This window comes from Vibrio sp. T13N, from assembly GCF_032970445.1.
In the GTDB taxonomy this organism is placed as follows: domain Bacteria; phylum Pseudomonadota; class Gammaproteobacteria; order Enterobacterales; family Vibrionaceae; genus Vibrio; species Vibrio diabolicus.
The window spans coordinates 346,029-403,699 of sequence record NZ_JAWJYE010000004.1 but is presented as its reverse complement, the minus strand read 5'-3'; the positions used below and the strand labels follow the sequence as shown (position 1 = coordinate 403,699).

The window sequence follows — 57,671 nt, the reverse complement described above, 5'->3', positions numbered from 1 at the left end:
TATCGATGTGTTGCAGCTTGCCCAGAGCCACAAAGTCGCTTCTGACGTACTGCCAGAAGACGCAAAGTTTGGCCCTGGTAAGCTGCAGATTTCGCTTGGTGATGACACCTTCAACGTGAACGTTCGTTCGAGCTCCAAGCTCGCAGATGTCGTACGCGGCATCAACGGCTCAAAAGACAATCCCGGTGTTCGAGCATCTCTCATTAACGACGTTGAAGGACCACGCCTTATCCTTGCCTCAAATCTCTCTGGTAAGGATCATCAAATCAGAGTCAGTGTGGAGGCCGACAAAGGCAACCCTCTAAAATATTTCGAATATCAAACACTTGAAGACCGTGTTAACGCGCTTGAAGAAGCTCGTTCAGCGGCGGAAGAAGTGTTAGGTCCTCTTCAATTCCCCGAGCAACCAGTGGAACTGGATGCAAACGGCAATCCTCTACCTCCAGAAGAGCAAAAAGCGGCAGAAAATGGACAAGATGATGGCTCCCAAGAGCCAATCTCTGCTGCGGGTGCAGAAGCTGCTAAAGCTGGGCAGGAAGCGATTGATGAAGCCAACCGACGCGCGAGTTTGCGCCCTGAAGACCGAATTCCAGGGTGGACAGAAACTGCGTCAGGCACTTTGCTGGATTCTTATGAAGAGCCAGAGCTCGAACTCGACGAGAAAGCAATAGAGAAGGCACCAGATGTACCGGGTTGGAGTAATGCGGCATCAGGCACATTAACCGACTCTTACGTTACGACGAAAGAGGCCAAGCAGCTTCTTGAGCAAGAAAAAGCTGAAATTGAGCAAAAAATTGCGAGTGAAAAACAAGCGCTAGACGCAAAAGTTGAACGTGGTGAATTGACCGAAGAGCAAGCGAAACAAATTCATCGCGCTAAGCTGGATCCTCAAGAACGTGAACGTTTAGACAAAATTGATGAAGCAGAAGCGAAAATCGCAAAAGCGCAATCTGCTTTTGAAGAATACCTTGGTATGACAGAGGTACAAGCAGGGCAAGATTCAGAAGTTCTGCTTGATGGAGTAGCAAAGCTATCTAGTCATAACAATGTGATTGAAGATGCCATAGAAGGTGTTGATTTAACAATTAAAGGCAAATCAGAACCGAACAAGCCACCTGCTGAAATTGGCGTCGAATACGATCGTCAGAGTGTGCGTAACGACATCGAAAACTTTGTTGCGGCGTACAACTCGTTTTATCAAACGTCTCAAGCGTTGGCGAGTGTGGATCCGGTCACTGGTCAAAAAGGACCGTTGTCGGGTGACAGTACCGTACGCAGCGCAGACTCACGATTAAAATCGGTATTTTCCACTCAAATTGATAAAGCGCCTGAAAACCTAAAGTCATTAACTGAATTTGGCATTACTACCACGCGTCAAGGTACCTTAGAAATCAACTATGACATGTTAGATCGTCAGTTGAACAACAACTTCAACGAGCTAGAAAAGTTCTTCGGTGGCAACACAGGTTTTGCTAAACGAGTCGAAGATGCGATTCATGGTATTACAGGCATTACAGGCAGCATTCGTACTCGAGAAAAAAGTCTCACAGAACAAAATTATCGTTTGAGTGATGATCAAGCGGCATTAGATCGCCGCATGGAAAGCCTAGAAAAACGCACTCACGCGAAGTTTACCGCCATGCAAGATGCGACTGGCAAAATGCAAGGTCAGTTAGGTGCCTTAATGAGTGCGTTGGGTTAATAAATGCAAAAAGAACTCATAGATATTAGTGATATAGATCAACTAATTACGCAAGAATTGGAAAAAGTCGACTTTAGTACTGAAGAAATTCTTCGCTTGGTCGATATCAGGGAACGGTTATTGCAAAACCTGTTACCAATTATTCATCAAAATCCTTTGGTTAAGCAGGATGCAGAGTGGCAAGCGTTGCTTACTCGTACCAAAAGAATTGTCAAGCTGATGCAATCGGAAACGTCAAAGGTCGGAAAAGAACTTCATAAGTTTCGTTATGGCCAGCGTTCGCTTCAGCAGTACAAAAAATTTATTTAAAAGAGGATTACTATGCGCGGTTCTTTGCAAGCATACAAAAAGGTATCAGTCGACAGCCAGCTAAGCGCGGCTTCTCCGCACAAAGTCATTCAAATGCTTATGGCTGGTGCGATTGAGCGCCTTATTCAAGGTAAAGCGGCCATGCAAGCAGGCAACATTCCAGCAAAAGGTGAGCGTTTAGGTAAAGCGCTAGACATCATTATTGCGCTACGTAGCTGTCTATCGATGGATGACGGTGGTGATATTGCTTCAAACTTAGATTCACTCTATGAGTTTATGATCACGCAAATTTCAGCTGCTAACCATCAAAATGATCCTCAACTGATCGACGATGTTATCGACATTATCCGTGAGATCAAATCCGCTTGGGACCAAATCCCGACAGAGTTTCATAATCTTACAGCAGCTGAAGTCGGTATTTAATAACCAAAACAACGCGTTAAGATATTAGAGGAATATATTTGTCAATTGCGCAACGAGTTGTGTAGCAAAGTTTCTATCAAGCTCACACCTCTTTATTGCTTGGTTGCCTTATTTTTATATTCAAATAAAATAGAAGCCATTAGTAGCCCTAATGGCTTTTTTTGTTGCTGATTTTCCTATTTTGTCTATCGTAAATTGAGTGTGGTGGTTCTGCCTTCTTTTAGCACCCAATTGCGCAAATCAAGGTTTGGCCGCAACGCACCTAAAATAAAGGCAATCATTCTTACTTATGCAAGGTTTGGCAAAGCTGCTTGTAATTGATGATGACGCATCAAGTCGTTTAAATTTAAGCAATATATTGGAATTTGTTGGAGAAAATTGCGAAGCGGTCAGTTCTGATCAGCTCTGCGATGTTGATTGGTCTAGCGTATGGTCGTGCTGTATTGTTGGTAACATTCCAGCAGGTCAAGCGGCGAATACGGTTATCTCTCATTTAAACAGCGCCTACCACATCCCACTTTTAGTCATGGGCCGATTTCCGTTGCCCGTGGATGATCTTCCAAATTTTGTAGGTGAGCTAGAACTACCTCTTAATTACCCACAGCTTAGTGAGGCGTTACGCCACTGCAAAGATTTTCTGGGTCGAAAAGGGGTCAATGTCGTTGCCAGTGCACGAAAAAACACACTTTTTCGCAGCTTAGTTGGTCAAAGCAGAGGTATTCAAGAAGTTCGTCACCTGATCGAGCAAGTCTCAGACACTGAGGCAAACGTGTTGATCTTGGGTGAATCTGGTACCGGTAAAGAAGTCGTTGCGCGTAACATTCACTATCATTCGTCGTACAGTAGTGGTGCCTTTGTGCCCATTAACTGTGGTGCCATTCCACCGGAGCTTCTAGAAAGTGAATTGTTTGGCCACGAAAAAGGCGCGTTTACTGGTGCGTTAACGGCACGTAAAGGTCGATTTGAGCTCGCAGACGGTGGCACGATCTTTCTTGATGAGATTGGCGATATGCCGATGTCGATGCAAGTAAAGTTACTTCGCGTATTACAAGAGCGCTGTTTCGAACGTGTGGGTGGCAATAGCACCATCAAGGTCAATGTTCGAGTTGTCGCGGCAACACACCGTAATCTAGAAAGTATGATTGAAGAAGGCACGTTCCGAGAAGACTTGTTCTATCGTTTGAACGTGTTTCCAATCGAGATGCCTGCGCTGAAAGAGCGCAAACAAGATATTCCATTGCTGCTGCAAGAGTTGATGACGCGTCTGGAAGCGGAGGGTGGCCAGCCTATCTGTTTTACCCCTCGTGCGATCAATTCACTGATGGAGCACAACTGGCCGGGTAACGTGCGTGAGTTAGCGAACCTTGTTGAGCGAATGATCATTCTGTACCCAAATAGCTTGGTCGATGTAAACCACTTACCAACCAAATATCGCTACAGTGATATCCCGGAGTTCCAACCAGAAAGTAATCCGTTTATCTCGGTTGAAGAACAAGAGCGTGATGTGTTCCAAGACATCTTCTCAGAAGACTTTAGCTTTGATGATCAAGACGATCTTGACCACAGCATGAACGCTCCGCAAGCGCTGCCGCCTGAAGGTGTAAATCTGAAAGAGCTGTTGGCTGATTTAGAAGTTAATATGATCAGCCAAGCGTTAGAAGCACAAGGTGGAGTCGTGGCACGAGCCGCTGATATGTTGGGTATGCGACGAACAACGTTGGTGGAAAAAATGCGTAAGTACAACTTACAACGCTAGGCAACGTTGAGATTTAAGACGATATCTAAATCATTTGGGCTATTTAGCATCGTTTTTCTGACACCAAAAACCGTTATCTGAGGGTGTCAACTTATTGTCGATGACTTAACGTCATGATAAATATAAAAAATAGCTTGGTACGCTAATTGCTTACCAAGCTATTTTAGTTTTAGCGGCGATATTTCGACAGGCAGTAATGGATAACAACACCAACCAATCCCATTTAGATTCCGTAGAAAATCAGGTTGAGCGCTATAAGCAGGTGCTTGATGTGATGCCTGCCGGAGTGATTCTGCTCGACACGTACGGCATAGTGCGTGAAGCAAACCCAGAGGCGCACCGAATTCTTGAGATTCCACTGGTTAATGAAAAATGGTTCAACATTATTCAGGCGGTGTTTGATCCTCGTGAGGATGATGGTCACGAAGTTTCCCTGCGGAATGGTCGTAAAGTTCGATTAGCCATTTCGGCTTCTACGACAGGTCAATTGATCCTGATTACCGATTTAACCGAAACTCGCTTACTTCAAGCTCGTGTGAGTGATTTACAACGCTTGTCTTCGTTAGGGCGTATGGTAGCGTCGCTTGCTCATCAGGTAAGAACGCCGCTATCGAGCGCTATGCTATATGCATCCAATTTGGGAGCGCCAAACCTTCCACCAGCGACAAGGGATCGCTTTCAAACCAAATTAATGGATCGACTGCACGATTTGGAAAAGCAGGTTAATGATATGCTGCTTTTTGCTAAAGGTGGTGATAATAAAGTCATTAAGCCATTTACGATTGCTCAGTTGGTGGCGGAATATCAGCCGATGGTCGAAACCGCGCTAAAAAATAACGGTATTGATTACTGCCTAGAAGTGGAAGAAGAACAAACTGAGTTGCTAGGCAATGCGAATGCGATTGCATCCGCGTTGAGCAACCTTGTCATGAATGCGATTCAGATGTCTGGTAAAGAGTCGCAAGTCGATATTTTTTTCCGCCCGGTAAATGGCGAGTTGCGCATTTCAGTGCAAGACAGCGGACCGGGTGTACCTGAAGAACTACAAGCCAAAATTATGGAGCCATTTTTTACCACGCGTTCTCAAGGAACCGGGTTAGGGCTGGCTGTTGTTCAAATGGTTTGCCGTGCCCATGACGGTCGATTGGAACTTATTTCAGAGCAGGGTGATGGAGCCTGCTTTACCATGTGCATTCCGCTAGAGCGAGTGCAACCAGAAGCGCAATAAGCAGCTTCTGGTAATAACAATTACTGGAGAATCAGAATGGCGCAAAGCAAAGTGCTGATCGTAGAAGACGATGAAGGTCTTCGTGAAGCCCTAGTGGATACTCTGGCTCTGGCAGGGTATGAGTGGTTAGAAGCTGACTGTGCGGAAGACGCACTACTAAAACTCAAATCGAATACTGTCGATATCGTCGTTTCTGACGTGCAAATGGCAGGTATGGGCGGATTGGCTCTGCTCAAAAACATCAAGCAGAATTGGCCTAACTTACCAGTACTGTTAATGACGGCGTACGCCAACATTGAAGATGCCGTGTCGGCAATGAAAGACGGCGCGATTGATTACATGGCGAAACCATTTGCACCAGAAGTATTGCTGAACATGGTCAGTCGATATGCACCGATCAAAAGCGATGACAATGGTGACGCGGTCGTGGCAGATGAAAAAAGTCTGCGTCTACTTGCTTTGGCCGATAAAGTGGCACGTACAGATGCGAATGTTATGGTGCTAGGTCCGAGTGGCTCAGGTAAAGAAGTGATGTCGCGTTATATTCACAACGCATCAAACCGTAAAGATGGTCCATTCGTTGCGATCAACTGTGCGGCGATTCCAGACAACATGCTGGAAGCGACACTATTTGGTTATGAGAAAGGCGCGTTCACTGGCGCTGTTCAAGCGTGTCCGGGTAAGTTTGAACAAGCGCAAGGCGGCACAATCTTGCTGGATGAAATCAGCGAAATGGACTTAAACCTGCAAGCGAAACTATTACGTGTTTTGCAAGAGCGTGAAGTGGAGCGCCTTGGCAGTCGTAAGAGCATCAAGCTGGATGTACGCGTGCTCGCGACCAGTAACCGTGATCTCAAGCAGTACGTCTCAGAAGGTAACTTCCGTGAAGATTTATACTACCGCCTGAATGTGTTCCCAATTGCGTGGCCAGCACTGAACGAACGCAAAGGCGATATTGCGCCACTTGCCAAGCATCTTGCTGAGCGTCATTGCAGCAAGATGGGGATGCCAGTGCCTCAATTTTCAGCCGTTGCGGTAGAAAAACTGCTGCAATACCCTTGGCCAGGTAACGTTCGTGAGCTGGATAACGTGGTGCAACGAGCTCTTATTTTAAGTGAGAATGGTGATATCGACGCTGAGCACATCTTGCTAGAAGGGGTGGATTGGCAAGATGCCAACAGCTTGCAGCATGTGGTGCAAAATGCAGAGATGGTGGTACCTAATGTTAAGCCAGTCGCTCAACCTGAGAGTGTGAACCGTCCGGTATCTGGCGGGGAAGGCTTGGGCAGCGAGCTGCGTGACCAAGAATACGCCATTATTTTGGAAACCTTGGTGGAGTGTAACGGCCGACGCAAAGAAATGGCGGAGAAACTGGGCATAAGCCCACGAACCTTGCGCTACAAACTTGCCAAAATGCGTGATGCTGGTATAGATATCCCAAATTAACATGTGCAATCGCCATAAGACAAAAAGTGTAAGCAAACCGCTAACTAATGTCTTATGGCACGTTAATTGCTGTGTTAATAATCAGTTTTGTTAATAGTCAATCTTTTGGCTTAGAGGTGCTAATGAAAGTTGATGGTATTCAGGCAGAAATGCGCGCCATGATGGTAGAAGCAACCAATACTGCTCCTACTGCAAGTGGGGCGAAAGTTGGAGCAGATTTTAATGATCTCCTAACTAAAGCCATCAATAACGTGAACACACTTCAAAAAGCATCCGGTGATTTACAAACCCGTTTTGATCGTGGTGATGCCGATGTTTCCCTTTCTGACGTTATGATTGCTCGTAACAAGTCTAGTGTCGCTTTTGATGCGACGGTTCAAATTCGCAATAAACTCGTTGAGGCGTATAAAGACCTCATGAACATGCCAGTGTAATTTAGGTAATAAGTGTGGCAGACAAGTCTACAGATTTAACCGTCACTGAAGGCGGCTCAGATGGTGCACTGGTAGCAAGTTCCGACGTAGATGTGGAGAGTCAAAATCCAGATCTAGAGGAGCGCAGTGCGTCAAAATTTGATATGGCAGTGGGTGACCTTGATTTACTTCGTCAAGTTGTACTTGTGCTGTCAATCTCCATCTGTGTTGCATTGATCGTGATGCTGTTCTTTTGGGTCAAAGAGCCGGAGATGCGCCCGCTTGGAGCGTATGAGACCGAAGAGTTGATCCCCGTTTTGGATTATCTGGACCAGCAAAAAATCAATTACAAGCTTGATGGTAATACCATTTCTGTTGAATCGAGCGAATACAACTCGATCAAACTTGGCATGGTTCGCTCGGGCGTAAACCAAGCCACAGAGGCGGGCGATGATATTTTGCTGCAAGATATGGGCTTTGGCGTATCACAACGTTTAGAGCAAGAGCGCCTTAAACTCAGTCGAGAACGTCAGTTGGCTCAAGCGATTGAGGAAATGAAGCAAGTTCGTAAAGCGCGAGTCTTATTGGCGCTACCAAAGCACAGTGTTTTTGTGCGTCATAACCAAGAAGCATCAGCGTCCGTATTTTTGACACTGTCGACTGGTACGAACCTCAAACAGCAAGAAGTTGATTCTATCGTAGACATGGTGGCGAGTGCCGTTCCGGGAATGAAAACTTCCCGCATTACCGTCACAGATCAGCATGGTCGTTTGCTCAGTTCAGGCTCTCAAGACCCTGCTTCTGCTGCGCGACGCAAAGAGCAAGAATTAGAGCGTAGCCAGGAACAAGCGCTGCGTGAAAAAATTGATTCAGTGCTATTACCTATTTTAGGTTATGGCAACTACACGGCGCAGGTCGATATCCAAATGGATTTCAGCGCGGTTGAACAAACTCGCAAACGCTTTGATCCCAATACCCCTGCAACCCGCAGTGAGTACGCATTAGAAGATTACAATAACGGCAATATGGTAGCGGGTATTCCGGGGGCGTTAAGTAATCAGCCTCCAGCGGATGCCTCTATTCCGCAAGATGTGGCTCAGATGAAAGACGGTTCTGTCATGGGACAGGGTTCGGTGCGTAAAGAATCCACGCGTAACTTTGAGCTTGATACCACCATCAGCCATGAGCGTAAGCAGACGGGGACGGTTGCTCGTCAGACGGTTTCTGTTGCGATTAAGGACCGTCGTCAGGTCAACCCAGATACGGGAGAAGTGACCTATACCCCGATGTCCGAATCGGAAATTAATGCTATTCGCCAAGTCTTAATTGGTACGGTCGGTTTTGACCAAGGCCGTGGTGATTTGTTGAATGTACTGAGTGTGAAGTTTGCAGAGCCTGAGGCTGAACAGCTGGAAGAACCACCAATTTGGGAGCACCCTAACTTCAGCGACTGGGTTCGTTGGTTCGCAAGTGCATTAGTGATCATCGTTGTTGTGTTGGTTCTGGTTCGCCCAGCAATGAAGAAATTGCTTAACCCTACCAGTGATGACGAAGACGAAATGTACGGACCAGACGGCTTGCCGATTGGTGCGGATGGTGAAACTAGCCTGATTGGCAGCGACATTGAAAGCAGCGAACTGTTTGAGTTTGGTTCAAGTATTGATTTGCCAAACCTTCATAAAGATGAAGATGTATTGAAAGCGGTTCGCGCTCTGGTTGCGAATGAACCTGAACTGGCTGCTCAAGTAGTTAAAAACTGGATGAATGACAATGGCTAACGATATCGTACCTCAAGATGACAACGCCGCGGGAATGCCAGTTGAGCTGGATGTCTCAACCATTACTGGCGAAGAAAAAGCAGCAATTTTGCTACTGAGCCTCAATGAACAAGATGCCGCTGGCATTATTCGTCACCTAGAGCCAAAACAGGTCCAGCGTGTGGGTAGTGCGATGGCTAAGGCGAAAGATCTCAGCCAAGACAAGGTGTCAGCCGTTCACCGTGCGTTTTTGGAGGACATCCAGAAATACACCAACATCGGCATGGGCAGCGAAGACTTCATGCGTAATGCGCTGGTGGCGGCTCTTGGTGAAGACAAAGCCAACAACTTGGTTGACCAGATCCTACTTGGTACGGGTTCAAAAGGCTTGGATTCGCTGAAATGGATGGACCCACGACAAGTGGCGAGCATCATTGTCAACGAACACCCGCAGATCCAAACCATCGTATTGTCTTATTTAGAAGCAGACCAATCCGCGGAGATTTTATCTCAGTTCCCTGAGCGCGTGCGTTTGGACCTGATGATGCGTATTGCCAACCTTGAAGAAGTTCAGCCGTCGGCACTGGCAGAGTTGAACGAAATCATGGAGAAACAGTTCGCGGGTCAAGCTGGCGCTCAAGCAGCCAAGATTGGCGGCCTGAAAGCGGCAGCGGAGATCATGAACTATCTAGACAACAACGTCGAAGGTTTGTTGATGGAACAGATTCGCGATCAAGACGAAGACATGGCGACGCAAATTCAAGACTTGATGTTTGTCTTCGAAAACTTAGTCGAAGTGGACGATCAAGGTATTCAGAAATTGCTGCGTGATGTACCACAAGACGTGTTGCAAAAAGCACTTAAAGGTGCCGACGATTCTCTGCGTGAGAAGGTATTTAAGAACATGTCGAAACGAGCGGCTGAGATGATGCGTGATGACATCGAAGCGATGCCGCCAGTTCGCGTGGCGGATGTCGAAGCGGCACAGAAAGAAATCCTGGCGATCGCTCGTCGCATGGCCGATGCAGGCGAACTCATGTTGTCTGGCGGTGCGGACGAATTCTTATAATCTCTATTGCTCCGCGATTATCCTATTGCGGAGCGCCCTCACTTCTTAATCGAATACATAATAGGTAACCCATGGCTGGCGAAAGAAAACGTGGATTTATCCGTCCTGATGAAGATGATTCGATGATCGAACCACAACGTTGGGGGTTGCCTGATTACGGCGAGCCCAAAGCCAAGCAAGCAAAACAAACCGCGTTTAACTATGACCCGGGTTGGGTACCGAATCTTGAAGAGCCAGAAGAAGAGCAAGCACTTGAGCTAACCGAAGAGCAGATAGAGCTGATCAAGCAAGGCGCTTATCAGGAAGGTTTGTATCAAGGTCAAGAAGCAGGCTTTAAGCAAGGTTACGACAAAGGCAAAGAAGAAGGCCTGCAAGCGGGCCATGCTGAAGGGCTGGAGCTTGGAAAAGCCGAAGGCGTGACCGCAGGTCAAGAATATATTCAGCAGCAAGTCGAAACCTTTATGAACTTAGCGAATCAGTTTGCTCAGCCGTTAGAGCTAATGAATGCTCAGGTTGAAAAGCAACTGGTGGACATGGTGCTCTGTTTAGTTAAAGAAGTCGTGCATGTCGAAGTACAAACCAACCCTCAGATTATTTTGGACACGGTTAAGCAGTCGGTTGAAGCGCTGCCAATATCAGGTCATCCCATTACCTTGCACCTGAATCCAGAAGACGTTGCGATTATTCGCTCAGCTTACGGCGAAGAAGACCTTGATTGCCGCAACTGGACGTTGGTTGCTGAGCCATCACTCAATCGAGGCGACGTCCAGATTGAGGCAGGTGAATCAAGCATTAACTACCGTATGGAAGAGCGCGTCAAAAGCGTGTTGCACAGTTTTTGTGGTGCAAACCGTCATCAAGAGGGTGAGTAATCCATGCAAGCATTGGCTGACCGTTTAAGAAACTACAAAGTTGAAGGCTTAACGACGCGCCCAGTTGCCTCTGGCAAACTGGTTCGAGTGGTTGGGTTAACGTTGGAAGCGACAGGCTGTCGCGCGCCAATTGGCAGTTTATGCTTAGTGGAAACCATGTCCGGTCAGATGGAAGCCGAGGTCGTCGGTTTTTCAGGTGATAACCTATTTTTGATGCCAAGCGAGCAAATTACGGGCATTTTGCCTGGCGCTAGAGTGACGCCATTAACCAGTGACGCTGGCTTGCCTGTTGGCATGGAGTTGCTTGGTCGAGTGATTGACGGGGTTGGTAATCCGCTTGATGGACTTGGCCCGTTGTATACCGATCATCGCGCCTCTTTTAATGCTGAGCCAATCAACCCGCTGGCTCGAAAGCCAATTTCAGAGCCACTTGATGTGGGCTTGAAAGCGATTAACGGATTATTGACGGTAGGTAAAGGTCAACGTATAGGTCTGTTTGCCGGTTCTGGTGTGGGTAAATCGGTCACGCTTGGCATGATGACGCGAGGTACAACCGCACAAGTTGTTGTGGTCGGTCTGATAGGTGAGCGTGGACGCGAAGTTAAAGAGTTTATCGAAGAGATTTTAGGTGAGGATGGACGACGTCGCTCTGTCGTGGTGGCTGCGCCTGCCGATGCTTCACCATTGATGCGTTTGAAAGGCTGTCAAACCGCCTTAACCATTGCAGAGTACTTTCGTGATCAAGGTTTGGACGTTCTGTTATTGATGGATTCCTTGACTCGTTTTGCGCAAGCACAACGTGAAATCGCCCTTTCTGTTGGTGAGCCGCCAGCGACAAAAGGCTATCCGCCATCTGTGTTCGCCAAGCTACCTGCTTTGGTTGAGCGTGCGGGTAACGGAAGCGCCGAACAAGGTTCTATTACGGCGTTCTTTACCGTGTTGACCGAGGGCGATGATTTACAAGACCCGATTGCGGATGCATCGCGGGCAATTCTTGATGGTCACATTGTGCTGTCCCGTGAAATGGCGGATGCAGGCCATTATCCTGCGATTGACGTCGAAAAGTCGGTGAGCCGTGTTATGCCGCAAATCACCACTGAAGAACATGTTCTGATGTCGAAAGCGGTACGTCAGGTCTTGTCGATTTGCCGCAAGAACCAAGATTTGGTCTCGATTGGGGCGTATAAACCGGGCACCGATCCTGCTATCGATGGCGCGTTTACATTGAAGCCAAAGTTAGACGAATACTTACAGCAGAGCATGAAAGAATCGGTGCCATACGATATGTGCGTCAACATGCTTAGAAACATTTTGGGCGGGTGATAGCGCATGAACAATGCGATGGAGTTCCTACTTGAGCAGACTAAAGAGCGTGAAGATCAGGCCGTACTTGCGCTGAACAAAGCGCGTTCTGAACTTGAAGATTATTACCGTCAGGTTGAGCAAATCGAAAAGTATCGCCTTGATTATTGCCAACAGCTTATCGACCGTGGGCAGGCAGGCTTAACGGCAAGCGAATATGGGCATTTAAATCGCTTTCTCACTCAGCTAGACGAAACGTTATCTAAGCAGAAACAAGCGGAAAGTCATTTCAAAGAACAGGTAGAAAACTGTCAAGAATACTGGTTAACAGTACGCAAAGAACGCAAATCCTATGAGTGGATGATCGAAAAGCGAGAGAAAGAGAAACAGCTTGCTGAAGCCAAACGGGAACAAAAGCAAATGGATGAGTTTTCAACGTTGCTTTACAACCGTCGAGCGAAGCCTTTTTAATGTTTAAAAGTTGATGTTGCTTCCACTTATAACGCTCGTTTTGTCACTGCAGCAATGAGCTTGTTATTGGCGTAATTTTTGCAGATATCTTTGTAGATGATCACCCCAATAACCTAAATTTGCCACCGTGTGCAATTTAGCAGCGGCCTAGCGCTCGAAGCTGCTGATAATGAGAATTTCTATATGAATGTGAATTTGTCCAATGTTTCTGCGACGAGCAAGACGTCAGTGTCTGACTCTGCCGCACAAGCACCTACAGAAAACGCGGAGAACAAGGGATTTTTAGAAACCTTGACGGATGCGTTTTCAGGTTCACAAAAGTCAGAAAAAGTAGCAACGAAATCACTAAATGGTGAAGAACAAAACAGTGCCGAGATTAACAAGCTTTCGTCTGGCAAAGCTGATAGCCAACAAGAAGCAGTCACAGACGTGGCTCACGCGAGTAGTAACGATACCGAAGAGTTGCTGGCGCAAGAAAGCCAAGACACTGCTATTCAAGAGCAAAGCCGCTCTGGCGACATGCTGACAGAGCATGCGAACACCATTCAAAGTGATGAAGTAAGCCTACTGGAAGCCAAACAAGGCTCGCACTCGCAAAATGATGCTGATGTCACTGAGAAAGTAGGTTCACTCTCGAGCGCCCCTTCAGCTGCTAATGGCGCAAAAAGCGCGATGGGTGAAGGACAACAGCTGCTTGGTCGTATTGAACAAGCGAATCAAACCTTGAAAGCGAATAATGCATCCATCGATAGTGGCAAAGTTTTGCCTCAACGAGCGGGTTTAGAGCACTCGGTTAACGGGCAAACAACAGACATTGATGAACTTGCTTTGAATGACATGCCATCAGCTCAATCGCTTGAACAAGTGCAGGCAATGGCCGGGCAAGGCTTAGAGCCAATTTTAGATAAGCATGGTCAACCTATCGATGTCGATAAGCTCTCGTCTGAGTTTGCTACTTGGCAAGGTCTGGCTAAACAAGTCAGTCACCCAACCGAGAAGGGCATGGTCAGTGGTGACGTTGCCAATGAACTATCGCCACTGGAGGTAGGTTTGAATGGCTCTAAAATTGATGCGCTTCAGCGTGTTTCTTTGGATGAACTCGAACTCATAGATACCAAACTGGCGCAGGAAAAACCACTGACTCAGCAAGAAACAGAGATCATAGAAGGGTTGAAAAAAGGGACGGTCATTGCCGATATTCCTGAGCAAGATCTTGCCCAGTTTGTTGCGCTTCCTACTGACGTTAAACAGGTTCTTGCAGAGCAGCAAGTACAACATCATTTAGCTCGTCAGGCTGCGCCTATGGGGATGTCTCAGCAAGCCCTTAATTTTGCGACTCAATCAGCTCAGCCACAAGCTGTTCAGAGTACAGATAAAGTCGCATTATCTCCGATGCCAGATGCGTTGGCCGCAGCTCATTTGCCGACGGCGCTTCAAGGCGTAAAGGACGGAGAGGTTAACCAGAAAGTTGTGAATGCCGCATTGACTGCTGGTGCACTTAAAGCGACAGCGGATAAGCAAGATAAACCAGAACTTCAACATGGTTTAGCAGGGCAGCTTCAGGCGATGGCGGGTCAACAAGGAACAAACGTGCAGCAACAAGCGCGTATTGATGCTGCGCAGCAAGCTCAGCTTCCGTTGCAACTGACCAAAGAGTTGGCCAATGAGCAAGTGGCGGAAAAAGTGCAAATGATGATGTCGAAGAACCTAAAAAACCTCGATATTCGTCTTGATCCACCAGAATTAGGTCGTATGCAAATTCGTATGACGATGAACAACGATGTGGCTAATGTGCATTTTACGGTGAACAACCCGCAAGCGCGTGACATCATTGAACAGACACTTCCTCGCTTGAGAGAGATGTTGGCGCAGCAGGGCATGCAACTGGCTGATTCTTCTGTTCAGCAACAAAACAGCGGGCAGCAGCAAGGTAGGTATACTGCTGAGCAACATGGTCAAAGCGCTCAAGGCAGCGGTTTTTCTGGACAATCAGAAGAGAGCTTTGATGCTGACGTCAATCTGGATTTGAATGTGGCTTCAAAGCGTGATGGAATTAGCTTTTACGCATAACAGGCCGTTTAAAGGCAATAATACAAGGTTACCAAACGACTTCCTTAAGCATCTCGGTAACCTAAAAGAACAATAAGAGACAACAATGGCAGAAGAACAGCTACAAGGGGCCGATGCGCCGAAAGGAAAAGGTAAGTTACTTATCATCATAATCGCTGTTGTGGTATTGCTACTTGGCGGTGGTGCAGCAGCATTCTTTCTCATGGGCTCTGATGAACCAGCTCAGGCTGAAGCGTCTCAACAGGTTCAAGCGAAGGCATCTGATGCCTCGCCCATTGCCTACGTGAATCTTCCTCAGGCATTTGTATTTAACGTTACTGGGGACCGTCGCGACAGACTGGTACAAATTAAAGCGCAGTTAATGGTTCGCGGCGCAGAGAATGAAGAGTTGGCGCGGTACCATTCGCCACTGATTGAGAGCTCTTTGTTATCAACGTTTGCTTCGGCGACGGTTGATCAGTTGCGTTCTCCAACGGGACGAGTGGAATTGCGCGATCGTGCTTCCGAAGATATCAAAGCAGCGCTAAACGCTGCGGTCGGTAAGCCAGTGATTGAAAAAGTACTGTTTACAGATTTTGTTATTCAATAGGTAAAACGTGACCGATCTATTAAGCCAAGACGAAATTGATGCGCTATTACACGGGGTTGACGATGTTGATGACGTCGATGAACCGATAGAAAACGACAACGAAGGTGCCGTCAATTTTGATTTCTCGTCGCAAGACAGGATTGTACGTGGTCGAATGCCGACGCTCGAACTTATCAACGAGCGCTTTGCAAGACACATGCGTATTAGTCTGTTTAATATGCTGCGTAAAACGGCAGAAGTGTCGATCAATGGCGTGCAGATGATGAAGTTTGGCGAATACCAAAACACATTGTACGTGCCAACCAGTTTGAACATGGTGCGTTTTCGTCCATTAAAAGGTACAGCGTTGATCACCATGGAGGCTCGTTTAGTCTTTATTCTGGTAGAAAACTTCTTTGGTGGGGATGGTCGATTCCATGCCAAAATCGAAGGGCGCGAATTTACCCCAACGGAACGCCGCATCATTCAGCTGCTGCTGAAGATTGTATTTGAAGACTACAAAGAAGCGTGGTCGCCAGTGATGGGGGTGGAGTTCGAATATCTCGACTCTGAAGTAAACCCAAGTATGGCTAACATTGTCAGCCCGACAGAAGTGATTGTCGTGAGTTCTTTCCACATTGAGGTCGATGGTGGCGGCGGCGATTTTCATGTCGTTATGCCTTACTCCATGGTTGAGCCGATCCGTGAACTGTTGGATGCAGGTGTTCAGTCCGACAAGATGGAGACAGACGTCCGTTGGAGCTCAGCATTACGTGAAGAGATTATGGATTGTCCGGTTAACTTCCGCGTTAACTTGCTTGAAAAAGACATCTCTTTGCGTGACCTCATGGAATTGCAACCGGGTGACATCATCCCGATTGAAATGCCAGAACATGCGACAATGTTTGTGGAAGACCTGCCGACCTATCGCGTAAAAATGGGCCGTTCGGAAGACAAATTAGCGGTGCAAATTTCTGAGGAAATTGAGCGCCCACATGTAGTCAAAACAGATTTAGCTTTCTTGGGCAAAGACATCATGTCTGAGCTTGAGAATGAAGACGATATAGACGATTAAGATACCTTATTGAACAGACATGCTTTGGCATTAAATAAGGCTTAACACAGGATAGAAAAATGGAACCAAGTGACGATCAAAAGCTAGCAGATGAATGGGCAGCCGCTCTTGGCGAAGACCCGTCTGCACCTTCTGTTGACGTAGATGAAGTATTGGCCGCGCCACTGGAAGAGCTAAAAGACACTTCAAGCCCAATTACCGAAGATGAGCGTCGTAAACTCGACACCATCATGGATATTCCGGTGACGATTTCGATGGAAGTCGGTCGTTCACAAATCAGCATTCGGAACTTATTGCAGTTGAACCAAGGTTCGGTTGTTGAGTTGGATCGTCTAGCGGGCGAGTCATTGGACGTATTAGTCAACGGTACACTGATTGCGCATGGCGAAGTCGTGGTCGTGAACGATAAGTTTGGTATCCGTTTGACGGATGTGATCAGCCAAACTGAACGAATTAAGAAGCTACGTTAAGATGAGCCGCTCAATCAAAACGCGATTGAAGCAAATCACTGGAGCACTGAGCTTAATGCTGAGTGCTCCTTATGCATTTGCTGCCGCACCAAATAATCTGGATCTTGCGACGACACTGGGCTCGCTTGTGCTTGTGATCGGTGTGATTCTTTTGTTGGCTTGGCTACTTAAACGTATGCAAGTGCCGGCGATGGGACAACAAAAAGGCTTGCGTATTGTGAGTCAGTTGCCAGTGGGCACCAAAGAAAGAATCGCCGTAGTTCAAGTGGGTGAAGAGCAGTTTTTGGTTGGAATTACCAGCCAATCAATCCAAACGTTAGCCAAGTTAGATAAGCCACTGAAAGAGGAAGAGTTGGCGACCAATGCTTTTGCGACTCAATTTAGCCAACTGATCAAAAAACATGACAAAGGGTAACCCGATTCGTTTGCTCCTGAGCACGTTGTTGCTTTTCGTCGGCGTGCTGTTTTCTTCATTTTCGTTTGCTGAGGCAGAGGAGTCTGCTCTGCCTGACAACTTGGCTGATGGAAGTAGCGTCACTGTTCAGGCGATGCAAAGTGATACTGGCGCCAGTCGTGCTATGTCCGTTTCTAGTGGTGGTGGCATCCCTGCGTTTACCATGACCACAAACCCAGATGGCAGTGAAGATTACTCGGTTACACTGCAAATTTTAGCGTTAATGACCATGCTTGGCTTCTTGCCAGCCATGGTGATTTTAATGACGTCGTTTACTCGAATTGTTGTGGTGATGTCGATATTGCGTCAGGCAATGGGTTTGCAACAAACGCCGTCTAATCAGGTCATCATTGGTATAGCGCTGTTTTTGACCTTCTTTGTTATGTCTCCCGTCCTGAACGAAATCAACGATAAAGCCGTTCAGCCTTATTTGAATGAGCAAGTCACGGCTCGAGAAGCATTTGATGCTGCACAAGCGCCAATGAAAGCGTTCATGCTTAAACAGACCCGAATCAAAGATTTGGAGACGTTCGTAACCATGTCAGGAGAGCAAGTCGAGAATCCAGAAGATGTGTCGATGGCGGTGTTGATTCCGGCTTTCATCACCTCGGAGTTAAAAACTGCATTCCAAATTGGTTTTATGCTCTTCTTGCCGTTTTTGATTATTGACCTCGTGGTAGCGTCGGTACTGATGGCAATGGGTATGATGATGTTGTCACCAATGATTGTTTCGTTGCCGTTCAAGTTGATGCTGTTCGTATTGGTCGATGGTTGGAACTTGATACTTTCGACACTCGCGGGCAGTTTTGCCCTTTAGGTAAGCGCAGATAGAGGATAAGACATGACACCAGAAATGTTTGTCGAGCTTTTCCGTGAAGCACTTTGGATGGTGCTTATCATGGTCTGCGCCATTATCATCCCAAGTTTGCTTATTGGCCTTATTGTTGCGATTTTCCAGGCTGCGACTTCCATCAACGAACAAACATTGAGCTTCTTGCCGCGTTTGATAGTCACGCTTTTGGCTCTAATGCTATTTGGTCACTGGATGACGCAAATGTTGATGGAATATTTCTATGGCTTGATTGAGCGCTTACCTCAGGTGCTTTATTAGAGGCTCCTATGGAATACCCCACTAGCGTTGTCTTAGATTGGATCGCAAACTATTTCTGGCCCTACGTTCGTATCTCTTCCATGCTGATGGTGATGACGGTAACTGGGGCTCGATTTGTCTCACCACGAATCCGCCTTTACCTCGGGTTAGCCATCACTTTTGCCGTCATGCCAGCGATCCCTGCAGTGCCTCAAGACATTGAGTTGCTCTCGTTTCGGGGTTTTATGACCATTGCCGAGCAAATGATCATCGGTATTGCGATGGGCATGGTCACTCAATTTATGATTCAAACCTTTGTCTTGTTGGGACAAATATTGGGTATGCAATCAAGTTTGGGTTTCGCTTCTATGGTTGATCCCGCAAATGGTCAGAACACGCCATTGCTTGGTCAGCTATTCATGTTTTTGACGACAATGTTTTTCCTTGCCACCGATGGGCACTTGAAAATGCTGCAACTGGTAGTGTTCAGCTTTAAAACACAGCCGATTGGGTCCGGGACGCTTACTGCGGTTGATTTCCGTGAAATGGCAGGCTGGCTTGGTATTATGTTCCAAACGGCACTGAGTATGTCGCTATCTGGCATTATTGCGCTACTTACCATTAACTTGTCGTTTGGTGTAATGACCCGTGCTGCACCACAGTTAAACATCTTTTCGCTTGGTTTTGCATTTGCGTTGATGGTGGGTCTATTACTGTGTTGGTACATACTGGCTGGTCTTTACAGTCATTATGAAATGTTCTGGACAGTGGGTGAGGCGCAGATTTGTCGGCTTATTCGCTTGGAGTGCTAAGATTTGGCAGAATCAGACGGTCAGGAACGCACCGAAGAAGCCACGCCCCGGCGGTTACAACAAGCCAGAGAAAAGGGGCAGGTCGCTCGATCTAAAGAACTCGCATCAGCATCTGTACTGATCGTTGGCGCCATTTCACTGATGTGGTTTGGCGAGGCGTTAGCACGCTCACTGTTTTCCATCATGAGCCGTTTATTTGATCTTCAACGAGAAGAGATTTTTGATACGGCAAAGCTATTTGACATTGCTTTAGGGGCGATGACCGATTTGTTGTTCCCTCTATTTTTGGTGCTAGCTACGTTATTTACTGCCGCCATGATTGGTGCTGCGGGTGTGGGAGGAATCAGTTTTTCTGCTCAAGCGGCTATGCCAAAGCTGTCAAAAATGAATCCGCTTAGCGGTTTAAAGCGGATGGTCGGAATGCAAAGCTGGGTAGAGTTGATCAAATCAATTCTTAAAGTGGTTTTGGTTACTGGTGTCGCGATCTATTTGATCCAAGCATCGCAGGCGGATCTGATTCAATTAAGTATGGATGTGTATCCGCAAAACATCTTCCATGCTTTAGATATTCTGCTGAACTTTATCTTGTTGATCAGCTGTTCGCTGTTGATCGTGGTTGCCATCGATATTCCATTTCAAATCCGGCAGCACGCTGATCAGTTAAAAATGACCAAGCAAGAAGTCAAAGACGAATATAAAGAAACCGAGGGTAAGCCAGAGGTCAAAGGACGCATTCGTATGCTGCAAAGAGAAGCGGCTCAACGTCGTATGATGGCAGATGTTCCTCAGGCTGATGTTATTGTTACCAACCCAGAGCACTTTTCGGTTGCGCTTCGTTATAAACAGAAGACAGACCGTGCGCCGGTAGTGATCGCTAAAGGCACCGATCACATGGCAATGAAGATTCGAGAAGTCGCCCGAGAGCATGACATCACAATTGTACCTGCTCCGCCACTTGCTCGTGCGCTGTACCATACTACCGAGCTAGAACAAGAGATCCCCGATGGATTGTTTACTGCGGTGGCTCAGGTTTTGGCATTTGTATTCCAGTTGAAGCAATACCGAAAGCGAGGTGGTCAGCGCCCCAAAATTCAGGATTACGATTTGCCAATCCCGCCAGAACACCGGCACTAATGCTAAAAGAAGCCTAATTCTAAAAAGGCTAATTTAATCAGATATTAAGCTCTACTTGAGTGTTTAGTCATTATTTTGGCGTTAATTATGGTACATAGCTTGCTTAAAACGCCTTAATTATCAACCATACCTAAACTTTTAGGCCAAAGCGGTCGCGTATTAATAGTAAGAGCTAACGTGACGCTTCAATCGATTGAGATCTCTCGTAGTATGAAGTTAAGCCTGCCATTTGCAGATAAATTGCCACGAATCCCTCAGCGTGAAATGCCAGCTATTGGCGCGCCGGTGATGGTTTTGGCCACCTTAGCGATGGTGGTGCTGCCTATTCCAGCCTTTTTGCTGGATATGTTCTTCACCTTTAACATCGCGTTGTCGATGGTGGTGTTGTTAGTGACCGTTTACACACGTCGTCCGTTGGACTTCGCCGCTTTTCCGACGGTACTGCTGATCGCGACCTTGTTGCGTTTGGCGCTGAACGTTGCCTCGACACGTGTCGTCTTACTGCATGGTCACGAAGGCGGCAACGCGGCAGGTAACGTAATTGAAGCGTTTGGTAATGTCGTTATTGGTGGTAACTACGCGGTCGGCTTAGTGGTTTTCCTTATCTTAATGATCATCAACTTTATGGTGGTGACCAAAGGTGCGGGTCGTATCTCTGAGGTAAGTGCTCGCTTCACCCTTGATGCGTTGCCAGGTAAGCAGATGGCGATTGATGCGGACTTAAATGCCGGATTGATAGACCAAGAACAAGCAAGAGTTCGTCGTTTTGAAGTGACAAAAGAAGCGGATTTCTACGGTTCAATGGATGGTGCCTCGAAGTTCGTAAAAGGTGACGCGATTGCCGGTATTTTGATTCTGTTTATCAACATCATCGGCGGTCTGTCGATCGGTATGGCGCAGTATGGATTGGGTTTCGGTGAGGCAATTGAAATCTATACTTTGCTGACGATTGGTGACGGCCTAGTTGCACAGATTCCATCGCTATTGCTGTCGATTGCAGCGGCGATGATGGTGACGCGTCAAAACACCGATGAAGACATGGGTGAACAGCTGGTCTTCCAGATGTTCGACAACCCAAAAGCACTGATGATTACCGCAGCTATTCTCGGTGTGATGGGCATCGTACCGGGCATGCCACACTTTGCGTTTTTGAGTCTGGCGCTCGCAGCTGGCGCGGCGGCGTATTTCATCGATAAACGCCAAAAGCAGAAAGCGAAAGAGCCGGCTTTACCAGCGAAAGCCGACGAAGGTGCAGAGCCTTCATCACAACGCGAGCTTTCTTGGGACGACGTCCAGCCAGTCGATATTATTGGCCTAGAAGTGGGTTACCGCTTGATTCCGCTAGTGGACCGAGACCAAGGTGGAGAACTGTTAGAGCGCGTAAAAGGTGTGCGTAAAAAGCTATCGCAAGATTTTGGGTTCTTAATCCCTGCGGTTCACATACGTGACAACCTTGAACTGACGCCAAACAGCTATCGAATCACATTAATGGGGGTTGCGGTCGGCGAAGCTGAGATTCGTCCGGATCAAGAGCTAGCGATTAACCCAGGTCAGGTGTATGGCATGATTGATGGCGAGCCAACCATTGACCCTGCATTTGGACTGGAAGCCGTATGGATTCGCGAAGATCAGCGTGAGCATGCTCAGGCGTTAGGTTATACGGTTGTTGACTCATCGACAGTATTAGCGACGCACCTGAGCCAGTTATTGACCAATAACGCATCGCAGTTGATTGGTCATGAAGAAGTAGAGAATTTATTAGAAATGTTAGGACGCAGCGCGCCTAAGTTGGTTGAGAACTTTGTTCCTGACCAATTACCATTAGGTGTGGTGGTGAAAGTCCTACAAAACTTGTTAAACGAGGCCATTCCAATCCGCGATATTCGCACGATTGTTCAAACTTTGGCTGAGTACTCAAGTAAGAGTCAAGAAGCTGACATATTGACGGCAGCAGTTCGAATTAGTCTAAAACGTCTAATTGTTCAAGAAATCAATGGTATAGAGCCTGAGCTGCCAGTGATTACTTTGATACCTGAACTGGAACAAATATTGCATCAAACTATGCAAGCATCAGGAGGCGAATCCGCGGGGATTGAACCGGGGCTCGCTGAACGATTGCAGTCTTCACTAAGCCAAGCGACACAGGAACAAGAATTGAAAGGCGAGCCAGCCGTTCTGCTTACTTCCGGTGTATTACGCTCGACGTTGGCGAAATTTGTGAAGAACACAATACCTAATCTCCGGGTACTGTCTTACCAAGAAATCCCGGATGAAAAACAGATCAGAATTGTGCAAGCCGTGGGTAACTGATCTCACGCATCATTAATGGATTCATAGTTTGAAAATAAAGCGATTTTTTGCCAAAGACATGAGAACGGCGCTGCTCCAAGTGAAAGAGGAGTTAGGCGCGGAAGCGGTGATCATGTCAAACAAGAAAGTGGCTGGTGGGGTGGCGATTGTTGCGGCGATAGATAGTGAATCTAACCCGTCTCAAGCAAGCGCAGCGTCACAACAAAATCGCGGTGCTTCTCAATCGAATCGCTATAACGAACATCGTCAAATGTCATCGTCTTCTACAGATCGTTATCAAGATCGTCATTTAGATGAAGATAAAATTAGCCTGAACAGTAATAACAGTAACAACGAAAAAACAGGCTCGATGACGCAGCGATTCGCTAACATGCTTAAGCAATATAGTGGTGGTGCAGCAGATGCTGACGATCATGTAGCGGAAAATGAAGATTCGCTCTCTGCTTTATTGCAACGCCAGAATAAGCATCGCGACGGCTACAACCAAGAAAAGCCAGCGCCATATCAACCAGATTCACCTTTGGCGAAGTTAATCGCACAAGATAATCGATTTGAGCGTCCAACGCCGAAGTTGGATCCGACACGCTATGATCGCCGCCGTCCAAGTGATGAGCGAGAAGAGTCTGCAGATGAGCTGGAGAGTATGCGCGAAGAGATGACGTCAATTCGTCGTCTTCTAGAGCATCAAGTCTCTGGCCTAATGTGGCAGGAAGTGGAACGTCGAGAGCCGCTCAGAGCAATGCTGATTAAGCGCTTAGAGCGTATGGGCGTTTCTCCGGAGTTAGCAGACCAAATGGCGTGCTATATCCCGGAAGATACAAAACCAGCGCGAGCGTGGAAAGCGTTGTTGTCGCTGGTGGCGGATCAAATCAATATTCCTAAACAGGACATTTTAAAACGTGGTGGTGTGGTCGCACTGTTAGGTCCGACGGGGGTGGGGAAAACAACCACCGTTGCGAAGCTCGCAGCACGTGCCGCCATGGAATACGGTGCCGACAATGTGGCCCTTGTGACAACAGATACATATCGCATAGGTGCACATGAGCAGCTCTCAATTTACGGAAGAATCATGGGTTGTCCCGTAAGAGTTGCTAAAGATTCTAACGAGTTAGCCGATGTTATATATCAGCTAAGAAACAGAAGACTGATTTTGGTCGATACGGCAGGGATGGGGCAACGAGATGTCAGGCTTTCTGAGCAGCTCGATACTCTAATGCAAGAGAGCGGAGAAGTGATTCACAGCTACCTTGTTTTGCCAGCTACCGCACAACGTCGCGTTCTACAAGAAACGCTGGATCACTTCCGACGCATACCACTTTCGGGTTGTATTATGACGAAGCTTGATGAGTCATTAAGTCTAGGCGAATTCATCAGTGTAGTGATTCAAAACGCAATGCCAGTGGCTTACATAGCTAATGGCCAGCGCGTGCCAGAAGACATTGTGATAGCGCAACCAAAATATATGCTTGCGAAAGCAAATGAACTGTTAGAGAAGTCGACAGAGAACGAACCTCACTTTTGGAACAGTGACAGTGAAGGACTCTAAGGCGGCGGACTACTATGACTGAGAATATGATACACGATCAAGCAAGCGGCCTCCGTCGCTTAACACAACCATCGTTGACCAAAGTGATTGCTGTTACTGGCGGCAAAGGTGGTGTGGGGAAATCAAACGTAACACTGGGTCTGGCGATTTGTATGGCTCGCCAAGGCAAGAAGGTGATGGTTCTCGACGCTGATTTAGGTCTGGCCAATGTGGACGTAATGCTCGGAATTCGTGCAAAACGTAATCTAGGACATGTCTTAGCGGGTGAATGTGAGCTAAAAGATGCGATTGTCGAAGGGCCTTATGGTATAAAGATAATCCCTGCAACTTCTGGCACACAGAGCATGACTGAGCTTTCTCACGCTCAACATGCTGGACTCATTCGAGCATTTGGTAGTCTTGAAGACGAAATGGACGTCCTGCTGATAGATACCGCCGCAGGCATTTCTGACATGGTAATCAGTTTTTCGCGAGCAGCTCAAGATGTCGTTGTGGTTGTGTGTGATGAACCAACTTCAATCACAGATGCATATGCGTTAATTAAGCTGTTAAGTAAAGAACACCAGGTCCAACGCTTTAAAGTTGTAGCAAATATGGTCAGAAGCTACCGTGAAGGGCGAGAATTGTTTGCAAAGTTGACGCTAGTCACAGAGCGATTCTTGAATGTCAGCCTTGAACTCGTAGCATGTATTCCATTAGATGATAAAGTACGACAGGCTGTAAAAAGACAAAAAATTGTCGTTGATGCGTTCCCTCGCTCACCTGCCGCTTTAGCTATCAGCTCACTAGCAAACAAAGCGTTAACGTGGCCACTACCGAAAACACCAAGTGGACACTTGGAATTTTTTGTGGAAAGGTTGCTAAATCGTACCGAATTCGCAGAGGACCCTTTTGGTGAATAAAGCGATAACCTATGACCAACATGGCAAGTTTAATAGCCAGCAAGCGTTTATAGAGCGCTACTCAGTGTTGGTTAAGCGCATTGCTCACCACCTATTAGGCCGTTTACCGCCGAGTGTTCAGGTAGAGGATTTAATTCAGGCCGGCATGATCGGTCTTATCGAAGCTCAGCAGAATTATGATGGTTCTAAAGGTGCGAGCTTTGAAACTTATGCAGGTATCCGTATTCGTGGCGCAATGTTAGATGACATGCGCAAAGGCGATTGGGTACCGCGTTCTGTTCATAAAAATAATCGAGAGATTAACCAAGCGATTGCGGAGCTGGAAGGCGAATTAAATCGAGATCCTACTGATTCTGAAGTAGCCACGCATCTCGGTATGACACTGGATCAATATCATAGTGCTCTGACCGATATCAACTGCTCAAAATTAGTCGGTATTGAAGATTTAGGCGTTTCTGATGATGTGATTTCACCTGCAGATGAAACTGATGACAGTAACCCATTCAAAGGGGTTGCCGACGAATCATTTCGAAAAGCACTGGTTGAATCAATAAAACAGCTTCCAGAGCGTGAAGCTTTGGTACTTTCGCTTTATTATGATGAAGAACTCAATTTGAAAGAAATTGGCGATGTGTTAGGCGTAAGCGAATCTCGCGTAAGTCAAATACTGAGTCAAGCGATGCAACGTTTGCGCACCAAGCTCAGTGCGTGGACACAAAATGACTAAAAACACTGATTTTACGATTCAGTGGAGGCAATTTTGAATAAAAACATGAAGATCCTTATTGTTGATGATTTCTCAACAATGCGCCGTATTGTTAAAAACCTGCTTCGTGACTTGGGTTTCAATAACACTCAAGAAGCGGACGATGGTTTAACCGCATTACCAATGCTGAAAAAAGGTGACTTCGATTTTGTTGTAACTGACTGGAACATGCCAGGTATGCAAGGCATCGATTTGCTTAAACACATCCGCGCGGATGCAGAACTTAAGCATTTGCCAGTTCTAATGATCACGGCTGAAGCGAAGCGTGAGCAGATCATTGAAGCTGCTCAAGCAGGCGTAAACGGCTACATTGTGAAGCCATTTACTGCTGCAACATTAAAAGAAAAATTAGATAAAATTTTCGAGCGTTTATAACTCTCTCTTTTTCTCTTTGTTATTCGAGTCATTCATACCAATTATTAAATACCTATTAAATGACTCGTTTAGCGTTTTTAAAGTGATAAGAAGAACTAAACGTAAAAGGGTCTATTCAGAATGATCTCACTAGAGCAGGCGAAGTCACTCGTTCAAATGCTAGAAAACGGGGAACAAGACCAAGCCAATATGCTTGTTGCCTCGATCTACGAAGGTGCCGAGAATCCAATGCTGCAAGAAATTGGAGCCTTAACTCGAGACCTTCACGAATCACTCAAGCAGTTCAGTCTCGATCAGCGCATGACCGAAATTGCGAAAGACGAAATCCCTAACGCAAGGGATCGTCTTAATTATGTGATCGAGAAGACAGAGCTAGCAGCCAACAAAACGATGGATGCAGTCGACTGCTGCCTTCCTATCGCTGACAACCTGCATGATTGCCTTCAGAAAGTTCGTCCTCAATGGAATGAACTCATGCACGGGCGCATCGAATTAAGCGAATTCAAAGCACTTTGTCACCGAATCGACGAGCTATTAGTTCAAGTCGAAGGTGACAGCACTGAGTTGCGTGGTCAATTGACCGAAATTCTCATGGCGCAAGACTTCCAAGACCTAACTGGCCAAATTATTCGCCGCGTAATTACGTTGGTAAATGAAGTAGAAGGCCGCTTAGTGGAAATCCTAACCGTATTCTCTGGAAATAAACCTGAAGAACACATTCAAGTTTTGTCAGAACCGGCAGATAAAAAGAATACACAAACAAGCGAAGCCGAAGGCCCGATTCTTCATCCAGAACTGAGAGAAGATGCGGTTTCATCGCAGGACGAAGTCGATGACTTGTTGTCCAGTCTTGGATTTTAAAGGTAACGTATGAGCTACGATTTAGACGAAGATATTCTTCAGGACTTTCTCATTGAGGCTGGGGAAATTCTCGAACTGCTTTCTGAGCAGTTGGTTGAATTGGAAAATAACCCAGAAGACAAAGACTTACTTAATGCAATTTTCCGCGGGTTTCACACCGTAAAAGGCGGTGCTGGCTTCCTGTCTTTGGCAGAGCTAGTCGATACTTGTCATGGTGCGGAGAACGTGTTCGACGTTTTACGAAACGGCCAACGCACGGTCACGCAAAACTTAATGGATACGATGCTAAAAGCGTTGGATACGGTCAATACCCAGTTCCAAGCTGTTCAAGATCGTGAGCCATTGGAAGCTGCGGATCCTGCCCTTCTTGAAGAACTTCATCGTCTATGTAAACCTGAATCAGAAGATGAAGTCGCTGCAACCGTGGTTGAAGAACCAGTGGTTACTCCTGAACCTGTCATTCCTGAGCCTGTTATTGAAGAACCTGCCGCGCCAGCGTCAAGTGTCGGCTCTGTTGATGAAATTACCCAAGACGAATTCGAAAAGCTGCTGGATGAACTTCATGGTAAAGGCTCAGCTCCAGGCGCTTCAGAACCTGCGACACCAACAGCGCCATCAGAGCCCCCTCAATCAAGTGCGCCATCAGTTGAGAGTGGCGATATCACTGACGATGAATTTGAACGTCTACTTGACGAACTTCACGGCGTTGGCAAAAGTCCATCAGCGGCAGAGGCTGCAGCATCTGCACCAGTAGAACCTCCTAAAGCGGCAGAACCAACTGCGCCAGTTGCATCGTCAGCAAATCAAGATAGTGACTTAATGACGGACGAAGAGTTCGAAAAGTTACTCGATGAGCTACATGGTGCGGGCAAAGGTCCTACGCTAGAAGAACTGGATATGGCAACGAAGCCGGCATCAGCAAACGTAGAGGAAAGCCCTGCGAAACCTGAGCCTGCGGTTAAGCCAGCACCAGCAGCTCCAACTCCGGCTCCAGCACCAAAACCAGAATCTAAACCTGTCGCGGTGAAAGAAGAGGCGAAAGCGCCAGCGGTTAAAAAGCCTCAGGCCGAGGCAACTGTTCGTGTCGATACCTCGACGCTTGATACCATCATGAACATGGTAGGTGAGCTTGTATTGGTCCGAAACCGTCTATTAAGCCTTGGTTTGAACAGCGACAATGAAGAAATGTCCAAAGCGGTCGCCAACCTTGATGTCGTAACGGCGGATCTGCAAGGCGCGGTAATGAAAACGCGTATGCAGCCAATCAAGAAAGTATTTGGCCGTTTCCCACGCGTTGTCCGTGACTTGGCGCGCAATCTAAATAAAGACATCGTGCTGGAAATGCGCGGTGAAGAAACCGATCTCGATAAAAACCTTGTAGAAGCATTGGCCGATCCATTGATTCACTTGGTTCGTAACTCGGTTGACCACGGTATTGAAATGCCAGACGACCGCGCGAAAGCAGGTAAATCACGCACAGGTAAAGTGATTTTGTCTGCATCACAAGAAGGGGATCACATTGAGCTATCCATCGTAGATGATGGCGGCGGTATGGACCCGAACAAACTGCGTGGTATCGCGGTTAAGCGCGGTATGATGGACGAAGATGCGGCGGCCCGTTTAACAGACAAAGAGTGCTTCAACCTTATCTTTGCGCCAGGTTTCTCAAGTAAAGATAAAATTTCTGACATCTCTGGCCGTGGCGTTGGCATGGATGTGGTTAAGACGGCGATCAACACCTTAAATGGTTCAATCGATATCGATTCTGAGCTAGGGAAAGGCACTAAGATCACCATCAAAGTACCACTGACGCTTGCGATCCTACCAACACTGATGGTTGGTGTTGGCGGTCATCCGTTTGCACTGCCACTGGCATCTGTGAGCGAAATTTTCCACTTGGATCTGAGTCGCACAAACGTGGTAGATGGTCAGTTGACGATCATTGTGCGTGAAAAATCTATCCCGCTATTTTACTTACAGAACTGGTTAGCATCCAAATCACAAAACGTCGAAGAGCGTACTGGTCACGGTCATGTGGTTATTGTACAGATCGGTAACCAGCGCGTTGGTTTTGTTGTGGATACGCTTATTGGTCAAGAAGAAGTGGTTATTAAGCCACTCGATAATCTATTGCAAGGCACTCCGGGTATGGCTGGTGCAACAATCACTAGCGATGGCCATATTGCATTAATTCTAGATGTGCCTGATTTACTTAAGCGATATGCTGCGGCTTCACGCCTTTAAGCAAAGCTGACGTTATTAAAAGGAATAAGATGGCGATTAAAGTACTAGTCGTTGATGATTCGAGTTTTTTTCGACGTCGCGTGAGCGAAATCATCAACTCAGAATCGCGCCTAGAAGTGATTGACGTTGCGGTAAATGGCAGAGAGGCGGTTGAGAAAGCCAAATCTCTTAAACCGGACGTCATCACGATGGATATTGAAATGCCAGTGATGGATGGCATTACCGCTGTGCGTGAAATCATGGCAGCTGCTCCAACGCCAATCCTAATGTTTTCGTCCCTGACTCATGACGGGGCGAAAGCCACGCTTGATGCGCTAGATGCGGGCGCATTGGATTTCTTACCGAAAAAGTTTGAAGACATCGCACGTAACCGCGAAGAAGCGGTGTCACTGCTTCAGCAACGTGTTATTCAGATTGCTTCGAAGCGCGCTTTTATGCGTCGACCAATCACTCGCGCTGCTGCGAGTACCAGTGCGGCAGCTCGTCCACTAGGTTCAAGAACGGCTTCGCCAGCGACTCCAGCTCCTGCTCGACCGGCTGCGGCAAAGTTCCGAGCCTCTGGTAAGAAGTATCAACTGACCGCAATTGGCACGTCGACTGGTGGTCCGGTTGCTTTGCAAAAAATTCTGACGCGTTTACCGATGAACTACCCGCATCCGATCGTATTGATCCAACATATGCCGGCAACCTTTACTGCTGCATTTGCCAGCCGTTTGAATACCTTGTGTAAGATTCAAGTGAAAGAAGCCCAAGACGGCGATGTCTTACAGCCTGGTGTGGCATACCTTGCTCCAGGTGGTAAGCAAATGATGGTGGATGGTCGAGCGGGGGCTGCTCGTCTTCGTATCATTGATGGCGGCGACCGCATGAACTACAAACCATGTGTGGATGTGACTTTTGGTTCTGCAGCCAAAGTATACGGTGACAAAGTACTCTCTTTAGTGCTGACTGGCATGGGTGCAGACGGTCGTGAAGGCGCTCGTATGTTGAAGTCTGCAGGCTCAACTATTTGGGCTCAAGATGAAGAAAGTTGTGTTGTTTATGGTATGCCCCAAGCTGTTGCTAAAGCAGGCATTTCTTCAGAAGATTTACCGCTTGACCGCATTGCAGAACGCATGTTGGTGGAAGTTGGCCTAGCGTAGGATTCATCATGATTGTTTGGAGTGTAGCTAACCAGAAAGGTGGCGTGGGTAAAACCACCTCAACAGTGACATTAGCGGGTTTGCTGAGTCAAAAAGGTCATCGCGTACTGATGGTCGATACTGACCCTCACGCATCACTGACTACCTATCTTGGTTATGATCCTGACGCAGTAACTTCGAGCCTGTTTGATTTATTCCAGTTGAAGACATTCTCTCGTGAAACGGTGAGGCCGTTAATCCTAGAGACAAAACTGGAAGGGATGGATATCATTCCCGCGCATATGTCCCTTGCGACGCTTGATCGTGTCATGGGGAATCGCAGTGGGATGGGGCTGATCTTAAAACGAGCTCTACAAGCGGTCTCACAAGACTATGATTATGTGTTGATTGACTGCCCGCCAATTCTTGGTGTGATGATGGTGAACGCACTGGCCGCCAGTGACCGAATTTTGATTCCCGTTCAAACCGAGTTTTTGGCGATGAAAGGCTTGGAACGCATGATGCGCACGTTAACCATTATGCAAAAGTCTCGTCCGGGTGGTTTCAAAGTGACTATCGTTCCAACGATGTATGACAAGCGCACCAAAGCGTCTTTGCAGACATTGATGCAACTGAAGAAAGATTACCCAAATCAAGTATGGACCTCTGCGGTGCCGATTGATACCAAGTTCCGTGATGCTAGTTTAAAGCATTTGCCAGCATCACATTTTGCATCTGGTAGTCGTGGTGTGTTTGCGTATAAACAGTTACTGATTTACCTGGAGAGGTTAGCGTTCGATGAGCAGTAACGACGTGCTTTCCAGTGAACAAGCGCTTGATGACTACTTTAATGCGCTACTGGGTGATGAGGCTGAAGCAACGACTCTTGAGGAAGAGCTTGACTTGCTGGCTCAAGAAATATCATCTGCAGAGCCAGAGCCAGAGCCAGAGCCAGAGCCAGAGCCAGAGCCAGAGCCAGAGCCAGAATTGCAGTTTCAATACTCGGAGCCGGAAACTTACCAGTTTCAAGAAGCGTACCCGCCAGAATTGGAAGCCCCAAATCTGGAAGATGTGCAAAGGTTATTAAGTCAGCTTGAAGCAAGCAACCCTGTAGCCGAGTTAGATATTGATAGTATTCTTGAACAAAATACGATTGATATTGCAGCAGAAATAAAAGTGGCTGAGCCAGACGTACAAACCGTTAGTGAGGCGCCCGAGTTACAAACAGTTGAAGAGATACAAGACTGGGTGATTGATGCGCCAGTTTTTGAGGAAACTCAGCCAGAACTGGTTGAACCTCAATCGGTGATTGAGCATGATGTCAATATAGAATCGAACGTTGATACCGAGCTCGAGACACAAACAGGTTCCGAAATACCAACTGACTGGGAAAGCACGAAGCGAAGTGAAGATTTTCAAGTGCTTTACTTTGATGTGAATGATGTCACGTTTGCCGTACCGCTTGATGAGTTAGGTGGTATTCATCGCATCAGCGAGCTTAACCATTTAATAGGAAAGCCCGCCTGGTATTTGGGGCTACAAACAAATCGTGAACAACAGTTTGATGTCGTCGATACCGCGAAATGGGTGATGGCAGATAAGCTTCGCGATGACAGTTACAAAGATAATTACCAATATGTTGTCATGCTTGGAGAGAGCATGTGGGGGCTGGCCAGTAACCAACTAATGGGGACGGAAACGCTCAATATCGACAAGGTTCGCTGGCGTGAACAGGCGGGTAAACGCCCTTGGCTAGCGGGCATGGTAAAAGAAAAAATGTGCGCCTTAATTCATGTCCAGGCGCTCATTGACATGCTAAACGCCGGTTTAGATGTCAAATCACTGAATTAGATTTAAGTCGGGAACGACATTAACGAGGATTAACTATGTCTCAAGCTTTTGAAGTAGAAGTGAAGAAAGATGCATCGAATGACGAAGTTCTTCAGTGGGTGACGTTCCAGCTAGAAGAAGAAACGTACGGCATCAACGTAATGCAAGTTCGTGAAGTACTTCGTTATACTGAAATTGCACCCGTTCCAGGTGCGCCAGATTATGTTCTGGGTATCATCAACCTGCGTGGTAACGTGGTTACTGTTATCGACACGCGTTCACGTTTCGGCCTGATGGAAGGCGAAGTTACAGATAATACTCGTATTATTGTGATCGAGTCAGAGCGTCAAGTGATTGGTATTTTGGTAGATAGTGTGGCAGAAGTGGTTTACCTACGTTCTTCTGAAATTGACACGACGCCTTCTGTTGGTACTGATGAAAGCGCGAAGTTCATCCAAGGTGTGAGCAACCGTGACGGCAAACTTCTTATCCTTGTGGATTTGAACAAGCTCCTAACGGATGACGAATGGGACGAGATGGCTCACCTATAATGGGCTGAATAATGATGGCTGAAGAGACTCTTTTATCTGTTCCATTCCTTGCGGGTGGCGTCGCTTTTATCGTGTTGGTGTTGGTTGTTTTGCAACTGCGCATTCGCTCGGGGTTGCAAAAGCAAGTAGACCAGCAACGAGCACAGTCTCGACATGTGGATAAAGAAGTACAAAAGTTGAGTAAGCAGTTACTCGAAGTGCGTTCGGTTGTCGTTGGTCTTGGACAAAAAGTAACGGAACAACAAGACATTATTCAGCACCTAAACGAGAGAATTCGTGAACTCGAGCACGCTGATACTGATGGTCGCTTGTATAGTCGAGCTTCTAAAATGGTACAGCTTGGTGCAGATATCAATGAGCTCATTGAAGAGTGTGAACTGCCAAAAGCTGAAGCGGAATTGATGCTTTCACTACAGAAAAAACTGGCGGGAAAAGAGAAAATTCCACCACTAAGCGGTCAGCCATCAGATGATGCAGAATACCCGGCGCGTGGACGTCGTCGACGCTAAAGGTTTTAAAGCGATAAAAAGAGGCGATAAGCCTCTTTTTTTGTGTTCGGTTACTAATTATCTTTTTGCAATACAGCCCTAGATTACCTTAAGCTCTTTTCATTCTTAGCACTCGCTCCCCAAGTTAAAATGAGAGCTTATAACTACTTATAGTTAATTTTATTAAAGTGTGACGATTAATTAACAAAAATACATGAACTTACATACATCCCAGCCCTCTTATCCTGTTTTGTCATAACTAAGCTGTGCTAATATAGCGCTTCGTTCATTTTTTAGTTGAAGCTCTATGTTAGAAGTATCTAACCTGACAGCGATCCGTGATGAGAGGGTCCTGTTTGAAAACCTGCAGTTTGAAATTAAGCCTGGTGAATTGGTCCAGATAGAAGGACGCAATGGTACTGGCAAAACTACGTTACTACGTATTGTGACAGGTTTAGGTGATAGAGAAGAAGGCGTCATTAAGTGGAAAGGAGAAGAGGTTGAAAAATCTCGTGATGTTTTCCATCAAGATCTGCTGTTCTTAGGGCATCAAACTGGAGTGAAACGAGAGCTTACCGCACTAGAAAACTTACGTTTTTACCAATCTATTCAAAATAACCGCTCTTCTGACGAAGAAATCTTCACTGCTTTAACTCAAGTTGGTTTGGCCGGTCGAGAAGATGTGCCTGTAGCACAGCTTTCCGCAGGTCAGCAACGACGAGTGGCACTAGCAAGGTTATGGCTCAGTAAACAAATTTTATGGATTTTAGATGAACCGTTGACCGCCATCGATAAACAAGGCGTCAAAGTGCTTGAATCTTTGTTCGCAAGTCACGCTGATAATGGCGGTATTGTCGTGTTGACTACGCATCAAGATATGTTTTCGGACAGCCCGAAACTTAGAAAAATAAAGTTGGGTGATTGATATGATTCCATCTATGACCACCATCATTCGCCGCGAGCTATTGATAGCATTTCGCCGTCAGGCAGACATTCTGAACCCGCTTTGGTTCTTTATTATTGTTATTACTCTGTTTCCTCTTAGTATCGGGCCTGAACCAAATTTGTTAGCACGTATTGCAGCGGGCATTGTTTGGGTTGCCGCATTGCTATCCGCCTTATTATCATTAGAGCGTCTATTTCGTGATGATTTTCAAGACGGTGCATTGGAACAAATGATGCTAATGCCGATTCCATTGCAACTTGTAGTGGTTTCAAAGGTCATAGCACATTGGTTGTTAACAGGGTTACCTCTGATCCTAATTAGCCCATTATTGGCGGTTTTACTTTCGCTCGATTTCAATACTTGGCTATCTGTTGTACTAACCTTGATGATCGGTACACCGACACTAAGTTTTATTGGAGCTATTGGTGTGGCTTTGACGGTTGGGTTGCAAAAGGGTGGCGTTCTTTTGAGTTTGCTTATTCTTCCGCTCTACATCCCAATTTTGATTTTCGCAACATCAGCAATTGATGCCGCCGCGCTTGGTATGGCGTATAACGGTCAACTAGCAATTTTAGGTGCGATGCTAATGGGAGCGATGACGTTAACGCCTTTTGCCATTAGTGCCGCATTGAGAGTTAGTGTTAACTAACTCAATAAAGTGCCAATGAAGCGGCGCTTGATCAAAGAATTATTATTAAAGCACTGCTACGGTCTCAACCCTTTAGACAGTGTCCCTGAAGTAAGAGTGAGAACAAAACATGTGGAAATGGCTACATCCTTATGCCAAGCCAGAAACCGCTTACCGTTTGAGTGGTAAGTTTCTGCCTTGGTTTTCTGTATTGGCCCTCGTATGCTTATCGGTTGGTACGGTTTGGGGGCTTGCATTTGCGCCTTCAGATTACCAACAAGGTGACAGTTTCCGAATCATCTACATTCATGTCCCATCAGCTATTTGGTCTATGGGCGTTTATATGTCGATGGCGATTGCGGCATTTATTGGCTTAGTATGGCAAGTACGTCTATCTGATATGGCGGCACTTGCGATGGCGCCGATTGGTGCGGTATTTACCTTTATTGCTCTACTTACTGGTGCCGTTTGGGGTAAGCCAATGTGGGGCACTTGGTGGGTATGGGATGCGCGTCTTACTTCAGAGTTGATTCTTCTATTTCTCTATCTTGGTGTTATTGCGCTTTATCACGCGTTTGACGATCAGAAAACAGCCGCAAAAGCGGCGGGTATTTTAGCGATCGTAGGCGTTGTTAACCTTCCGATCATTCACTTTTCCGTAGAGTGGTGGAACACGCTTCACCAAGGCGCGACGATCACGAAATTTGAACAACCTTCTATTTCATCCGACATGCTTTGGCCGTTATTGCTAAACATCTTTGGCTTTGCGTTCTTCTTTGGTGCAGTGACGATGGTCCGTTTCCGTAACGAAATCATCAGTAAAGAAAGTCACCGCCCTTGGGTGCGCAAACTCGCAACAGAACAAACTCAGTGAGGTAATTGATTATGCATTTTGAATCTCTGAGCGACTTTTTTGCCATGGGTGGCTACGCATCATACGTATGGAGTGCGTTTGGTATTACTTTCTTATCCATGCTGATTCTTCTGATCACTAGCCTTCGCCGCGGTGATGCATTATTGAAAGAAGTGAAAGCAAAAATTGACCGTCAAGCTCGTATCGACGCAGCGAAGAACATGGAGAACACCTTATGAATCCGAGACGTAAAAAGAGGCTAGGTATCGTACTAGCGATCTTTATCGGTATTAGTGCCACCATTGGTTTGATACTTTATGCGCTTAACCAAAATATGGACCTTTTCTACACTCCTACGGAATTGGTTAATGGTAAGCCAGATGGCACCAAGCCAGAAGTAGGCCAGCGTCTGCGTATTGGTGGTATGGTGGTTGTGGGCTCGGTTCGTCGAGATCCTAATTCTTTGAAAGTGAGTTTTGACCTGCACGATGTCGGTCCTAAAGTGACGATTACTTATGACGGTATTCTTCCTGACTTGTTCCGTGAAGGGCAGGGTATTGTGGCTCAAGGTGTGCTGAAAGATGCCACGACGGTTGAGGCATTTGAGGTCCTAGCGAAGCACGATGAAGAATACATGCCACCAGAAATTGCAGAAGCGATGAAGAAAACGCATGAACCGCTTCAATACAGCACCGAACAGAAACAAGGAAGCGGCCAATGATTGCTGAAATCGGTCACTTTGCTCTCATTCTTTCGCTTGCAATGGCTGTGCTGCTGAGCGTATTGCCATTGTGGGGAGCATCGAATAATAACACCATGCTCATGAACACAGCGCGACCGCTATCTTGGTCTATGTTCCTGATGCTGTTGTTCTCTTTCGCCATTTTATGTTGGGGATTTTATACCAACGACTTCACGTTACAGTATGTAGCGAGCAACTCGAATAGTCAGCTTCCTTGGTACTACCGTTTAACCGCAGTATGGGGTGCACACGAAGGTTCACTGTTGCTATGGGTTTTAATCCAAGCTGCTTGGACTGTCGCTGTAGCGACATTCAGTCGTGGTATGCCGCAAGAGTCGGTTGCACGTGTACTTGCCGTAATGGGCATGATCTCAGTGGGTTTCCTACTGTTTATCATCTTAACGTCAAACCCATTCTTACGTACGTTGCCTTTCTTCCCGGTTGACGGGCGTGACTTGAACCCTCTGCTTCAAGACCCTGGTTTGATTGTTCACCCGCCAATGCTTTACATGGGCTACGTTGGTTTCTCGGTTGCCTTCTCCTTTGCGATCGCATCCCTAATGACCGGACGCCTTGATACGGCTTGGGCCCGTTGGTCTCGTCCTTGGACAACCGCTGCATGGGTATTTTTAACACTCGGTATCGCACTAGGCTCTTGGTGGGCTTACTACGAACTTGGCTGGGGTGGCTGGTGGTTCTGGGATCCAGTAGAAAACGCATCATTCATGCCTTGGTTAGCGGGTACCGCATTAATGCACTCTCTTGCAGTGACAGAAAAACGCGGCACATTTAAAGCGTGGACGGTACTATTGGCAATCTCTGCATTTTCGTTGAGTTTGTTGGGCACATTCTTAGTCCGTTCCGGTATTTTAGTATCGGTGCACGCGTTCGCGTCTGACCCGTCGCGCGGTATGTTTATTCTAGGTTTCTTAGTTTTCGTTATCGGTGGTTCTTTACTGCTGTTTGCCGTGAAAGGGGCGGCAGTGCGTGTACGAGGTAACTTCGACTTAGTCTCTCGTGAAAACGCGCTCCTAGCCAATAACGTATTACTTATCGCAGCACTTGTTGTGGTGTTAGTGGGGACATTATTGCCGCTCGTACATAAGCAGCTTGGTTTGGGGTCGGTTTCTATCGGTGCGCCATTCTTCGACATGCTGTTTGCGTGGTTGATGATGCCATTTGCTTTCCTACTTGGTATTGGTCCACTTATCCGTTGGAAGCGAGACAATTTATCTAAACTTGTGAAACCAATGCTCGTTTCAGGTGTGCTTGCTTTTGCTTTGGCCGCGGTATGCGTATACCTGTTTGCCGACTTCTTCTCAACTATGGCTTACATTGGCTGGGTAATGGCGATTTGGATTATTGCAATGCATGGCTTTGAACTATATGAGCGTGCAACGCACCGTCATAGCTTTAGTGAAGGTGTTCGTAAGCTGCAGCGTAGCCATTGGGCGATGATGTTGGGTCATGTTGGTCTGGCGGTATCTGTTATCGGTATTGCGATGGTACAGAACTACAGCATCGAGCGTGATGTACGTTTAGCACCTGGCGAACACTTCCAAATTCAAGGTTATGATTTCTACTTCTCAGGCCTGCGTGATAAAGATGGTCCAAACTACGATGGCTACATCGCGGATTTTGAGATCACACATGATGGCAAATACGTGAATACGCTTCACGCTGAGAAGCGCTTCTACCGTACGGCTAAGTCTATGATGACCGAAGCTGCCATTGACCGTGGCATTAGTCGTGACTTATACATTGCAATGGGTGAACGTTTAGACGACAACCGATCTTGGGCTGTTCGTATTTACTATAAACCGTTCGTTCGTTGGATTTGGGCTGGCTCTTTGATTATGGCGTTAGGCGGTGCACTAGCGATTTCAGATAAGCGTTATCGCTTCCGTAAATCTTCAAAGAAAAACGCGAAGTCAAAAGAGCAGGAGGCATAACATGAATAAGAAAATCTTATTTATTCCGCTCGTCGCTTTCATGATTTTGGCGGGCATTTTCGCAACCCAGTTAATGCGCAACCAAGAGGGCGATGATCCAACGAAATTGGAGTCGGTTTTGGTTGGTAAGCCAGTTCCTGAGTTTCACTTAGAAGACTTAGCTGAACCTGGAAAACAATACGACCAGTCAATTTTTAAAGGTGAGCCGTTGCTCTTGAACGTTTGGGCAACGTGGTGTCCAACATGTTATGCAGAGCATAAATACCTAAACGAATTGGCGGGTAAGGGCGTTAAGATCATCGGTATGAATTACAAAGATGATCGTAACAAAGCGGTAGGCTGGTTGAATGATCTCGGCAACCCTTACTTAATTAGCCTATTTGATGGTAGCGGTATGCTTGGTCTTGACCTTGGCGTTTATGGAGCACCAGAAACATTCATTATTGATGCAAATGGTGTGATTCGTTATCGCCATGTGGGGGATGTAAACCCACGTAATTGGTCGGAAACACTGGAGCCGCTTTACAACAAATTGGTTGAGGAGGCGAAGCAATGAGAAAGCTGATCCTTGCAGTTTTTGCTGCCATGACATTATCTCTTGCTGCTCACGCTGCCATTGAAGTGTACGAGTTCGATAACTTGGAACAAGAACAGCAGTTCAAAGAGTTAAGCCATACGCTCCGTTGCCCTAAATGTCAGAACAACACGATCTCGGATTCTAACGCTGAACTTGCTCAAGACTTACGCCATAAGGTGTACGAAATGACCAAAGAAGGTAAGTCCAAAGATGAGATTGTTGATTACATGATCGCCCGTTACGGTAACTTCGTGACTTACAACCCACCATTTACGGTTGCGACTGCGATCTTGTGGCTAGGGCCACTCGCTGTAGTATTGGGTGGTTTTGGTTTGATTGTACTGCGTAGCCGTAAATCTAAAGTTAAGGCAAAAGCGAGCAGTGACGAGCAATGGGATGAGCAAAAAGAAGCTCGTTTAAAAGCATTGCTTGAAGAAGAGAACAACGGAGATAAGAAGTAATGACACTATTTTGGATTTCCACCGTTGCTCTTACGCTTATTGCTTGTGCGCTGGTGGCTTTGCCGCTGCTTAAACAAAAAGCGAACAACGATGATGTGTTACGCGATGAGCTCAACAAGGCATTTTATAAAGACCGACTATCTGAGCTTGCAGAAGAAACTGACGAAGGCCTGGTTGAAAGCGAAGACGAACTGATTTCTGATCTAAAGCAATCACTGCTTGACGATATCCCTGGTGATAAAGCGCAAAAAGAAACCAAGGTTTCCCCAATCGCGGTTTTAGTTCCATCGGTAATTCTGACGGTGGTGCTGAGCTATGGTTTGTATTATAAATTTGGCGCGTCAGACGATATCGTCCAATGGCAAGAAGTGTCTGCTAATCTACCTGAGTTATCGAAAAAGCTGATGTCGGCTTCTTCTGAGCCGTTGAGCGACGACGAAATGGCGGACTTGACCCTAGCCCTTCGAACTCGCTTACATTACCAGCCGGAAGACTCGACAGGTTGGTTACTGCTAGGTCGTATTGCGTTAGCAAATCGTGATGTCACGACTGCTATCGATGCGATGGAAAAGTCATATCGCCTAGAGCCCAAAGATCCTGATGTGATGTTGGGTTATGCACAAGCTCTGATGCTGTCTCAAGAGGAAATGGATCAAGCGACGGCTCGCTCATTACTCGGCAAGCTGATGCAGCAAGACTATGTCGATCTGCGTGTGTTTTCTTTGTTAGCGTTCGATGCGTTTGAGCGTCAAGACTTTCCGGCAGCGATCAAGTACTGGGGAATCATGCAGCAAATGATTGGTCCAGAAGATAGCCGCTACGAGATGTTGTCACGCAGTATTGAGAGTGCTCGTAAGCAAATGGGCGAAGCGGTTTCACCGGATAAGAGTGTAGCTGTGACAATTAATGTGGCACCAAATGCTCAGTTGGATCCAAACGCAGTTCTGATTGTATCGGTACATCGTGCAGATGGCTCACCAATGCCTGTTGCGGCAGCTCGCTATCCGCTGGGTACTTTCCCTCGTACAGTCGTATTAGATGATGGTAATGCCATGATGCAGGGGCAAAAACTATCTTCACTCGACAAGCTCATTGTGCGTGTGCGTGTAGACTCTGACGGTAACGTAGCAACGCGTGACCAAGATTGGCACGGAGAAAGTGACGTCGTTGAATTTGGCGCACCAGTAGAAGTGACCATTGATCAGCAGTATTAATTGTTAACATCTGTCTCTGAAACATGACAACGAGGTAGAGTCAGTTGCCTTTAGTGGTATGACTCTAAACGATCGAGTAGAATACCGAAGGCCAGCGACTGCTGGCCTTTATTTATTCCCATATCTGAGTCATCTTTACTACGTATACTGCTCAACATACGTACAACGGTTCATTGGGTGACTTAGGTACATTAATAGTCGTTATGGAAAATAAAATGTATAACAAGGGTAAGTCTACCTTCTTGTTACTGCTTGCAGTTGGACTGGTTGGCTGTTCAAGTGCGCCTGATGAAGCAGTAAAAGGACAAGAAACAAATCAAACGACTTCTGATGTGTATGACCCGTTGGAAGGCTTTAACCGAACCATGTGGGAAATCAACTACGAATATTTAGATCCGTATTTGGTTCGTCCTGTATCACTTGCGTATGTGGAATACACGCCAGTTCCTATTCGTTCCGGTATCGCTAACTTCTTGTCGAACTTAGATGAGCCAGCCAGCATGGTTAATAACTTAGTCATGGGTAACGGCACGAAAGCCGTGGACCACTTTAACCGTTTTTGGATTAACTCGACGTTTGGTATTTTCGGTTTATTCGATATTGCAAGTGCCGCGGGTATTACGAAATACGACGAGAAAGCGTTCAGTGATGCAGTAGGCCACTATGGTGTTGGAAATGGCCCTTACTTCATGATTCCAGGTTATGGCCCGTATACCTTACGTGAAGTGACAGATACCGTAGATAGTACGTATTTACCCCTCTCTTACCTCAACTTCTGGGCGAGTTTGGGTAAGTGGGCGTTTGAAGGCATGGAGAAGCGTGCTTTATTAGTACCGCAAGAAGCACAGCTAGAATCGTCGCCGGATCCATATATTCTTACTCGCGATGTTTATATTCAGCGTCAAAACTTTAAAGCAGAAGTTGAAACGGTGGAAGAAGTTAACATCGAAGAAGAAGAGTATTTAGACGAATACCTAGAAGACTTTTAAGCGCTGTTCTTTACAATATACAAATAAAAAAAGGCTTAGCTGATGCTAAGCCTTTTTTGTATTTTTGCTGTTTGGTTAGAAACGGTAGTTTGCTTGAACACCGATTAGCCAAACATTACCCGTAGTTTCGCCTACGAATTGGCCGCCGACTTGTTCTGCAGCGTCGTCTGACTTGTAACCACGAGACTCAACGATTGGTGCGTCTTTCGCGAAAATATAGGTGAAGCCAGCGTCTAGGCTGAAGTCTTTTGTCCAATCGTACGTTGCACCAATACTTAGCCAAGTACGGTCAGTTTCTGGAATAGTGATCGTACGGTTTTTGTCGCTTACCGCTGAAGTATCGTACGCAATACCAGTACGTAGCGCTAGCTTAGGATCAATCTGGTAAGTGGCACCAACAGCAAAGCGGTAGTTATCTTCCCAGTTTTCTACTTTAACCATATGCGTGCCAGCGGTATCTAGACGTGCTTCCAATTTCTCGAAAGAGCTCCAATCCGTCCAGTTAAAGCTTGCGTGTAACGCAAGTTGGTCTGTTACTTGGTGGAAACTTGCCAGCTCAGCTGTTGCAGGCAGGTTTAGGTACATATAGCCGTTGTCACGTAGCTGTGGAAGCTCAGAAGTACCGAAGCCAAAACCTAGACCTTCAGCATGGCCTTCAAGCTTCAGTTCAACTTCAGATTTGTACGCGAAGCCGATACGGTTATTTTCATTGATCTGCCATGCAGTACCAACTTGCCAGCCCCAAGCGGTATCGTCACCTTCCATGTATTTTAGAGCGGTACCTTGAGGAACACTGATAGGATCGCCAGTTAAAGGGTGCTTTCCTACAACGTTATTCTTAGGAGCTGCTGCGCCAAAGCTGCCTTCGCCGATGATGTAACGGATACCACCACCAACGCTGATTGATTCATTGACTTTGTAAGCTGCGTTTAAGTTCGCTTCCATTGTCGTTACGCTTGCTTCGTTACCGAAGTGCGATGCACCAAAGCCTTTACCTAAATCGGTTTCCATGCCGTAGTTGGTGCCAAATGCCAGACCAATCGCGAATTTCTCATTGTATTGGTGTGATAGGTAGAAGTTTGGAATGATTGCATCATGGGCGAAATCATCTGAAGATGCAGAAGAAGTACTACCGTAGAAGTTTACATCACCTTCAATATCAATATTTGGGTTCACATAGATTGCACCAACGGACACTTGAGTGCCTTCCAAATAAGTTAGCATTGCTGGGTTACGCCATTGTGCACTTGCGTTGTCAGCCATTGCTGCTTCACCAGCATATGCTCGACCAAGGCCTGTTGCAGAATATTCAGCAAGTTGGAAACCTGCTGCGTTAGCCATGCCCGTTGTGCCAAGTAGGCTTAATGCCACTGCTGTTGATAGAAGAGTCTTGTTGGTTTTCATTCGAATGTTCGCTGATTTGTTTATAACGTGGGACGAAAGTTTAAAGGTAGAGTTTTTACTTTAGAAATGAAAATCCAGCACAAGTAGTCATTTGGAATATTATGCTTTCAAGTGTTGATTTGGTGGCCTAATAATCTAACTGTGAAGGGCTTGTAAATGGAATTCAGCGAACAGCTGTGCGTCCTAATTGTGAGATTTAGATACACGTGTTCACTCAAATTGAGTGGGCAATAAATCGCAGATATGAAAAAAGGCTGGAAATCCAGCCTTTTATATAAAGTATTTTTCTACTAACTAACAGCGAAGCGTTTAGAAGCTACGGCTGTATTGTAAGCCGAATAGAATTGCGTCAGCATGAGTTGTTGCTGTTACACCGGTAGAAAGACCAGGAGCTAATTGAGTATTCTCATTAACTTTTACATCTTCACCTAACAAGTATGTGAAGCCAAAATCGATGTTTGAGCTATTATCAATATGGTAAGAGAAACCTGTTGAGAACCACTGGCGATCTGAATCTGGTACCGAGATAGACGTTACTTTATCTTGAGCGCTTGTGTCGTACATGTAACCAGCACGAAGTGTCCAGTTGTTGTTTAGGTAGTAAGTACCACCAATTGCGTAGTGCCAGCCATCTTGCCATTGATAGTCTTTCGAGTAACCACCTTTAAGTAAACCCTGATTTAGGTTCTCAAAATCAATTTGGTCGAAATCTTTCCAACCGATGTATTGGATGCTGTAGTGTACAGCAAACTTAGTGTCTTGGATTTTGTGGAAACCAGAAAACTCGGCCATATCTGGTAGAGGTAGCGTGATTTCCTGACCTTTGTCGTCTTTCGCCGTAAATTCAGGGCTGTAACGATACGCTAGACCAAAACGGTTGTTTTCATCTAGTTCGTACACAGTACCAACGTTGAAACCAACAGCCCAACCATCAGCTTTATCTACGTCCAGAATTTTTTGACCGCCAACCCCTGGGACTGAAGAGCTAGTTGTACGCTTCATTGTGCCTTGGCCGTAGATTAAATCTAAACCAGCACCAAAGCTCCATTGTTCGTTTAAACGGTAAGAACCCGCAAAGCCAAAGTTGAAGCTTTTTACATCCGTAAGACCACCGTACTCGGTTGCGGTGTAGTTATCTGAAAATTCAGTTTTAGTGCCGAAATTAGAGTATGCGTTTACGCCCCATGCAAACTTGTCATTTACTGGAACGATTAAGTGAATGTTTGGAGCTATTGACGTATCACCCACATCATCAGTGTCAGCAACATTTACAGTACTGGAACCCAAAGGAGTATTAACGTTATATTTCGCATCTTTCACTTCAATCATTGAAGTAATGCTTTCGAAACCTAGCGAAAGCTCCATTTTGTCAAATAGAGCCATTGCTGCTGGGTTACGAGCCATTACCGCGGCGTTATCTGCGATTACTGCATCACCAGCAAATGCACGGCCGATGCCAGTTGCTGATTGAGCGTTGATTTGGAAACCCGCTGCCATCGATTGACCTGAGGCAAAAGCTACCGTTACTGCTAGGAGAGTCTTTTTAAACAGACGCGTGTTCTGAGTCATTTGTTTTTCCTTATTAGATTCGTCTCTTTGGACGATAAATTGAGCTTTTGCTCAGTGGCGCAGATAGTAGTATCAATAGTTGCTTGGACAAATCCGACCATTGGATAAAATTGAATAAAAATTGCAGAAATGATGTCTAAAAGACGGGAAATTGCACTTAAAATGCATAATTTAGAGTTTAAGCTCTAAATGCTATAGTGATGGTGAATGTTTTGTGTTCTATTTATACAAAAATGCCGCTAAATAAGATCATTTAGCGGCATTTAACCTTTTGAATGCTGGAAATCGTCGAAGTTATTACATCGGTTTAATCATTGATGCAAGAGTTGTAGCGATAGCATCAATATTTTCACCTTCTTCTCCGACTAAAATCAGGCTTGAACTCCCGACGGGCTGAACGATACCGGTCATGCCATCCTTATTAAAGTCGGTACTTTGTTTGCTCGGAATACCAGTAATAAATAACGTTACTTTACCTTTTGGACCTTGGAATACCATATGCACCGCATTGGATTCACCAAAACCGCAGTGGTTTAGGTAGTAAACGTGATATGGAAAGTTTTCACTAAACTGGTAATGAAATGGCGACATTTTCGCATTAATTTGCGAGCTCGGTACATCCTCATCAAGATGACGAACAAAAGGTTCTTCATGAATAACGTGTTTCATCGCGGTATCAGCTAAACTGGCTTGTGCTGGAGAAACCAAAACATTTCCCCAGTTTACTTGACCAACTAATAATCCTGCGGTGAACGCAATAGAAGCGGCAAGTGCCATTGCTTTGCGAACAAAGTTTGGTTTGACGACCTTCTCTTCATCAAGTGCACTCGACGTCTGACTAAATAAAATCTTATCAGCGAGATCTTCAGGTACATCCACATTCATGGCTTGTTTAATTTTTACGTCGAGATCCAAAACGTCATCAACAAACTTATTGTTGGCGTCGCTACCAGCTAAAGCTTGCAGAATCTCTTCATCCTTTTGTTTTGGATCCGACAAAATACGACGACGAAATTCTAAATCATCCATTCTTTTGTCCTCTCTTAGTATCTTGAGAATCCAACATCTCTTTGAGTTGATTACGAGCGCGAAATAATCGAGTCATCACTGTATTTTTATTTAAATCAAGAATGTCGCCAATCTCTTCTCCGCTGAAACCACCGACAACTTGGAGAAATAAAGGCTCGCGGTATTCAACATCGAGTTTCATGATCTGTGCTTGCAGCCATTCTTGCTGGTGATGTGGGTCATCGCTGACTTTAGCATCATTGCCGTAATCATCGATATCAACTAAATCAAATTGTTTACGTTCGAAGCGGCGCGCATTTTCTCGTCTCAATATGGTGATGAGCCAAGACTTGGCTGCTTTTTCATCCTGGAGACTATCGAGTGACTTCCAAGCTCTAAGACAGGTTTCCTGAACTAGATCTTCCGCTATCGCTTTATCTTTGCACAACCAGTATGCGTAGCGATATAAGTCACGATGGTACCCTCGGACGAGCGCTTCGTATTTTCTTTGCTTGTCCATATCAGAGTTGACCGGACTGTTGGAATTTTTCTTTCCAAACATTTTTAATATGGCCACAGGAGCCTCCATCCTCGCTCTGTGAGTTTTTTATTTGTTCTGAGCATGACTTTACTTTTCAATAGCCTCGCGGTTTCGGTTGAGCGTGTGTTGTAGATAACCTCTGACACAATAAGCTATGTGGTTACTTAAAAGTGTATACGCAAATGCCAAATATCATCGAACATGAATTGGTAAAGATTGTTAACAATATCATCATTAGTAATCAATGGTTTGGATAAGTTCATTCGATGGGACATAAAAAGAGACTGCTAGCGGTGAATTTTTGAATAGGTTTGCATCGCTGAGCCTTTTAGATGTGCTTAAAGCTCGTAAAATCACTATAAAATTGATCTATTTCAAAATATCAAGCAGTGAAGGGGTTATAGTACATCTTGTCATCTCGTTAGTCATTGCGACTAACATGTTGAGCAAGATGACACTTCCTTTTGAAGGCTGACTTTACTTTCTCCTAATCAGGAAACTGATTAATTTTCAATTGGCGTAAGTTAATTGTTTTATAGATATTCCGACCACACAGTTATGTGTGGTTTTTTTTTGCTTCGATTTTACCTTCCATATACCTCTTACCGTTTTAACTCTCTATAGTTAATCATTATTAATCGCATAAGAATCAAAGAAGTAGAGTAATTGATCTACTTGCTTCACGTTTATTTAAACGCATGTTTGATAAATTTAACAAATTCATTACAATGCATCAGGTCAGACCTCTTGTATTTAAGGAGAAACAATGGGCAAGCAGGAAGTAAAAACACGCAATGGTGAGCGTGTCGCTATTGTCGCGGGGCTTCGAACTCCCTTTGCTCGTCAAAGCACGGAATTTAGCCAAGTGCCAGCGGTCGATTTAGGGAAAATGGTAGTAAGCGAAATGCTTGCTCGAACAGATATTGATCCGAAGTTAATCGAACAAGTGGTATTTGGACAAGTAGTACAAATGCCTGAAGCGCCAAACATCGCACGAGAAATTGTGTTAGGCACCGGTATGAACATCCATACTGATGCTTACAGTGTGACTCGTGCGTGTGCAACGAGTTTTCAAGCGGCGGTCAATGTCGCAGAAAGCATCATGGCGGGAACCATCGATATCGGTATTGCTGGTGGTGCAGACTCTTCTTCCGTCCTGCCTATTGGCGTATCTAAGAAACTGGCCGCTAATCTGCTTGCTCTAAGTAAGACAAAAACAATGGGTCAGAAGCTTAGCATCCTCAAAAACTTGAGCTTTAAAGACCTTATGCCAGTGCCTCCTGCAGTAGCCGAATACTCGACGGGCTTGTCGATGGGACAAACTGCGGAGCAAATGGCAAAGACGCATGGTATTTCTCGTGCAGAGCAGGATGCGCTTGCACATCGCTCTCATACGCTGGCTTCCCAAGCTTGGAAAGAAGGTAAGATCCAAGGTGAAGTGATGACGGCTTTTCCCGAACCATACAAAAAATGGATTTCGGAAGACAACAATGTCCGTCACGACTCAACCGTAGAAGGGTACGCGAAACTTCGACCTGCCTTTGATCGCCAGTATGGCAGTGTTACGGCAGCTAACAGTACGCCACTGACTGATGGTGGTGCGGCAGTGATGTTGATGCGCGAAGGTAAAGCGAAAGAGCTTGGCATGGAGATTCTTGGCTACATACGTGGTTACGCATTTTCAGCGATCGGTGTGGAAAAGGACATGCTGATGGGACCGACTTATGCTACAGCGAAAGTGTTAGAAAATACAGGCTTGGAACTGTCTGATCTGACGTTGATCGACATGCACGAAGCGTTTGCTGCGCAAGCATTGGCGAATGTGAAGATGTTTGCTTCAGATAAGTTTGCTCAAGAAAATCTAGGTCGTTCGAAAGCGATCGGTGAAATCGACATGGATAAGTTCAACGTGCTTGGTGGCTCAATCGCTTACGGTCACCCATTCGCGGCGACAGGTGCACGAATGATGACGCAAACCCTACGTGAACTGAAACGCCGTGGTGGCGGTATTGCGTTGAATACCGCATGTGCAGCTGGCGGTCTTGGCGCAGCAATGATTCTGGAGGTTGAGTAATGAGCGAGCAAAAAGCATTTAGTCTAAAAGTTGATGAGCAGAATATTGCTTGGTTAGCGATTGACGTACCTAATGAAAAAATGAATACGCTACAGGCGGCTTTTGCTGATGAAATGAAAGAAATCTTTGCTCAGCTAAAAGACGCCAGTGGCATCAAAGGGATGATCATTCATTCCCTAAAACCGGACAACTTTGTCGCGGGGGCCGATGTGCGCATGCTAGAAGCGTGCACGACCGCAAGTGAAGCCGAAGCATTAGCGAGGCAAGGTCAAGAGCTATTCCAGCAGCTATCGGACTTACCATATCCTGTGGTTGCCGCTATTCACGGTCCATGTTTGGGCGGTGGTTTAGAGCTTGCTCTTGCATGTGATTATCGTGTTTGTACGGATTCAGATAAAACGCGTTTAGGCCTGCCAGAAGTACAACTTGGTTTATTGCCAGGTTCTGGTGGTACTCAGCGTCTGCCACGTTTGATTGGCCTGTTACCGTCGTTGGACTTGATCCTGACGGGTAAACAACTTCGTGCGAAGAAAGCTAAAAAACTGGGCGTTGTGGACGCCTGTGTCCCTGACACCATTTTGCTCGACGTAGCCAAACAGTTTATCGACAAAGGTAAAAACAAGGGTACGAAAAAGCTATCGACGAAAGAAAAAGTGATGTCGGGTAGCGGGTTAGGGCGCAAGTTTGTGTTTGAACAGGCAGCGAAGAAAACCAATCAGAAAACCCGTGGTAACTATCCTGCAACGGTCGCGATTTTAGACGTTATTCAGCATGGTTTAGAGAAAGGTTTCGCCCAAGGACAAGAGCTTGAAGCGAAACGCTTCGGTGAGCTTGTGATGAGCTCTGAATCAAAAGCGCTCCGTTCTATCTTCTTTGCGACAACGGAAATGAAGAAAGAAAATGGTACGGATGCGAAACCCGCGCCAGTTCATAAAGTTGGCGTGCTTGGCGGTGGCTTGATGGGCGCAGGAATCAGCCATGTGTCTGTTGCAAAAGCGAAGGTACCTGTTCGCATCAAAGACGTCAGCAACGATGGCGTTCTAAACGCACTCAACTACAACTACAAGTTATTCGAGAAACAGCGTAAACGTCGCATTCTATCAAAAGCCGATCTGCAAGCGAAAATGTTGCAATTGTCTGGCGGTGTCGACTTTACCAGCTTTAATCATATTGATGTAGTAATTGAAGCCGTTTTTGAAGACTTAGATCTTAAACAAAAAATGGTGGCGGATATTGAAGCGAATGCCAAGCCGGAAACCATCTTTGCGACTAATACTTCTTCGTTACCAATCCACAAAATTGCAGAAAAAGCGGAGCGTCCAGAAAACGTAGTGGGTTTGCATTACTTCAGCCCGGTAGAAAAAATGCCGTTGGTGGAAGTGATTCCGCATGAAACAACATCAGATGAAACCATTTCAACAGTCGTTGCACTTGCTAAAAAGCAAGGTAAAACCCCGATCGTAGTGAAAGACAAAGCGGGCTTTTACGTGAACCGCATTCTTGCGCCATACATGAACGAAGCGGCGCATATTCTGCTGGCTAACGAACCGATCGAAAAGATTGATACGGCGTTGCTTGATTTTGGTTTCCCTGTCGGCCCGATTACCTTACTGGATGAAGTCGGTGTCGACATTGGCGCGAAGATCATGCCGATTCTGGTCAACGAGTTAGGTGAGCGATTCAAAGGACCTGACGTGTTCGATATCTTATTGAATGACGGTCGCAAAGGACGTAAGAGCGGGAAAGGTTTCTACACTTACAAAGGTAAGAAGAAAGATGTCGATAAATCCATCTACAAGCTGCTTAAGCTCGATCCTGAATCTAAGTTGAGTGATAACGATATTGCGTTGCGCTGTGTACTACCAATGCTGAATGAAGCGGTACGTTGTTTGGATGACGGCATCATTCGCTCGCCACGTGATGGTGATATTGGTGCAATATTTGGCATTGGTTTCCCTCCATTCTTGGGCGGTCCATTCCGTTATATGGATCAGTTTGGCATTAAAGAACTGGTTGAGAAAATGAATGAGTTTGCATCGAAGTACGGCGATCGTTACGCACCGTGTGATGGTTTGCTTACTCGAGCTGGAGAAGGAACCACATTCTATTAAGCGTTGCTTCGGTAAAGAAAAAGGCTTGCCAGCGGCAAGCCTTTTTCATAAATAAGAAATAGTTACTTCTTCTTGTCTTTTTTATCTTTATTGTGGCCTTTACCTGGGTTGTCGTCCCCGTGAACGCTGCTGTTGCCTTTGTTGTCTTTATCTTTCCACTGTTTTGAAGAGCAATCATCTGATTTGATGGAAACATTGTCTCCGCTTAGGCGGACACAGTCGTTACTTAGCTCAAAGCCATCACCTTTCACCGAGATTTCAGCGTGTGCAGATGCCAGTGGCAGTAAAATAGCCGCAAGTAGTAGTGCTTTTTTCATGATTACCTCATTAATTTATTTTTAGTGTGGTAATTAGAGCATAAGCCGCAATGGCGTAATTTCAATTTTCTGCCAATTATGGTGTCGATTCTATTTATGAGACCCACAACCTCATTGGTTTGTAGGTATATACTTACTAATCGATAATTTTATTACTGCGCAATTAGATCATCCTAAGCCGCAATCTTTTGGCCTAAGTTGGAACTCTTCAATCGATCCAATTTCTTGCCCTAAGTGGATGCGCGGAGCGTCCGAATGCGATTGCCCTTGAGAGTGCATGACCAATCGGTTTGCCGTGCGAGGTTTCAACTCATTAACGACAAAGCGAATCATGTCTGCTCGGGTCAATTTCTTCAGTTCAGCAAGTACCTTGTCACGTTGGTTAAACTCGGTGTCTTTGTTTCCTATTGCAACCCAAAGACGCTGAGCACGACCTCGCAGTGTGGTGTCCGGCGTCGCTATTTGATTCCACAAGCCGCGCTTACTGCTATGCCACTGGTAATCGTTCAGTTCTAACAGCACCATATAAAAGGCATTTAAGAACTCATCGATTGAGGTAACCAGCTCGGCAGGTGCTGCATTGGGTGACTGCACATAAAGCACAATACCCGGATGACGATTAAGTGGCATATTGCCAGTGCCCACCATGTAACCTAATTGCTGTTTTGTGCGGATCTCGTGGAAAAATGTTGCCGACATGAGATGGTTCGCCAATGAGTATAGAGCAATGCTACGAGGCTCAATATCCTCACACTGGTGGTAAATAACGACCGCCGAATCTTGCTGGTTGCAATGTACTTCACGTTGAAAACTGCCGTTTTTTCCTAGCATGATGAGTGGGCGGAGCGCCTCTTCATAACGCTGCTCTTTTACTCTTAGGGCATCTTTTAAGGTCGTCGCCATGTCATGCGCTTGTTGACGCTGCCAATCTCCATAAACAAACATTTCAACGTGCAGCTCTGCAAGAATTGATTCTACGAATACTGAGAGTTCATCGACTTCGATTTCTTCTAGCGCTTCGACTAAGGTTGCGAAAGGCGGGTTATTGGGTTGAAGTAGCCCTGTAAGTGCGTTAAACAGCTGTGAAATAGGACGATCTTGTGAAGCATTTCTCCAGTTACGTAACAGTTGCTGCTTGATGGTTTCAAAGCGTGCAGGGCTGAAATCTCGAGAAGCAAAACGGTGCAGGATCATTTCCAACAATTGAGGTAGTTTTTGGCTGAACCCTGAGAGGGTTAAGGTAACCCCGCCTTGGTGAGCATACATGTTGTAACCCATCCCTGCGATTTCAGCTTGATAGGTTTCTTTTGCTAGCGAATCGAGGAACATCTCGACACATAGGCGCGTTTTGACAATGTTCTTCGGTGATGCAACAGCATGAGAGCTGTCGATAGCGACATATACAACGCCTTTTGGCACGCGAAATTCATCGTCTTGTAAATGCCAAAGTCGGAAGCCTTCGAGATCTTCAATTAACTCTGGTAGTGAACCACCATTTTCGAACGGCATGGGATCGAGATCGTAGCAAATATAAGGGTTCTTTTCTGGTAAGACGAACTGCCAGCTTGGATCGATTTGTTGATAGAAGCGGCGTTGCTCATCACTAAAAGGCGTGACGGAATATGGAGTAAAGTACCATTCGGCAGTACGGTTGTATTCCAGTCCTTTTGCAATCAGGGTTACGCGGACATTATCGATGGTTAAGTATTGCAGCAACGAACGCTGCAGTTGTTCATCATAGCCCGCCATTTTGTAGTCGCCATAAATGGTATCGTCTGGCTGATAATGCTGCATATTGATAACAAGATGGCTAACCAAATCCATTGGTCGAGATGGTTCCTGGAAACGAAACGCCGACTCAAGCACCGCTTGTTTTTCGAGATAGCGCCATTCATCTAGGCCGTCTTGTTTGATCATCGAGAGGTATTGAAAAACCGCTTGGATGATGTCGTCAACGTGGTTGAGACCCTGTGGGGTGAGTGTGCAGCTAACCGTAAAATCTCGATAGTTGCTACCACTTGCGCCGCCTCCCGCAGAAAGCGACGTAATCCAGCCCTCATTTTTTAGCTGGAGCATTAAGCTGCCTTCGCCTTCATAGCCGAGTAAATGCGCGAAGTAAGAGAGTGGTTTCAAGCCGTAGTGCTTATCCATCCCTGGCATTGGGAAGGTGAGAATAAGTTTTCGAAATTCTTTGATTGGTTCAACTTGAACTAAAATCCCGGTACTTTCTTTGGTGCTAATGGGGACATCAATCGATTTTCCACGAAGGTGGTGATTTGGGATATTGGCAAACATGGCTTCTACCCACGCTTGCTGATCATCGAGCGACTGTGGCCCAAAGAGCGTCAACGTCATGATATCGGCAGAGTATTGAGAGTGGTGAAACTCGACAATTTCGTCGCGGATGGACTTACCCTCTCGGTCACCTAATGTATCTAGGTTGCCGACTGAGAACTTAGAGAAAGGGTGCTCTGGATTGATGACTTCTTTATTGACTTGATACAGGCGGCGAGAATCGTCATTAAGTTTGAGTTTGTATTCGGAGTCGACAGCCTGGCGTTCTTTGTCTAAAGCTTCTTCGTTAAACAATGGTGCGGTAAAGAATTGGCTAAATCGATCTAAGGCATTTTCAAAGGCATTCGGAGTAACATCAAAAAAGAAACAAGTGTGCTCAGTACCCGTCCAAGCGTTATTTGTTCCTCCATGCTGGCTAATATAACTTTGAAACTCGCCCACTTTAGGGTATTTTTCCGTACCCAAAAAAAGCATATGTTCTAAATAGTGTGCCAGACCTTGGCGATCGTTTGGGTCGTCGAAGTGTCCAACGTTCACTGCTAGAGCAGCTGCTGACTGTTGAGCTGTCTCGGAATGAATCAGCAGTACACGCAGATCATTGCTCAAGGTAATGTAGCGGTATTGATTTGAATCGTTAGGACTTAGATGCACGATGCGTCTCCAGATTTCGCATTACAGTAATTATGAACCCCTAGCTAGGGGGCGCAAAGTTTGCGTTTCGACAAATACTGCTTGCCGTATTTTTGTTATTCGTAGACTTCTGCACAGGCCCATCGCGTTTGCGTATGGGGAAGAACTGTTTGAATGAATGCTCTGAACTCATAGCACAGTTAAATACTGTGATGAACTGAGTACATTCTTTTTAATAGATTGTTAAGAAAGTCGCTATCTTTAGCAAGCGAATTGGTATAATGAACAGATAATTATATCAGTATTTTTGTTTCGTCATTATTAAAGTTAGCCCCGTCTATCTAATAAAGATAGCAGTCAACCTTTTGGTAGCGTTAGCTATCCCTAGGAAATAACATGAAAATATTCATCATGCGTCACGGCGAAGCCGAGCATTTTGCAGATTCAGACGCAGCACGACAATTGACCCCAAGAGGCAGAGTCGAATCAGAAGCGGTTGCGAGAGCCTGTAAAGAACAAGGTTTTGCGCAATTCGATAAAGTGTTGGTGAGTCCGTACATTAGAGCTCAACAAACTTGGCAAGAGATCAGCGAGTATTTTGCTGCAAAAAGCATCGAAACTTGTGAAGATATTACACCTTACGGCCAATCTGAGCATGTATTTGATTTTGCAAGTGCATTGATTGAAGTGGAAAAACTAGACTCGCTTCTGCTTGTCTCTCACTTGCCTTTGGTTGGTTATCTCACTTCAGAGTTTGTAAAAGACATGGCACCACCGATGTTTCCTACATCAGGTCTAGTATGTATTGAATACGATCTACAAACGCAAAACGGTGAAGTGCTGTGGCATATTACGCCATAAGCGTCGAAACCAAATAAGCATTTAAACATTAGATATAGAATGAAGAAAGGCAGGAAATTTCCTGCCTTTTTGTTTAATTGCTTCTACAGTGAGCTAGTTACTTTTCTGGAATCGAGAGCAAAACTAACAGCGCACCATCACCGCCGAATTCTAGTGGTGCTTGGTGGAAAGCCATTACGTCTGGGTGTTGTGCTAACCAAAGTGGCGCTTTCTGTTTCAGGATGTGTTTACCAATGCCATGTTGCACACACGCACAGTGAATCTCGTTTTTGACGCAGTAGGCGATCATCGCACCAAGTTCGCGTTTAGCTTCTTGTTGTGTCATGCCGTGCATATCGAGGAATACGTCAGGTACATACACGCCGCGACGTAGACGTTTAACTTCATAAGTGGAGACGTCGTCACGTGCATAACGAGTTGGGCCTTCTTCATTTAAGAGAGGGACAAACTCGTCGGAGAAGTAAAACTCAGAATCACTCGCTTCCCGGTTGGAGCGCTTGATTTCTTTTTGCTTAGTATTTTTTTTTGGTTGCTGGATTATGGTATCCTGTCGCAACTTTTTTACGCCCTGTACTGCTTCCTGAAACAAGGCGAAATCGTCATCGTGTTCGGTGTCTTTTTTGCTCATTAGGTAAACAATTTCATTAATAAACTTTTATTGGCAGTATTGTAGCGCTTTTCGGAGGCAATTTTGGATAAGATTTTTGTAGAAGAAGCGGTATCGGAGCTGCATACCCTTCAAGATATGATTCGTTGGACGGTAAGCCGCTTTAACGCAGCGAACCTGTTTTACGGTCATGGTACTGATAATGCGTGGGATGAAGCGGTTCAGCTTATCCTGCCAACCTTATACTTGCCGATTGATGTGCCTCCGCACGTATTAAACTCTCGCCTAACGACCAGCGAGCGTCTGCGTATTGTTGAGCGCGTAGTAAAACGTATCAATGAACGTACACCAACTGCATACCTAACCAACAAAGCTTGGTTCTGCGGTCTTGAATTCTTCGTTGATGAGCGCGTACTTGTGCCACGTTCTCCAATCGGTGAGTTGATTCAAGCAGAATTCCAACCTTGGTTGGTGGAAGAGCCTGCGCGCATCATGGACCTATGCACAGGCAGCGGCTGTATCGCAATTGCATGTGCTCACGCGTTCCCTGAAGCTGAAGTGGATGCGATTGATATCTCAACGGACGCACTACAAGTCGCGGAGCAAAACGTACAAGATCACGGCATGGAGCAGCAAGTATTCCCAATTCGCTCTGACTTGTTCCGCGACCTACCAAAAGAGAAGTACAACCTGATCGTGTCTAACCCACCATATGTGGATGAAGAAGACATGAACAGCTTGCCAGACGAGTTCACACACGAACCTGAGCTTGGTTTAGCAGCCGGTACGGATGGCCTAAAACTTGTGCGTCGTATTCTTGCAAACGCACCAGACTACCTAACAGATAACGGCATTCTTATCTGTGAAGTTGGCAACTCAATGATTCATATGATGGAACAGTACCCACAGATTCCGTTCACTTGGATTGAGTTTGAGAACGGCGGTCACGGCGTATTCATGCTAACGCGTGACCAGCTGGTTGAGTGTGCCGAAGAGTTCAAACTGTACAAAGACTAATAGGGTCTTGCACTAAACGTCAAAACACCGAGCTTTATGCTCGGTGTTTTTTTATGCATAACTCGCCGATATTAACTCTTTACATCAAAACGTAATAAAGCCACTATGAATCCACGAAGAATTGGAAAGCAGTTGCGCTCTGGTTTGAGAGGGCGTAGCGATAAAAACTTGAGGAAGTAATGGCAGGAAACAGTATCGGACAACATTTCCGAGTGACGACATTCGGGGAAAGTCACGGTATCGCACTGGGATGTATCGTAGACGGATGTCCTCCGGGGTTAGAAATTACAGAAGCAGATCTGCAAATCGATCTCGACCGCCGTCGTCCAGGCACATCACGTTACACCACACAACGTCGTGAACCGGATGAAGTTAAAATTCTTTCTGGTGTTTTTGAAGGCAAAACCACAGGCACATCGATCGGTTTGCTAATTGAAAACACCGATCAGCGCTCAAAAGATTACTCGGACATCAAAGATAAATTCCGTCCGGGTCATGCTGATTATACTTACCACCAAAAGTATGGCATCCGTGACTATCGAGGTGGCGGCCGTTCGTCTGCTCGTGAAACCGCAATGCGTGTGGCGGCGGGTGCAATCGCGAAGAAATACTTGAAAGATGAGTTTGGTGTTGAGATTCGCGCGTACTTGTCACAAATGGGTGATGTCTCTATCGACAAGGTAGATTGGAACGAAATCGAAAACAACGCGTTCTTTTGCCCAGATGTGGACAAAGTAGAAGCGTTTGACCAACTTATCCGTGACCTGAAAAAAGAAGGCGACTCAATTGGCGCGAAAATTCAGGTTGTGGCAACTAACGTGCCTGTTGGTCTTGGTGAACCTGTATTTGATCGTCTGGATGCCGACATTGCGCACGCGCTAATGAGCATTAATGCGGTGAAAGGCGTTGAGATCGGTGATGGCTTTGATGTGGTAAACCAAAAAGGCAGTCAACACCGTGATACGCTTGCTCCTGAAGGTTTTGGCAGTAATCACGCGGGCGGTATTCTTGGCGGTATCTCAACTGGTCAAGACATTGTGGCTAACATTGCGCTTAAGCCAACATCAAGCATCACAGTTCCGGGTGAGACCATCACAAAAGAAGGTGAGCCAACTCAGTTGATCACCAAAGGCCGTCATGATCCTTGTGTGGGTATTCGTGCCGTACCAATTGCTGAAGCGATGCTAGCGATTGTTGTGATGGATCATTTGCTGCGTCATCGTGGTCAAAACCATGGCGTAACAACTGAAACACCGAAGATTTAAGCTTAAAAATAAGCTTGATAAAGAGACAAAAGGCTGCTCAATGAGCAGCCTTTTTAATGTGTTTTCATTACGCGTTTAGATTTAAATTAATGGAGTGAGCCTTCCGTTTCCAAATTGAAAGAAGGGAGACGCCACTTAAAACGTACCGCGGCCATACGCAGCATATAACCGGTGATCAGTGTAATGATAGTGGCT

56 protein-coding genes (2 of these 56 cut by a window edge) are annotated in these 57,671 nt (G+C 46.0%); 48 read left to right on the top strand and 8 right to left on the bottom strand.

Annotated elements, in window-relative coordinates:
• The 43 genes from fliD to R2S67_RS09220 form a co-directional block, all read left to right on the top strand.
• Nucleotides 1–1,702 carry the 3' portion of a flagellar filament capping protein FliD gene (gene fliD, locus R2S67_RS09430; protein WP_258619553.1) on the top strand. Its footprint begins 290 nt before the window's first position, so the window shows 1,702 of its 1,992 coding nt (coding positions 291–1,992); the start codon falls outside the window, past its left edge; the stop codon is at nucleotides 1,700–1,702.
• A gap of 3 nt (nucleotides 1,703–1,705) precedes the next feature.
• Nucleotides 1,706–2,011, top strand: a complete 306-nt coding sequence (locus tag R2S67_RS09425; protein ID WP_317343436.1) for a flagellar protein FliT — start codon at nucleotides 1,706–1,708, stop codon at nucleotides 2,009–2,011.
• A 12-nt stretch (nucleotides 2,012–2,023) separates the two neighbouring features.
• Complete coding sequence (gene fliS, locus R2S67_RS09420) at nucleotides 2,024–2,434, top strand: flagellar export chaperone FliS (protein WP_012841524.1); 411 nt, start codon at nucleotides 2,024–2,026, stop codon at nucleotides 2,432–2,434.
• Nucleotides 2,435–2,723: 289 nt separating this feature from the next.
• Nucleotides 2,724–4,190, top strand: coding sequence for a sigma-54 dependent transcriptional regulator (locus tag R2S67_RS09415; protein WP_164666382.1), 1,467 nt, complete (start codon nucleotides 2,724–2,726; stop codon nucleotides 4,188–4,190).
• A gap of 196 nt (nucleotides 4,191–4,386) precedes the next feature.
• Entirely contained in the window at nucleotides 4,387–5,418 is a 1,032-nt protein-coding gene (locus R2S67_RS09410) for a sensor histidine kinase (RefSeq protein WP_046875535.1), read from the top strand.
• Nucleotides 5,419–5,454: 36 nt separating this feature from the next.
• Nucleotides 5,455–6,864: a sigma-54-dependent transcriptional regulator gene (locus tag R2S67_RS09405; protein ID WP_046875536.1), complete on the top strand. Its 1,410-nt coding sequence runs from the start codon at nucleotides 5,455–5,457 to the stop codon at nucleotides 6,862–6,864.
• 122 nt (nucleotides 6,865–6,986) lie between these two features.
• Nucleotides 6,987–7,298: a flagellar hook-basal body complex protein FliE gene (gene fliE, locus R2S67_RS09400; RefSeq protein ID WP_012841525.1), complete on the top strand. Its 312-nt coding sequence runs from the start codon at nucleotides 6,987–6,989 to the stop codon at nucleotides 7,296–7,298.
• Between the two features lie 14 nt (nucleotides 7,299–7,312).
• Complete coding sequence (fliF, locus tag R2S67_RS09395; RefSeq protein WP_006741698.1) at nucleotides 7,313–9,055, top strand: flagellar basal-body MS-ring/collar protein FliF; 1,743 nt, start codon at nucleotides 7,313–7,315, stop codon at nucleotides 9,053–9,055.
• On the top strand, nucleotides 9,048–10,103 hold the full coding sequence (gene fliG / locus R2S67_RS09390) for a flagellar motor switch protein FliG (RefSeq protein ID WP_012841526.1): 1,056 nt from the start codon (nucleotides 9,048–9,050) through the stop codon (nucleotides 10,101–10,103). The genes fliF and fliG overlap by 8 nt, the downstream gene beginning before the upstream one ends.
• 71 nt (nucleotides 10,104–10,174) lie before the next feature.
• A complete protein-coding gene (gene fliH / locus R2S67_RS09385) occupies nucleotides 10,175–10,975 on the top strand; it encodes a flagellar assembly protein FliH (protein ID WP_006741700.1) in 801 nt (266 codons plus the stop codon).
• 3 nt (nucleotides 10,976–10,978) lie between these two features.
• A complete protein-coding gene (gene fliI, locus R2S67_RS09380; RefSeq protein WP_006741701.1) occupies nucleotides 10,979–12,298 on the top strand; it encodes a flagellar protein export ATPase FliI in 1,320 nt (439 codons plus the stop codon).
• A 6-nt stretch (nucleotides 12,299–12,304) separates the two neighbouring features.
• Nucleotides 12,305–12,748 carry a flagellar export protein FliJ gene (gene fliJ, locus R2S67_RS09375; RefSeq protein WP_053808763.1) on the top strand — a complete coding sequence of 148 codons (444 nt, stop codon included), beginning with the start codon at nucleotides 12,305–12,307 and terminating at the stop codon, nucleotides 12,746–12,748.
• Nucleotides 12,749–12,931: 183 nt separating this feature from the next.
• Nucleotides 12,932–14,818 (top strand): flagellar hook-length control protein FliK, encoded by a 1,887-nt coding sequence (locus R2S67_RS09370; RefSeq protein WP_317343432.1) that lies wholly within the window; start codon nucleotides 12,932–12,934, stop codon nucleotides 14,816–14,818.
• A gap of 85 nt (nucleotides 14,819–14,903) precedes the next feature.
• Nucleotides 14,904–15,407, top strand: a complete 504-nt coding sequence (gene fliL, locus R2S67_RS09365) for a flagellar basal body-associated protein FliL (protein ID WP_012841529.1) — start codon at nucleotides 14,904–14,906, stop codon at nucleotides 15,405–15,407.
• 7 nt (nucleotides 15,408–15,414) lie between these two features.
• Nucleotides 15,415–16,461, top strand: coding sequence for a flagellar motor switch protein FliM (gene fliM / locus R2S67_RS09360; protein WP_006741703.1), 1,047 nt, complete (start codon nucleotides 15,415–15,417; stop codon nucleotides 16,459–16,461).
• Nucleotides 16,462–16,520: 59 nt separating this feature from the next.
• On the top strand, nucleotides 16,521–16,931 hold the full coding sequence (fliN, locus tag R2S67_RS09355) for a flagellar motor switch protein FliN (protein WP_012841530.1): 411 nt from the start codon (nucleotides 16,521–16,523) through the stop codon (nucleotides 16,929–16,931).
• Nucleotide 16,932: 1 nt separating this feature from the next.
• Nucleotides 16,933–17,346, top strand: a complete 414-nt coding sequence (fliO, locus tag R2S67_RS09350; RefSeq protein ID WP_012841531.1) for a flagellar biosynthetic protein FliO — start codon at nucleotides 16,933–16,935, stop codon at nucleotides 17,344–17,346.
• On the top strand, nucleotides 17,333–18,202 hold the full coding sequence (fliP, locus tag R2S67_RS09345) for a flagellar type III secretion system pore protein FliP (RefSeq protein WP_006741704.1): 870 nt from the start codon (nucleotides 17,333–17,335) through the stop codon (nucleotides 18,200–18,202). Before fliO ends, fliP begins: the two co-directional genes overlap by 14 nt.
• Nucleotides 18,203–18,226: 24 nt before the next feature.
• Entirely contained in the window at nucleotides 18,227–18,496 is a 270-nt protein-coding gene (fliQ, locus tag R2S67_RS09340) for a flagellar biosynthesis protein FliQ (RefSeq protein WP_012841532.1), read from the top strand.
• Nucleotides 18,497–18,504: 8 nt separating this feature from the next.
• Nucleotides 18,505–19,287 (top strand): flagellar biosynthetic protein FliR, encoded by a 783-nt coding sequence (gene fliR / locus R2S67_RS09335; RefSeq protein ID WP_317343429.1) that lies wholly within the window; start codon nucleotides 18,505–18,507, stop codon nucleotides 19,285–19,287.
• A gap of 3 nt (nucleotides 19,288–19,290) precedes the next feature.
• A complete protein-coding gene (gene flhB / locus R2S67_RS09330; RefSeq protein WP_317343427.1) occupies nucleotides 19,291–20,421 on the top strand; it encodes a flagellar biosynthesis protein FlhB in 1,131 nt (376 codons plus the stop codon).
• Between the two features lie 210 nt (nucleotides 20,422–20,631).
• Nucleotides 20,632–22,731 (top strand): flagellar biosynthesis protein FlhA, encoded by a 2,100-nt coding sequence (gene flhA, locus R2S67_RS09325; protein ID WP_317343444.1) that lies wholly within the window; start codon nucleotides 20,632–20,634, stop codon nucleotides 22,729–22,731.
• 28 nt (nucleotides 22,732–22,759) lie between these two features.
• Nucleotides 22,760–24,277: a flagellar biosynthesis protein FlhF gene (flhF, locus tag R2S67_RS09320; RefSeq protein WP_150919218.1), complete on the top strand. Its 1,518-nt coding sequence runs from the start codon at nucleotides 22,760–22,762 to the stop codon at nucleotides 24,275–24,277.
• A gap of 14 nt (nucleotides 24,278–24,291) precedes the next feature.
• Nucleotides 24,292–25,179, top strand: coding sequence for a MinD/ParA family protein (locus tag R2S67_RS09315; RefSeq protein WP_005380498.1), 888 nt, complete (start codon nucleotides 24,292–24,294; stop codon nucleotides 25,177–25,179).
• Nucleotides 25,172–25,906, top strand: a complete 735-nt coding sequence (locus tag R2S67_RS09310; RefSeq protein ID WP_048625854.1) for an RNA polymerase sigma factor FliA — start codon at nucleotides 25,172–25,174, stop codon at nucleotides 25,904–25,906. The genes R2S67_RS09315 and R2S67_RS09310 overlap by 8 nt, the downstream gene beginning before the upstream one ends.
• 45 nt (nucleotides 25,907–25,951) lie before the next feature.
• Nucleotides 25,952–26,320 (top strand): chemotaxis response regulator CheY, encoded by a 369-nt coding sequence (cheY, locus tag R2S67_RS09305; protein ID WP_017635949.1) that lies wholly within the window; start codon nucleotides 25,952–25,954, stop codon nucleotides 26,318–26,320.
• A 120-nt stretch (nucleotides 26,321–26,440) separates the two neighbouring features.
• Nucleotides 26,441–27,181, top strand: a complete 741-nt coding sequence (locus R2S67_RS09300; RefSeq protein WP_006741709.1) for a protein phosphatase CheZ — start codon at nucleotides 26,441–26,443, stop codon at nucleotides 27,179–27,181.
• Between the two features lie 9 nt (nucleotides 27,182–27,190).
• Complete coding sequence (locus tag R2S67_RS09295) at nucleotides 27,191–29,425, top strand: chemotaxis protein CheA (protein ID WP_104974915.1); 2,235 nt, start codon at nucleotides 27,191–27,193, stop codon at nucleotides 29,423–29,425.
• Nucleotides 29,426–29,454: 29 nt separating this feature from the next.
• Complete coding sequence (locus R2S67_RS09290) at nucleotides 29,455–30,567, top strand: chemotaxis response regulator protein-glutamate methylesterase (protein ID WP_047008842.1); 1,113 nt, start codon at nucleotides 29,455–29,457, stop codon at nucleotides 30,565–30,567.
• A gap of 8 nt (nucleotides 30,568–30,575) precedes the next feature.
• Entirely contained in the window at nucleotides 30,576–31,355 is a 780-nt protein-coding gene (locus R2S67_RS09285) for a ParA family protein (RefSeq protein WP_006741712.1), read from the top strand.
• Nucleotides 31,345–32,397 (top strand): chemotaxis protein CheW, encoded by a 1,053-nt coding sequence (locus tag R2S67_RS09280; RefSeq protein ID WP_317343424.1) that lies wholly within the window; start codon nucleotides 31,345–31,347, stop codon nucleotides 32,395–32,397. Before R2S67_RS09285 ends, R2S67_RS09280 begins: the two co-directional genes overlap by 11 nt.
• Before the next feature lie 35 nt (nucleotides 32,398–32,432).
• A complete protein-coding gene (locus tag R2S67_RS09275; protein ID WP_005380507.1) occupies nucleotides 32,433–32,927 on the top strand; it encodes a chemotaxis protein CheW in 495 nt (164 codons plus the stop codon).
• 14 nt (nucleotides 32,928–32,941) lie between these two features.
• Nucleotides 32,942–33,436 (top strand): DUF2802 domain-containing protein, encoded by a 495-nt coding sequence (locus tag R2S67_RS09270; protein WP_041853027.1) that lies wholly within the window; start codon nucleotides 32,942–32,944, stop codon nucleotides 33,434–33,436.
• A 286-nt stretch (nucleotides 33,437–33,722) separates the two neighbouring features.
• The gene (ccmA, locus tag R2S67_RS09265; protein WP_258651985.1) at nucleotides 33,723–34,340 is read left to right on the top strand and encodes a cytochrome c biogenesis heme-transporting ATPase CcmA; all 618 of its coding nucleotides are present in this window, start codon (nucleotides 33,723–33,725) and stop codon (nucleotides 34,338–34,340) included.
• Between the two features lies 1 nt (nucleotide 34,341).
• Nucleotides 34,342–35,010 carry a heme exporter protein CcmB gene (ccmB, locus tag R2S67_RS09260; protein ID WP_006741714.1) on the top strand — a complete coding sequence of 223 codons (669 nt, stop codon included), beginning with the start codon at nucleotides 34,342–34,344 and terminating at the stop codon, nucleotides 35,008–35,010.
• 109 nt (nucleotides 35,011–35,119) lie between these two features.
• On the top strand, nucleotides 35,120–35,863 hold the full coding sequence (locus tag R2S67_RS09255) for a heme ABC transporter permease (protein ID WP_005394301.1): 744 nt from the start codon (nucleotides 35,120–35,122) through the stop codon (nucleotides 35,861–35,863).
• A gap of 11 nt (nucleotides 35,864–35,874) precedes the next feature.
• Nucleotides 35,875–36,081, top strand: a complete 207-nt coding sequence (gene ccmD, locus R2S67_RS09250; protein ID WP_005380515.1) for a heme exporter protein CcmD — start codon at nucleotides 35,875–35,877, stop codon at nucleotides 36,079–36,081.
• Nucleotides 36,078–36,563 carry a cytochrome c maturation protein CcmE gene (gene ccmE / locus R2S67_RS09245; RefSeq protein WP_005380516.1) on the top strand — a complete coding sequence of 162 codons (486 nt, stop codon included), beginning with the start codon at nucleotides 36,078–36,080 and terminating at the stop codon, nucleotides 36,561–36,563. Before ccmD ends, ccmE begins: the two co-directional genes overlap by 4 nt.
• The gene (locus tag R2S67_RS09240; RefSeq protein WP_005394299.1) at nucleotides 36,560–38,536 is read left to right on the top strand and encodes a heme lyase CcmF/NrfE family subunit; all 1,977 of its coding nucleotides are present in this window, start codon (nucleotides 36,560–36,562) and stop codon (nucleotides 38,534–38,536) included. Before ccmE ends, R2S67_RS09240 begins: the two co-directional genes overlap by 4 nt.
• 1 nt (nucleotide 38,537) lies before the next feature.
• Entirely contained in the window at nucleotides 38,538–39,092 is a 555-nt protein-coding gene (locus R2S67_RS09235) for a DsbE family thiol:disulfide interchange protein (RefSeq protein ID WP_012841537.1), read from the top strand.
• Nucleotides 39,089–39,574, top strand: coding sequence for a cytochrome c-type biogenesis protein (locus R2S67_RS09230; RefSeq protein WP_005380519.1), 486 nt, complete (start codon nucleotides 39,089–39,091; stop codon nucleotides 39,572–39,574). Before R2S67_RS09235 ends, R2S67_RS09230 begins: the two co-directional genes overlap by 4 nt.
• Nucleotides 39,574–40,788 (top strand): c-type cytochrome biogenesis protein CcmI, encoded by a 1,215-nt coding sequence (gene ccmI / locus R2S67_RS09225; protein WP_317343420.1) that lies wholly within the window; start codon nucleotides 39,574–39,576, stop codon nucleotides 40,786–40,788. Before R2S67_RS09230 ends, ccmI begins: the two co-directional genes overlap by 1 nt.
• Nucleotides 40,789–41,003: 215 nt before the next feature.
• Nucleotides 41,004–41,777 carry a VacJ family lipoprotein gene (locus R2S67_RS09220; protein WP_182036903.1) on the top strand — a complete coding sequence of 258 codons (774 nt, stop codon included), beginning with the start codon at nucleotides 41,004–41,006 and terminating at the stop codon, nucleotides 41,775–41,777.
• Between the two features lie 75 nt (nucleotides 41,778–41,852).
• On the opposite strand, the gene R2S67_RS09215 is transcribed toward R2S67_RS09220, so the two are convergent.
• From R2S67_RS09215 to R2S67_RS09200, 4 genes are all read right to left on the bottom strand, one after another.
• The gene (locus R2S67_RS09215) at nucleotides 41,853–43,181 is read right to left on the bottom strand and encodes an outer membrane protein transport protein (RefSeq protein WP_282174378.1); all 1,329 of its coding nucleotides are present in this window, start codon (nucleotides 43,179–43,181) and stop codon (nucleotides 41,853–41,855) included.
• A gap of 309 nt (nucleotides 43,182–43,490) precedes the next feature.
• On the bottom strand, nucleotides 43,491–44,750 hold the full coding sequence (locus tag R2S67_RS09210) for an outer membrane protein transport protein (RefSeq protein WP_047010320.1): 1,260 nt from the start codon (nucleotides 44,748–44,750) through the stop codon (nucleotides 43,491–43,493).
• Between the two features lie 297 nt (nucleotides 44,751–45,047).
• Nucleotides 45,048–45,779 carry a DUF3379 domain-containing protein gene (locus R2S67_RS09205; RefSeq protein ID WP_085342875.1) on the bottom strand — a complete coding sequence of 244 codons (732 nt, stop codon included), beginning with the start codon at nucleotides 45,777–45,779 and terminating at the stop codon, nucleotides 45,048–45,050.
• Nucleotides 45,772–46,347, bottom strand: coding sequence for a sigma-70 family RNA polymerase sigma factor (locus R2S67_RS09200; RefSeq protein ID WP_029836529.1), 576 nt, complete (start codon nucleotides 46,345–46,347; stop codon nucleotides 45,772–45,774). Before R2S67_RS09200 ends, R2S67_RS09205 begins: the two co-directional genes overlap by 8 nt.
• 718 nt (nucleotides 46,348–47,065) lie before the next feature.
• Here R2S67_RS09200 and fadI point away from each other — a divergent pair.
• Nucleotides 47,066–48,373, top strand: coding sequence for an acetyl-CoA C-acyltransferase FadI (gene fadI / locus R2S67_RS09195; protein WP_005394284.1), 1,308 nt, complete (start codon nucleotides 47,066–47,068; stop codon nucleotides 48,371–48,373).
• Nucleotides 48,373–50,484, top strand: a complete 2,112-nt coding sequence (gene fadJ / locus R2S67_RS09190; protein WP_104969676.1) for a fatty acid oxidation complex subunit alpha FadJ — start codon at nucleotides 48,373–48,375, stop codon at nucleotides 50,482–50,484. Before fadI ends, fadJ begins: the two co-directional genes overlap by 1 nt.
• Before the next feature lie 62 nt (nucleotides 50,485–50,546).
• On the opposite strand, the gene R2S67_RS09185 is transcribed toward fadJ, so the two are convergent.
• Together R2S67_RS09185 and R2S67_RS09180 are read right to left on the bottom strand one after the other, a co-directional pair.
• The gene (locus R2S67_RS09185; RefSeq protein WP_005397900.1) at nucleotides 50,547–50,801 is read right to left on the bottom strand and encodes a hypothetical protein; all 255 of its coding nucleotides are present in this window, start codon (nucleotides 50,799–50,801) and stop codon (nucleotides 50,547–50,549) included.
• Between the two features lie 168 nt (nucleotides 50,802–50,969).
• Nucleotides 50,970–53,747: an insulinase family protein gene (locus R2S67_RS09180; protein WP_317343416.1), complete on the bottom strand. Its 2,778-nt coding sequence runs from the start codon at nucleotides 53,745–53,747 to the stop codon at nucleotides 50,970–50,972.
• Between the two features lie 375 nt (nucleotides 53,748–54,122).
• On the opposite strand from R2S67_RS09180, the gene sixA reads away from it, so the two are divergent.
• Nucleotides 54,123–54,587, top strand: coding sequence for a phosphohistidine phosphatase SixA (sixA, locus tag R2S67_RS09175; RefSeq protein WP_005397904.1), 465 nt, complete (start codon nucleotides 54,123–54,125; stop codon nucleotides 54,585–54,587).
• A 97-nt stretch (nucleotides 54,588–54,684) separates the two neighbouring features.
• On the opposite strand, the gene smrB is transcribed toward sixA, so the two are convergent.
• Nucleotides 54,685–55,215 (bottom strand): endonuclease SmrB, encoded by a 531-nt coding sequence (gene smrB / locus R2S67_RS09170; RefSeq protein WP_012841540.1) that lies wholly within the window; start codon nucleotides 55,213–55,215, stop codon nucleotides 54,685–54,687.
• A gap of 63 nt (nucleotides 55,216–55,278) precedes the next feature.
• Between smrB and prmB the strand changes: the two genes are divergently transcribed.
• Both prmB and aroC read left to right on the top strand, forming a co-directional pair.
• Nucleotides 55,279–56,211, top strand: a complete 933-nt coding sequence (gene prmB / locus R2S67_RS09165) for a 50S ribosomal protein L3 N(5)-glutamine methyltransferase (protein WP_005397909.1) — start codon at nucleotides 55,279–55,281, stop codon at nucleotides 56,209–56,211.
• A 179-nt stretch (nucleotides 56,212–56,390) separates the two neighbouring features.
• The gene (gene aroC / locus R2S67_RS09160; RefSeq protein WP_005397911.1) at nucleotides 56,391–57,476 is read left to right on the top strand and encodes a chorismate synthase; all 1,086 of its coding nucleotides are present in this window, start codon (nucleotides 56,391–56,393) and stop codon (nucleotides 57,474–57,476) included.
• Between the two features lie 86 nt (nucleotides 57,477–57,562).
• Here aroC and R2S67_RS09155 read toward each other — a convergent pair whose 3' ends face one another.
• Nucleotides 57,563–57,671 carry the final stretch of a trimeric intracellular cation channel family protein gene (locus tag R2S67_RS09155; protein ID WP_074191661.1) on the bottom strand. 515 nt of this gene lie beyond the right edge of the window, so 109 of the gene's 624 nt are visible here — the last part of the coding sequence; its start codon lies beyond the right edge, outside the window; the stop codon is at nucleotides 57,563–57,565.

Coding starts and splice junctions, on each gene's coding strand:
- fliN (WP_012841530.1), top strand. CDS start 16,521: ATGGAACCAAGTGACGATCAAAAGCTAGCAGATGAATGGGCAGCCGCT.
- R2S67_RS09230 (WP_005380519.1), top strand. CDS start 39,089: ATGAGAAAGCTGATCCTTGCAGTTTTTGCTGCCATGACATTATCTCTT.
- fliL (WP_012841529.1), top strand. CDS start 14,904: ATGGCAGAAGAACAGCTACAAGGGGCCGATGCGCCGAAAGGAAAAGGT.
- fliO (WP_012841531.1), top strand. CDS start 16,933: ATGAGCCGCTCAATCAAAACGCGATTGAAGCAAATCACTGGAGCACTG.
- R2S67_RS09295 (WP_104974915.1), top strand. CDS start 27,191: ATGAGCTACGATTTAGACGAAGATATTCTTCAGGACTTTCTCATTGAG.
- R2S67_RS09185 (WP_005397900.1), bottom strand. CDS start 50,801: ATGAAAAAAGCACTACTACTTGCGGCTATTTTACTGCCACTGGCATCT.
- ccmI (WP_317343420.1), top strand. CDS start 39,574: ATGACACTATTTTGGATTTCCACCGTTGCTCTTACGCTTATTGCTTGT.
- R2S67_RS09300 (WP_006741709.1), top strand. CDS start 26,441: ATGATCTCACTAGAGCAGGCGAAGTCACTCGTTCAAATGCTAGAAAAC.
- R2S67_RS09220 (WP_182036903.1), top strand. CDS start 41,004: ATGTATAACAAGGGTAAGTCTACCTTCTTGTTACTGCTTGCAGTTGGA.
- R2S67_RS09240 (WP_005394299.1), top strand. CDS start 36,560: ATGATTGCTGAAATCGGTCACTTTGCTCTCATTCTTTCGCTTGCAATG.
- smrB (WP_012841540.1), bottom strand. CDS start 55,215: ATGAGCAAAAAAGACACCGAACACGATGACGATTTCGCCTTGTTTCAG.
- R2S67_RS09210 (WP_047010320.1), bottom strand. CDS start 44,750: ATGACTCAGAACACGCGTCTGTTTAAAAAGACTCTCCTAGCAGTAACG.
- fadJ (WP_104969676.1), top strand. CDS start 48,373: ATGAGCGAGCAAAAAGCATTTAGTCTAAAAGTTGATGAGCAGAATATT.
- aroC (WP_005397911.1), top strand. CDS start 56,391: ATGGCAGGAAACAGTATCGGACAACATTTCCGAGTGACGACATTCGGG.
- R2S67_RS09275 (WP_005380507.1), top strand. CDS start 32,433: ATGTCTCAAGCTTTTGAAGTAGAAGTGAAGAAAGATGCATCGAATGAC.
- ccmA (WP_258651985.1), top strand. CDS start 33,723: ATGTTAGAAGTATCTAACCTGACAGCGATCCGTGATGAGAGGGTCCTG.
- fliJ (WP_053808763.1), top strand. CDS start 12,305: ATGAACAATGCGATGGAGTTCCTACTTGAGCAGACTAAAGAGCGTGAA.
- fadI (WP_005394284.1), top strand. CDS start 47,066: ATGGGCAAGCAGGAAGTAAAAACACGCAATGGTGAGCGTGTCGCTATT.
- fliG (WP_012841526.1), top strand. CDS start 9,048: ATGGCTAACGATATCGTACCTCAAGATGACAACGCCGCGGGAATGCCA.
- R2S67_RS09410 (WP_046875535.1), top strand. CDS start 4,387: ATGGATAACAACACCAACCAATCCCATTTAGATTCCGTAGAAAATCAG.
- R2S67_RS09280 (WP_317343424.1), top strand. CDS start 31,345: ATGAGCAGTAACGACGTGCTTTCCAGTGAACAAGCGCTTGATGACTAC.
- ccmE (WP_005380516.1), top strand. CDS start 36,078: ATGAATCCGAGACGTAAAAAGAGGCTAGGTATCGTACTAGCGATCTTT.
- sixA (WP_005397904.1), top strand. CDS start 54,123: ATGAAAATATTCATCATGCGTCACGGCGAAGCCGAGCATTTTGCAGAT.
- R2S67_RS09215 (WP_282174378.1), bottom strand. CDS start 43,181: ATGAAAACCAACAAGACTCTTCTATCAACAGCAGTGGCATTAAGCCTA.
- ccmB (WP_006741714.1), top strand. CDS start 34,342: ATGATTCCATCTATGACCACCATCATTCGCCGCGAGCTATTGATAGCA.
- fliH (WP_006741700.1), top strand. CDS start 10,175: ATGGCTGGCGAAAGAAAACGTGGATTTATCCGTCCTGATGAAGATGAT.
- R2S67_RS09205 (WP_085342875.1), bottom strand. CDS start 45,779: ATGGATGATTTAGAATTTCGTCGTCGTATTTTGTCGGATCCAAAACAA.
- R2S67_RS09290 (WP_047008842.1), top strand. CDS start 29,455: ATGGCGATTAAAGTACTAGTCGTTGATGATTCGAGTTTTTTTCGACGT.
- flhA (WP_317343444.1), top strand. CDS start 20,632: ATGAAGTTAAGCCTGCCATTTGCAGATAAATTGCCACGAATCCCTCAG.
- R2S67_RS09405 (WP_046875536.1), top strand. CDS start 5,455: ATGGCGCAAAGCAAAGTGCTGATCGTAGAAGACGATGAAGGTCTTCGT.
- ccmD (WP_005380515.1), top strand. CDS start 35,875: ATGCATTTTGAATCTCTGAGCGACTTTTTTGCCATGGGTGGCTACGCA.
- fliP (WP_006741704.1), top strand. CDS start 17,333: ATGACAAAGGGTAACCCGATTCGTTTGCTCCTGAGCACGTTGTTGCTT.
- R2S67_RS09255 (WP_005394301.1), top strand. CDS start 35,120: ATGTGGAAATGGCTACATCCTTATGCCAAGCCAGAAACCGCTTACCGT.
- R2S67_RS09415 (WP_164666382.1), top strand. CDS start 2,724: ATGCAAGGTTTGGCAAAGCTGCTTGTAATTGATGATGACGCATCAAGT.
- fliR (WP_317343429.1), top strand. CDS start 18,505: ATGGAATACCCCACTAGCGTTGTCTTAGATTGGATCGCAAACTATTTC.
- R2S67_RS09200 (WP_029836529.1), bottom strand. CDS start 46,347: ATGGAGGCTCCTGTGGCCATATTAAAAATGTTTGGAAAGAAAAATTCC.
- fliE (WP_012841525.1), top strand. CDS start 6,987: ATGAAAGTTGATGGTATTCAGGCAGAAATGCGCGCCATGATGGTAGAA.
- fliS (WP_012841524.1), top strand. CDS start 2,024: ATGCGCGGTTCTTTGCAAGCATACAAAAAGGTATCAGTCGACAGCCAG.
- R2S67_RS09285 (WP_006741712.1), top strand. CDS start 30,576: ATGATTGTTTGGAGTGTAGCTAACCAGAAAGGTGGCGTGGGTAAAACC.
- R2S67_RS09235 (WP_012841537.1), top strand. CDS start 38,538: ATGAATAAGAAAATCTTATTTATTCCGCTCGTCGCTTTCATGATTTTG.
- R2S67_RS09315 (WP_005380498.1), top strand. CDS start 24,292: ATGACTGAGAATATGATACACGATCAAGCAAGCGGCCTCCGTCGCTTA.
- fliI (WP_006741701.1), top strand. CDS start 10,979: ATGCAAGCATTGGCTGACCGTTTAAGAAACTACAAAGTTGAAGGCTTA.
- fliQ (WP_012841532.1), top strand. CDS start 18,227: ATGACACCAGAAATGTTTGTCGAGCTTTTCCGTGAAGCACTTTGGATG.
- R2S67_RS09370 (WP_317343432.1), top strand. CDS start 12,932: ATGAATGTGAATTTGTCCAATGTTTCTGCGACGAGCAAGACGTCAGTG.
- R2S67_RS09270 (WP_041853027.1), top strand. CDS start 32,942: ATGGCTGAAGAGACTCTTTTATCTGTTCCATTCCTTGCGGGTGGCGTC.
- cheY (WP_017635949.1), top strand. CDS start 25,952: ATGAAGATCCTTATTGTTGATGATTTCTCAACAATGCGCCGTATTGTT.
- R2S67_RS09425 (WP_317343436.1), top strand. CDS start 1,706: ATGCAAAAAGAACTCATAGATATTAGTGATATAGATCAACTAATTACG.